Annotated in this window: 54 protein-coding genes and 1 riboswitch (2 of these 55 cut by a window edge); of the genes, 14 read left to right on the top strand and 40 right to left on the bottom strand. The window is 64.2% G+C overall.

Annotated features, from left to right (window positions below):
* Positions 1-1,234, bottom strand: partial view of an MATE family efflux transporter gene (locus ACX80O_RS05195; protein ID WP_459332761.1) — the 5' portion only. It extends 107 nt beyond the left edge of the window; the window shows 1,234 of its 1,341 coding nt (coding positions 1-1,234); the start codon lies at positions 1,232-1,234; its stop codon lies off the left edge, out of view.
* 95 nt (positions 1,235-1,329) lie between these two features.
* Between ACX80O_RS05195 and ACX80O_RS05190 the strand changes: the two genes are divergently transcribed.
* Entirely contained in the window at positions 1,330-1,572 is a 243-nt protein-coding gene (locus tag ACX80O_RS05190) for a hypothetical protein (protein WP_459307535.1), read from the top strand.
* Here the strand turns inward: ACX80O_RS05190 and ACX80O_RS05185 are convergent.
* Together ACX80O_RS05185 and ACX80O_RS05180 are read right to left on the bottom strand one after the other, a co-directional pair.
* Positions 1,569-2,240, bottom strand: a complete 672-nt coding sequence (locus ACX80O_RS05185; protein ID WP_459307534.1) for a TetR/AcrR family transcriptional regulator — start codon at positions 2,238-2,240, stop codon at positions 1,569-1,571. The genes ACX80O_RS05190 and ACX80O_RS05185 overlap by 4 nt on opposite strands.
* A gap of 52 nt (positions 2,241-2,292) precedes the next feature.
* Positions 2,293-3,189 (bottom strand): DUF4031 domain-containing protein, encoded by an 897-nt coding sequence (locus tag ACX80O_RS05180; RefSeq protein ID WP_459307533.1) that lies wholly within the window; start codon positions 3,187-3,189, stop codon positions 2,293-2,295.
* 90 nt (positions 3,190-3,279) lie between these two features.
* Here ACX80O_RS05180 and ACX80O_RS05175 point away from each other — a divergent pair, with 90 nt between their 5' ends.
* The 5 genes from ACX80O_RS05175 (at position 3,280) to ACX80O_RS05155 (ending at position 7,970) form a co-directional block, all read left to right on the top strand.
* Positions 3,280-3,768, top strand: a complete 489-nt coding sequence (locus ACX80O_RS05175; RefSeq protein ID WP_459332760.1) for a histidine kinase — start codon at positions 3,280-3,282, stop codon at positions 3,766-3,768.
* Positions 3,769-3,855: 87 nt separating this feature from the next.
* Positions 3,856-4,701, top strand: coding sequence for a DUF4097 family beta strand repeat-containing protein (locus ACX80O_RS05170; RefSeq protein WP_459332759.1), 846 nt, complete (start codon positions 3,856-3,858; stop codon positions 4,699-4,701).
* A 256-nt stretch (positions 4,702-4,957) separates the two neighbouring features.
* Positions 4,958-6,046 carry a WD40/YVTN/BNR-like repeat-containing protein gene (locus ACX80O_RS05165; protein WP_459307530.1) on the top strand — a complete coding sequence of 363 codons (1,089 nt, stop codon included), beginning with the start codon at positions 4,958-4,960 and terminating at the stop codon, positions 6,044-6,046.
* Positions 6,047-6,346 carry a MoaD/ThiS family protein gene (locus ACX80O_RS05160; protein ID WP_459307529.1) on the top strand — a complete coding sequence of 100 codons (300 nt, stop codon included), beginning with the start codon at positions 6,047-6,049 and terminating at the stop codon, positions 6,344-6,346. It abuts the gene before it with no gap.
* Positions 6,347-6,554: 208 nt separating this feature from the next.
* Entirely contained in the window at positions 6,555-7,970 is a 1,416-nt protein-coding gene (locus ACX80O_RS05155; RefSeq protein ID WP_459332758.1) for a DUF2254 domain-containing protein, read from the top strand.
* Here the strand turns inward: ACX80O_RS05155 and dnaB are convergent.
* On the bottom strand, positions 7,967-9,349 hold the full coding sequence (dnaB, locus tag ACX80O_RS05150; RefSeq protein ID WP_459307527.1) for a replicative DNA helicase: 1,383 nt from the start codon (positions 9,347-9,349) through the stop codon (positions 7,967-7,969). The genes ACX80O_RS05155 and dnaB overlap by 4 nt on opposite strands.
* Before the next feature lie 632 nt (positions 9,350-9,981).
* Between dnaB and ACX80O_RS05145 the strand changes: the two genes are divergently transcribed.
* On the top strand, positions 9,982-10,449 hold the full coding sequence (locus ACX80O_RS05145; protein WP_459332757.1) for a hypothetical protein: 468 nt from the start codon (positions 9,982-9,984) through the stop codon (positions 10,447-10,449).
* Between the two features lie 78 nt (positions 10,450-10,527).
* On the opposite strand, the gene rplI is transcribed toward ACX80O_RS05145, so the two are convergent.
* The 15 genes from rplI to ACX80O_RS05070 form a co-directional block, all read right to left on the bottom strand.
* Positions 10,528-10,977, bottom strand: a complete 450-nt coding sequence (gene rplI, locus ACX80O_RS05140; RefSeq protein WP_459258485.1) for a 50S ribosomal protein L9 — start codon at positions 10,975-10,977, stop codon at positions 10,528-10,530.
* Positions 10,978-10,995: 18 nt separating this feature from the next.
* Positions 10,996-11,235: a 30S ribosomal protein S18 gene (gene rpsR, locus ACX80O_RS05135; protein WP_005273147.1), complete on the bottom strand. Its 240-nt coding sequence runs from the start codon at positions 11,233-11,235 to the stop codon at positions 10,996-10,998.
* 109 nt (positions 11,236-11,344) lie between these two features.
* The gene (locus ACX80O_RS05130; RefSeq protein WP_459307525.1) at positions 11,345-11,929 is read right to left on the bottom strand and encodes a single-stranded DNA-binding protein; all 585 of its coding nucleotides are present in this window, start codon (positions 11,927-11,929) and stop codon (positions 11,345-11,347) included.
* Positions 11,930-11,994: 65 nt separating this feature from the next.
* Positions 11,995-12,300, bottom strand: coding sequence for a 30S ribosomal protein S6 (gene rpsF, locus ACX80O_RS05125; RefSeq protein WP_459258486.1), 306 nt, complete (start codon positions 12,298-12,300; stop codon positions 11,995-11,997).
* A gap of 169 nt (positions 12,301-12,469) precedes the next feature.
* Positions 12,470-13,750, bottom strand: a complete 1,281-nt coding sequence (locus tag ACX80O_RS05120) for a M18 family aminopeptidase (RefSeq protein WP_459307524.1) — start codon at positions 13,748-13,750, stop codon at positions 12,470-12,472.
* 19 nt (positions 13,751-13,769) lie between these two features.
* Positions 13,770-14,444 (bottom strand): response regulator, encoded by a 675-nt coding sequence (locus ACX80O_RS05115; protein WP_459332815.1) that lies wholly within the window; start codon positions 14,442-14,444, stop codon positions 13,770-13,772.
* A 52-nt stretch (positions 14,445-14,496) separates the two neighbouring features.
* Positions 14,497-15,774 (bottom strand): sensor histidine kinase, encoded by a 1,278-nt coding sequence (locus tag ACX80O_RS05110; RefSeq protein ID WP_459332756.1) that lies wholly within the window; start codon positions 15,772-15,774, stop codon positions 14,497-14,499.
* A gap of 35 nt (positions 15,775-15,809) precedes the next feature.
* Positions 15,810-16,673 (bottom strand): ABC transporter permease subunit, encoded by an 864-nt coding sequence (locus ACX80O_RS05105; RefSeq protein WP_459332755.1) that lies wholly within the window; start codon positions 16,671-16,673, stop codon positions 15,810-15,812.
* 2 nt (positions 16,674-16,675) lie between these two features.
* A complete protein-coding gene (locus tag ACX80O_RS05100) occupies positions 16,676-17,623 on the bottom strand; it encodes an ABC transporter ATP-binding protein (RefSeq protein WP_459332754.1) in 948 nt (315 codons plus the stop codon).
* Between the two features lie 147 nt (positions 17,624-17,770).
* Positions 17,771-18,526: an ABC transporter permease gene (locus ACX80O_RS05095; RefSeq protein WP_459332753.1), complete on the bottom strand. Its 756-nt coding sequence runs from the start codon at positions 18,524-18,526 to the stop codon at positions 17,771-17,773.
* Positions 18,523-19,281, bottom strand: a complete 759-nt coding sequence (locus tag ACX80O_RS05090; RefSeq protein WP_459332752.1) for an ABC transporter ATP-binding protein — start codon at positions 19,279-19,281, stop codon at positions 18,523-18,525. Before ACX80O_RS05090 ends, ACX80O_RS05095 begins: the two co-directional genes overlap by 4 nt.
* 37 nt (positions 19,282-19,318) lie before the next feature.
* Positions 19,319-20,152, bottom strand: a complete 834-nt coding sequence (locus tag ACX80O_RS05085; protein WP_459332751.1) for an ABC transporter permease — start codon at positions 20,150-20,152, stop codon at positions 19,319-19,321.
* Positions 20,149-21,141 (bottom strand): efflux ABC transporter ATPase subunit, DrrA-related, encoded by a 993-nt coding sequence (locus tag ACX80O_RS05080; protein ID WP_459332750.1) that lies wholly within the window; start codon positions 21,139-21,141, stop codon positions 20,149-20,151. The genes ACX80O_RS05085 and ACX80O_RS05080 overlap by 4 nt, the downstream gene beginning before the upstream one ends.
* Before the next feature lie 97 nt (positions 21,142-21,238).
* A complete protein-coding gene (locus tag ACX80O_RS05075) occupies positions 21,239-22,411 on the bottom strand; it encodes an MFS transporter (RefSeq protein WP_459332814.1) in 1,173 nt (390 codons plus the stop codon).
* A gap of 103 nt (positions 22,412-22,514) precedes the next feature.
* Positions 22,515-24,197: an ABC-F family ATP-binding cassette domain-containing protein gene (locus ACX80O_RS05070; RefSeq protein ID WP_459332749.1), complete on the bottom strand. Its 1,683-nt coding sequence runs from the start codon at positions 24,195-24,197 to the stop codon at positions 22,515-22,517.
* Between the two features lie 121 nt (positions 24,198-24,318).
* Here ACX80O_RS05070 and ACX80O_RS05065 point away from each other — a divergent pair, with 121 nt between their 5' ends.
* Complete coding sequence (locus ACX80O_RS05065) at positions 24,319-24,921, top strand: P-loop NTPase family protein (RefSeq protein WP_459332748.1); 603 nt, start codon at positions 24,319-24,321, stop codon at positions 24,919-24,921.
* Between the two features lie 97 nt (positions 24,922-25,018).
* Here the strand turns inward: ACX80O_RS05065 and ACX80O_RS05060 are convergent, their stop codons facing one another.
* From ACX80O_RS05060 to ACX80O_RS05045, 4 genes are read right to left on the bottom strand one after another with little or no spacing between them, the layout of a single operon-like run.
* The gene (locus ACX80O_RS05060) at positions 25,019-26,194 is read right to left on the bottom strand and encodes a glycoside hydrolase family 1 protein (RefSeq protein WP_459332747.1); all 1,176 of its coding nucleotides are present in this window, start codon (positions 26,192-26,194) and stop codon (positions 25,019-25,021) included.
* Positions 26,195-26,225: 31 nt separating this feature from the next.
* Positions 26,226-27,107 (bottom strand): carbohydrate ABC transporter permease, encoded by an 882-nt coding sequence (locus ACX80O_RS05055; RefSeq protein ID WP_459307512.1) that lies wholly within the window; start codon positions 27,105-27,107, stop codon positions 26,226-26,228.
* Between the two features lies 1 nt (position 27,108).
* Complete coding sequence (locus ACX80O_RS05050) at positions 27,109-28,056, bottom strand: carbohydrate ABC transporter permease (RefSeq protein WP_459332746.1); 948 nt, start codon at positions 28,054-28,056, stop codon at positions 27,109-27,111.
* Positions 28,057-28,058: 2 nt separating this feature from the next.
* Positions 28,059-29,330 carry a sugar ABC transporter substrate-binding protein gene (locus ACX80O_RS05045; RefSeq protein ID WP_459307510.1) on the bottom strand — a complete coding sequence of 424 codons (1,272 nt, stop codon included), beginning with the start codon at positions 29,328-29,330 and terminating at the stop codon, positions 28,059-28,061.
* 134 nt (positions 29,331-29,464) lie between these two features.
* Here ACX80O_RS05045 and ACX80O_RS05040 point away from each other — a divergent pair, with 134 nt between their 5' ends.
* On the top strand, positions 29,465-30,094 hold the full coding sequence (locus ACX80O_RS05040) for a TetR/AcrR family transcriptional regulator (protein ID WP_459307509.1): 630 nt from the start codon (positions 29,465-29,467) through the stop codon (positions 30,092-30,094).
* Here the strand turns inward: ACX80O_RS05040 and ACX80O_RS05035 are convergent.
* The 11 genes from ACX80O_RS05035 to ACX80O_RS04985 all read right to left on the bottom strand — a co-directional run bounded on the left by ACX80O_RS05035 (position 30,091) and on the right by ACX80O_RS04985 (position 44,388).
* The gene (locus ACX80O_RS05035) at positions 30,091-31,671 is read right to left on the bottom strand and encodes a glucoamylase family protein (protein WP_459332745.1); all 1,581 of its coding nucleotides are present in this window, start codon (positions 31,669-31,671) and stop codon (positions 30,091-30,093) included. The genes ACX80O_RS05040 and ACX80O_RS05035 overlap by 4 nt on opposite strands.
* 61 nt (positions 31,672-31,732) lie before the next feature.
* Positions 31,733-32,536 (bottom strand): methylenetetrahydrofolate reductase, encoded by an 804-nt coding sequence (locus ACX80O_RS05030; RefSeq protein WP_459332744.1) that lies wholly within the window; start codon positions 32,534-32,536, stop codon positions 31,733-31,735.
* 3 nt (positions 32,537-32,539) lie between these two features.
* Entirely contained in the window at positions 32,540-33,913 is a 1,374-nt protein-coding gene (locus ACX80O_RS05025) for an L-serine ammonia-lyase (protein ID WP_459332743.1), read from the bottom strand.
* A gap of 8 nt (positions 33,914-33,921) precedes the next feature.
* Complete coding sequence (glyA, locus tag ACX80O_RS05020) at positions 33,922-35,250, bottom strand: serine hydroxymethyltransferase (protein WP_459332742.1); 1,329 nt, start codon at positions 35,248-35,250, stop codon at positions 33,922-33,924.
* The gene (gene gcvH, locus ACX80O_RS05015; protein ID WP_459332741.1) at positions 35,247-35,630 is read right to left on the bottom strand and encodes a glycine cleavage system protein GcvH; all 384 of its coding nucleotides are present in this window, start codon (positions 35,628-35,630) and stop codon (positions 35,247-35,249) included. The genes glyA and gcvH overlap by 4 nt, the downstream gene beginning before the upstream one ends.
* Before the next feature lie 35 nt (positions 35,631-35,665).
* The gene (gene gcvT / locus ACX80O_RS05010) at positions 35,666-36,772 is read right to left on the bottom strand and encodes a glycine cleavage system aminomethyltransferase GcvT (RefSeq protein ID WP_459332740.1); all 1,107 of its coding nucleotides are present in this window, start codon (positions 36,770-36,772) and stop codon (positions 35,666-35,668) included.
* A 67-nt stretch (positions 36,773-36,839) separates the two neighbouring features.
* Positions 36,840-39,677 (bottom strand): aminomethyl-transferring glycine dehydrogenase, encoded by a 2,838-nt coding sequence (gene gcvP, locus ACX80O_RS05005; protein ID WP_459332739.1) that lies wholly within the window; start codon positions 39,675-39,677, stop codon positions 36,840-36,842.
* Between the two features lie 152 nt (positions 39,678-39,829).
* Positions 39,830-39,932, bottom strand: a riboswitch (glycine riboswitch).
* Positions 39,933-40,131: 199 nt separating this feature from the next.
* Positions 40,132-40,311 (bottom strand): CsbD family protein, encoded by a 180-nt coding sequence (locus ACX80O_RS05000; RefSeq protein WP_459307501.1) that lies wholly within the window; start codon positions 40,309-40,311, stop codon positions 40,132-40,134.
* A gap of 97 nt (positions 40,312-40,408) precedes the next feature.
* Positions 40,409-41,869, bottom strand: a complete 1,461-nt coding sequence (locus tag ACX80O_RS04995) for a phytoene desaturase family protein (RefSeq protein ID WP_459332738.1) — start codon at positions 41,867-41,869, stop codon at positions 40,409-40,411.
* On the bottom strand, positions 41,862-42,950 hold the full coding sequence (locus ACX80O_RS04990) for a lipid II:glycine glycyltransferase FemX (protein WP_459307499.1): 1,089 nt from the start codon (positions 42,948-42,950) through the stop codon (positions 41,862-41,864). The genes ACX80O_RS04995 and ACX80O_RS04990 overlap by 8 nt, the downstream gene beginning before the upstream one ends.
* Positions 42,951-43,002: 52 nt before the next feature.
* On the bottom strand, positions 43,003-44,388 hold the full coding sequence (locus ACX80O_RS04985) for a glycosyltransferase family 87 protein (RefSeq protein WP_459332737.1): 1,386 nt from the start codon (positions 44,386-44,388) through the stop codon (positions 43,003-43,005).
* Positions 44,389-44,567: 179 nt separating this feature from the next.
* Between ACX80O_RS04985 and ACX80O_RS04980 the strand changes: the two genes are divergently transcribed.
* Complete coding sequence (locus ACX80O_RS04980) at positions 44,568-45,653, top strand: inositol-3-phosphate synthase (protein WP_459307497.1); 1,086 nt, start codon at positions 44,568-44,570, stop codon at positions 45,651-45,653.
* A 75-nt stretch (positions 45,654-45,728) separates the two neighbouring features.
* On the opposite strand, the gene ACX80O_RS04975 is transcribed toward ACX80O_RS04980, so the two are convergent.
* From ACX80O_RS04975 to ACX80O_RS04960, 4 genes are all read right to left on the bottom strand, one after another.
* On the bottom strand, positions 45,729-47,420 hold the full coding sequence (locus ACX80O_RS04975) for a formate--tetrahydrofolate ligase (protein ID WP_459332736.1): 1,692 nt from the start codon (positions 47,418-47,420) through the stop codon (positions 45,729-45,731).
* 98 nt (positions 47,421-47,518) lie between these two features.
* Complete coding sequence (locus tag ACX80O_RS04970; RefSeq protein WP_459307495.1) at positions 47,519-48,283, bottom strand: phosphatase; 765 nt, start codon at positions 48,281-48,283, stop codon at positions 47,519-47,521.
* 49 nt (positions 48,284-48,332) lie between these two features.
* Entirely contained in the window at positions 48,333-49,580 is a 1,248-nt protein-coding gene (gene mshA, locus ACX80O_RS04965; RefSeq protein ID WP_459332735.1) for a D-inositol-3-phosphate glycosyltransferase, read from the bottom strand.
* Positions 49,581-49,853: 273 nt separating this feature from the next.
* A complete protein-coding gene (locus ACX80O_RS04960; protein ID WP_459332734.1) occupies positions 49,854-50,201 on the bottom strand; it encodes a hypothetical protein in 348 nt (115 codons plus the stop codon).
* 491 nt (positions 50,202-50,692) lie between these two features.
* On the opposite strand from ACX80O_RS04960, the gene ACX80O_RS04955 reads away from it, so the two are divergent.
* Positions 50,693-51,874 carry a DUF418 domain-containing protein gene (locus tag ACX80O_RS04955; RefSeq protein ID WP_459332733.1) on the top strand — a complete coding sequence of 394 codons (1,182 nt, stop codon included), beginning with the start codon at positions 50,693-50,695 and terminating at the stop codon, positions 51,872-51,874.
* On the opposite strand, the gene ACX80O_RS04950 is transcribed toward ACX80O_RS04955, so the two are convergent.
* Complete coding sequence (locus ACX80O_RS04950) at positions 51,871-52,518, bottom strand: histidine phosphatase family protein (RefSeq protein WP_459307491.1); 648 nt, start codon at positions 52,516-52,518, stop codon at positions 51,871-51,873. The genes ACX80O_RS04955 and ACX80O_RS04950 overlap by 4 nt on opposite strands.
* On the bottom strand, positions 52,515-53,954 hold the full coding sequence (locus ACX80O_RS04945; protein WP_459307490.1) for a CCA tRNA nucleotidyltransferase: 1,440 nt from the start codon (positions 53,952-53,954) through the stop codon (positions 52,515-52,517). Before ACX80O_RS04945 ends, ACX80O_RS04950 begins: the two co-directional genes overlap by 4 nt.
* A 200-nt stretch (positions 53,955-54,154) precedes the next feature.
* On the opposite strand from ACX80O_RS04945, the gene ACX80O_RS04940 reads away from it, so the two are divergent.
* The 3 genes from ACX80O_RS04940 to ACX80O_RS04930 all read left to right on the top strand — a co-directional run.
* A complete protein-coding gene (locus ACX80O_RS04940) occupies positions 54,155-54,634 on the top strand; it encodes an NUDIX hydrolase (protein ID WP_459332813.1) in 480 nt (159 codons plus the stop codon).
* A 45-nt stretch (positions 54,635-54,679) separates the two neighbouring features.
* Positions 54,680-56,458, top strand: a complete 1,779-nt coding sequence (gene murJ, locus ACX80O_RS04935) for a murein biosynthesis integral membrane protein MurJ (RefSeq protein WP_459332732.1) — start codon at positions 54,680-54,682, stop codon at positions 56,456-56,458.
* Between the two features lie 146 nt (positions 56,459-56,604).
* Positions 56,605-56,924: the 5' end (the start) of an ABC transporter substrate-binding protein gene (locus tag ACX80O_RS04930; RefSeq protein WP_459332731.1), read on the top strand. Its footprint extends 1,207 nt past the window's final position; the window shows 320 of its 1,527 coding nt (coding positions 1-320); it begins with the start codon at positions 56,605-56,607; its stop codon lies off the right edge, out of view.

The following is a 56,924-nucleotide window of genomic DNA, read 5'->3' as shown; positions in this document are numbered from 1 at the left end:
TTCCGGCCGGTCCGTTGAGCCCGGCGTCGAAGACCCAGCCCAGCAGCGGCACGTACAGCAGGAGATTGACGACGCCGGCGATCGCCAGATAGCGGGCGTCGCCAGCACCGATGAGGACGCCGTCCAACACGAACACCAGCCCGCACACGGGTTGGGACACTGCGAGTACAAAAAGCCCACCAGCGAGCGCTGACTGCACGTCCTGATCGGTAGTGAAGATCCAGCCGACGAACGGTGCTGCCAGGGCCAGCAGGGCGCCGGTGATCAGACCGAACCCCAGACCCCACCGGATCATCCTCCGAGTCAACGCGTGAGCCAGCGGCTTGTCGCCCGCGCCGAGCTCCTTGCCGATGAGGGCCTGCGCGGCGATGGCCAGGGCATCGAGCGCGAAGGCCAGAAAAATGAAGATAGTCATCACCAACTGGTGTGCGGCAAGGGAGACTGAGCCTTGAGAAGTCGCGACATACACAGTCGCAAGAATCGCGACCCGCAGACTCATGGTCCGCAGCATCAACCAGGAACCCACCCTCGCCGTCGCCCGTAGACCCTGCCAGGACAGCCGCAGCGGAACCCTGTGTGTGCGTGAGAGCCGGACCACAATGACCAGGTAGACGGCTGCCATCCCGCACTGGGTAATACTGGTCCCCAAAGCGGACCCAGCAACCGAGAGTTCCAGCCCATAGACCAGCAGAAAATTCAGCCCAATGTTCACGGCAAACCCGACGCCGGCCACCAGCAACGGCGTCTTGGTGTCCTGCAGGCCACGAAGCACCCCGGTGGCGGCGAGCACCACCAGCATCGCGGTGAGTCCGGGCATGGAGTAGCGCAGGTAGTCGACGGCGAAGGTGTGGACCTGCCCTTCCGCGCCCATCAGCGATGCGAGTCCGGGTGCAAGGATCCAGCCGATTGTGGAGAGCAGCACTCCCAGGACCAGGGCCAGGCCGATACCGTCGAGGCCTGCAGCCACCGCGTCCGGGATCCGTCCGGCACCCAGGAATCTCGCCACGGCGGGCGTGGTGGAGTAGGCGAGGAAAACCATGAGCCCGACGGCGGTGTGCAGCACCGTGGACGCGAGGCCCACTCCTGCCAACTCGTCAACACCCAGGTGCCCCACGATGGCCGAGTCGGCCAGCAGAAACAAGGGTTCGGCTATCAGGGCGCCAAGCGCTGGGACGGCGAGGTGCAGGATGCGCCGGCTCAACTCGCGGGTATCAGGGACGGTGGTGCTCACCATGCCACCCTATGCCTAGCTCCCGACGGTCTGCGGGCGGGCCGGGGGGACGTCCGCTAGGCTGAAGAGTGAGGCACGACGGCGCACAGGGAGCACACATGAAAAAGGAAATCTGGTTCTCTATCGGAGGTCTGGTCGCGTTCTTCATGAGCACCCTCTTCATTCCGCAAGGTATCTCGGATTTTGCGCGTGCCGCTGCCCTTGACGAACCGGTGCCGTCGGGTGCCGGGTTGACCCTCGGCATTGGTGCGCTGCTGATTGTTGCTGCGATCACGCTGCTGGCGAGCGGCTACGCGATCCGGCGCAAGAGTCTCAACACCACCGGCCAGAAGCGGGATTAGATTCCCTGCTCCACCATTTCCAGCAGGCGCTGCGCGGCGGTGAGCCGCGACCCGGCGTCGAGTCCCCTCAGCGGGCCGTCGATCACCAGCATGGCCAGCCCATGCACTGCGGACCAAGCCACGAACTCGGCCCCCGGACGCCGGCTGGCCTCCAGCACCCCGCTGTCCACCAGGTCGTCGAGGGCATCGGATAGCAGCTGGAACGGCGTCCTGCCGTGGGGCCCCGCCGACTCTTCGACGGCCGCATCCCTCAGATCCACGTGATTCGCGAACGCCGTCCTGAACAGTCCCGGCTCGGCCTGGGCGAATCGAAGGTAGCCGGAGCCCACCGCGCGCAGCTTCGCCTGGGCGAGTGCCGCGGCGTTGTGGGGGCCGTCGTCGTCAGCGCCGCCAGCGCTGTCGTTACGATCAGTAAGGGCTGATTGCTCCTCCTCCATGGCCGCCGCAAGCCGGGACTGCGCGGCGGCGGAGACGGCGCGCAGCAGCGCACCCTTGTCAGCAAAATGGCGGTAGGCGGCGTTCGGCGTCACCCCGGCCCGGCGGGTCACCTCGCGGAGAACGACGGCGGCCGGCCCACCCTCGCGTGCCAGCTCGGTTCCCGCCTCGACCAAAGCCCGTCGCAGGTCACCGTGACGGTACGTGGTGCGTGGGGTCGACTGCTCTGCCACGGGTTCCTGGCCTGTCCTCAGCTGCGGGAAGTGAACACTGTCCACAAGTGTGTCACGGGGTGGGCCAAGCGTGGGAGTGCAGTTCGTTCGTCAAGTTGGTGCGGGCTGCGTCCAGCCAGCGGAGCTGTCCAGACGCAGTGCGGAATAGTGGGTCCATCGCCAGGAGACGGCGGACGACGTCGGCCCGGCCGGTAGCGAAATCCGGGTCCGACACGTGGGAGTATTCTTTCCGCACGGCGGCCACATACTGCCCATATCCGCGCATCGGCCGTCCTAGAACGGCCAGGTCCGCGTCGCACAGGAGATCACCCGCCCGGTCCCCCGGCTGCGGACGATGCGATGCCGTGAGCAGGATCAGCCGCACCACCTCGGCCGCCTCGGGAGCGGGCACCAGCCCCGCCAGCAACTCGTCGGCCAGAGCCGCCGAAGCGCGTTCGTCCGTTCCGGCGGAGCCCTCATAGACGGCGTCGTGAAACCAGGCGGCGAGCCGGACCCGTCGCCGCAGGTTGTCATCGTCGCCCGGGGCGAATAGGAGGTCAAGCGCCTCAAGCACGTCGAGGAGATGGGAGGGGGTGTGGTAATTCCGGTGCGTCTCGGACCATCGGTCCATGAGTTGTTCGCCCAGCCCAGGTTCCGCGGGCAGCACGACGTTCCACCGGGCGAGGAGGGTCCGCCGCAGCCGCTGCGTCCGCTGCCGGGCCGGAATCCGCAGGCCGCTGCCAATGAGAATACGGACCAGGGTGCCGCAGTCCACTTCGCGCGCGCCAAGAGTCACCAGTTGGCTGTAGCGGCGGACTGGAACGTCATAGTGGTCGCCATCGAACGCCCGCTCTGGAATCCCCGCCGCCACGGCGAAGGCGTGGAGTTCAGCGACCGACAGGTCGGAGATCAGGTGGGAGAATTCGGTCCCATGCGCAGGCCAGAGCGGGGGGTCGATGTAGATGGCCATCGCCCCAGCCTACCGGCGGACAGTGAACCATCCGCGGTATTGACACCACTTTTCCTTGATGTGACATCATAGTGGTGTCACTATGATGGAATGGAATTAGGACAGTACGTCAGCGACCTGCAACGCCACTTGGCGGACACTTCGGAGAGCGGCTCCGAGGACACCCGCGCGGTGGCCGAACGGCTCGCTGTCGGACTTGATGCAGCGACACGGCTCGTGTTGCTGGACGCCTTGTCGGCGGCAGCCAGCGAGATCACCCGGGACCTGGCCCCGGGCTCCGTTGACCTTCGGCTTCGAGGCCGCGAGGTGGAGTTTGTCATCACCCTGCCCACCGTCGACGCCGAGGCGGACGACTCGCCGGCCGTTGCCGTGGAAGAGGATGACGCCAGCACCTCCCGCACCACCCTTCGGTTACCCGACGCCCTTAAAGCGCGGGTCGATGACGCTGCAGTGGCCGACGGGTTGTCAGTCAACGCCTGGTTGGTGCGCGCCGTGGCTGCTGCGCTTCAACCCAGGCAACGTCGGTCAGCGCAACGCGTCCTGCGCACCGGCGACAACTTCGCTGGCTGGGCGCGCTAACCTCGCAGCCCTCCACCTTCACCGACCACGCGGGCCCGCGGGCCCGCGGGGTAACTCAACCACGCCCATCATCGGGAGCACACCAGCATGCCTACCTACTCCACCCCCTCCGCCATTGACCTCGCCGTCGACCTGCAGATCGGCCTGCTCGACGTCGTCGCCAGCGACCGTGCCGACACCGTGGTCACCGTGTCTGCGACCAACCCAGACAAGGCTGTAGACCGCCGGGGCGCCGACGAGACCACCATCGACTTCGACGGCGCCCGTCTTACGGTCAATGGCCCAAAACCCCGCTTCAGTGTGATCGGGTCCAACGAATCGGTCGACCTGCTGATCGAACTGCCTTCCGGGTCCAGGCTCACCGCCAAAGTGGCGATGGGCGGTGTCCACACCATCGGCCGGCTCGGCGCCACCCGGATCAAGAACTCGATGGGCCCGGTCGACCTCGATGCCACCGGCGACCTGTGGCTCCGCGCCGGTCACGGCAACGCGGTGGTCGGATCCGTCGGTGGCGGAGCCGAGATCACTGCCGACCACGGCCAGATCCGGGTCGGCACCATCAGAGGAGATTCGATCCTGAAGGCGTCCCATGGGGCGATCTCCGTCGGCGAGTCGGGCGGTGAACTGGACGCGAAGCTCTCCTATGGGGACCTCGACCTCACCCGCGCGCTCGGCTCGGTGACCGCCAAAACCGCTTACGGCAGCATCACCCTGGGCGAGATTTCGAGCGGCAGCGTCGCGGTGGAGAGCGCCTTCGGGCAGGTCACCATCGGGGTGCGGGCCGGGGTCGCCGCCTGGCTCGATCTTGCGTCGAAACGGGGCCACGTCCGCAATGAGCTCTCCGGCGACCGGGCACCCGCCCCGTCAGAGCCCACCGTCGCCGTCCGCGCCCGACTCGACGGCGGCAACATTTCCATCCAGTGCGCCCGATAGCCCGGGTGTCTCCATTGGAGGCAACCCGGCTACCGCTCGGTACGGAGTTCTGGTGAGATCCCGGTCTGGCCCCTGGCTGTTACGCCGTGATCGCTACCGCCGGGCATGCCTGGGCGATGGCAGTTTATGAGCGGAAGTTGGTGCGCTCGATCCCGGTGGAGGCTTCCGAAGCTACGAGGATACGTCTATACAGGATTTCGCGGCTGTGCCATTGTTTACAGTGTTCACATCAGTTATCTACTGAACCGAGGACCTTATGACGACAACACTCCTGGCCATCGGCACCAAAAAAGGCCTGTGGCTCGCGACCAGCACCGACCGGCAAACCTGGAAGCTATCTGAACCGCACTTCCTGATGCAGGAAGTAGCCAGCGTGGGCATCGATACCCGTGCAGGGCGCACCAGGATCCTAGTGGGGGTGCTCTCCTATCACTGGGGTCCCACCGTGGTCTACTCCGATGATCTGGGTGCCACTTGGTCCGAACCCGAGCAGGGGGCCATCAAATTCTCCGACGGCGATAAAGCCGCCGTCGAGCGGATCTGGCAGCTCCAACCCGATTCCGCAGGTCGCCCCGGGGTTGTCTGGGCGGGCTGCGAACCCATTTCGGTCTGGAAATCGACTGACTACGGAGAGCACTTTGAACTGAACCGCGGGTTATGGGACCACCCACACCGCTCCGAATGGGGTGCGGGGTTCGGAGGCGCGGCAGCCCACTCAGTAGTTCCGAGCCCCGCCGATGACACCGTCCATGTGGCCATGAGCACCGGAGGCGTGTACCGGTCCGACGACGGCGGCACCTCCTGGGCACCGCGAAACAAGGGCATTTCGGCATACTTCATGCCCGATCCCAACCCCGAATTCGGTCAATGCGTCCACAAGATCGCCCGGGATTCGGTTGAACCCAACCGGCTGTACGCGCAGAACCATCACGGCGTCTACCGGTCCGACAATGGCGCCGAAACCTGGGAATCCATCGCCGAGGGGCTACCCGCCGACTTCGGTTTCGTGATGCTCGCCCACCCAAACCGGACCGGCACCGCCTGGGTGATTCCCCTGAAAGCCGACAGCGAACGCATCCCACCCGACGCCAAACTGGCCGTGCACCGCACCGACGACGCCGGCGCCTCCTGGACCCGCCTCGATCACGGCCTACCCGAAGGCGAGTACAACGCTGTGCTGCGGGACGCGGCCGGGGTGGACACGCACGAACCGGTCGGAGTGTACTTCGGCACCCGCGGCGGGACCGTCTACGCGAGCGCCGACGAGGGCGCCACGTTCGCTGAGGTCACCTCCCACCTGCCGGACGTACTGTGCGTCCGGGCAGCCGCCGTCGTCGGCTCCTAAATGGAGACTCCCGCCAACGACGTAACAGTCCTCATTCCCACCCTGCTGCGACCGTTGATCGGGGACAGGGCACGGGTGTCCGTGGCGACGGCTACAGCGGCCCCGTTGGCCGAAATTCTTGACGATCTGCACCACGGGTATCCGGTATTTGCCCGCCGCATCCGTGACGAGACCGGTGCGCTGCGCCGATACGTCAACGTGTACGTTGACGGGGAAGACGTGCGACGGCTGGCGGGACTCTCGACCCCGGTTCCGCCCGGCGCCGAGGTGATGATCGTGCAATCGGTCGCTGGTGGGTAGCCAGCAGGTGAGGTGCTGACGTCGATGCTGTCGACGCGGCTCTTGCAGCGATCCGCGAGCCTGAGCGGGCCTGTCTGGAGCGTGTCATGGCCCTGGCCCGGGCGGTGGCTCCCGGCGCCGTGGCAGGGGTCAGCTACGGGAGAAGCGACTTACCCTGGTTTAGGCTGTGCAGGTAACCTCACCCCACCAGCAGGGAGCCGCACCTCCGATGACCACCTCGTCCGGCCGAACTAACCAGGCTGGCGGAAGACTGCGTTCCGCCGCCGACGCCCTGAGGACCCAGTTGTGGCCGCTACCCGTCTTCGCCGTAGTGGTGGCTATCGGATTGGGAATCTGGTTGCCCATGGTCGATGCCGCTGTTGGCGACAACCTGCCTGAGGGGGTATCCAATCTCCTGATCGGCGGCGGCCCCGATGCCGCGCGGGCCATCCTGGAGGCGACTGCTGGATCACTGATCACCGCTACCTCGTTGACGTTCTCCCTGACCGTGGTCACCCTGCAGTTGGCCAGCAGCCAATTTTCCCCCCGCCTCCTGCGAACCTTCACCGGCGATCGAGTGGTGCACGCCACGCTGGCCCTGTTCCTCGGCACCTTCGCCTACGCGCTGACGGTGCTGCGGACGGTTCGCTCGGGGTACGACGGTGAAGAACCATTTGTTCCTCACCTGGCGGTGACACTCGCCTTCCTCCTCGCGATTGGGAGCATCATTGGGCTGGTGTTCTTCCTGGCTCACCTGGCCCGGGAAATTCGGGCTGAAACCATCATGCGCAAGGTTCACAACGACACGGCGGACACCATCGAGCGGGCCTACCCGGACCGAGGCGGATCCACCAGCCCGGTGCTACCAGAGGCTCCCGATTCCGCCGTGTTGATCGACGCATCTCGGTCCGGATTCCTGACCGGGATCGACGAGAAGCGACTCCTCGCCGCTGCGATCGAGCACCAGGCAATTGTGAGAGTTGACTCTCAGGTCGGGTCTTCACTTGTCAGGGGAATTCCCGCTGCCGTCGGCTGGGTGCGCAGCGGCGGGCCGAGCATGGCTCAAGAGTCGTTGGAACGATTCCGGAAGGACTTCGCAGCCACCTTCACCATCGGATTCGAGCGAACTGCGGTGCAGGATGTCGCCTTCGGATTCCGGCAACTCATCGACGTCGCGGCCAAGGCCTTGTCCCCGGGCATCAATGATCCGACAACTGCCATCCACGTGCTCGGCCACATGTCGGCCCTGTTGTGCGATCTCGCGCAACGCGACCTTGGAGCGCGGATACTGCGCGACGACGACGGCCAGGTCCGGGTGATTCTTCACCGACCGGACTTTGCCGCGCTCCTGAACATCACCCTTGACCAGCCGGTCCTTTATGGGAGTTCCGACCCGGCAGTGATTGATCGGGTTCTTAGTCTGCTGCAGGAGGTTGCGTGGCACGCCGCTGAGGAGGATCAGGCCGCCATCCGGGAGCAGCTGCACCGGGTCACGGCCGCAATCCGGCAGGGGTCCCATCCACCGGCGATACTTGGGCACCTCGACCAGCGGGCTGGGGATGTCGAGTGCGCCCTCAGTGGCGTGTGGGCGCCGAGGGCACCTGTAACTGGCGACCACGCGCCGCCGGGGTTAACCAGGGTCTAGAACCCGCCGCCTCCGCCGTCAACAGCCATGTTGTTGAACCTCGAGTAATGGCCCTGGAACCCGACGACGATGGTCTTCGTGGGGCCGTTACGGTGTTTTGCCACGATCACGTCGGCTTCTCCGGCGCGCGGGGATTCCTTATCGTAGACGTCGTCGCGGTGCAGCAGAATCACCATGTCGGCGTCCTGCTCGATCGAACCACTCTCACGGAGGTCGGACACCATTGGGCGTTTGTCGGTGCGCTGCTCGGAACCACGGTTGAGCTGTGAGAGAGCCACCACTGGCACGTTGAGCTCTTTCGCCAGTAGCTTCAGCGCACGGGAGAATTCGGAGACCTCCTGCTGGCGCGACTCGACGCGCTTGCCCGAGGACATCAGCTGCAGGTAATCCAGGACCACCAGCTTGAGGTCGTGGCGTTGCTTCAACCTCCGGCACTTGGCCCTGATCTCCATCAGTGACATGTTGGGGCTGTCATCGATGAACAGGGGCGCGTCATTCATCCGACCCATAGTGGTGGCAATCTTGCCCCACTGCTCGTCCTTGATGGTGCCCTTCCGCAGATCCTGCAGCCCAATCGTCGCCTCGGCGGACAGCAGGCGCATCGCAATCTCGTTGCGGCCCATTTCCAGGGAGAAAAACACGGTGGTCAGGTTGTGCTTGATCGCTGCCGACCGGGCCCAGTCCAGGGCGAAGGTCGACTTGCCCATCGCTGGTCGTGCCGCGACAACGATCATCTGCCCGCCGTGCAGGCCCTGGGTCAGTTCGTCGAGTTCAAAGAACCCGGTGGGCACACCAGACATGCCCTCCCCCCGATGACCAGCCGATTCGATCTCGTCGACGGTGCTCTCGATAATGTCCTTCAACGCGACGTAGTCCTCGGCGCTGCGTCGCTCGGCGACCGCATACACCTCGGCCTGGGCGGCGTTGACGATGTCATCCACTTCACCATCGTTGGAGTAGCCCAGTTGGACGATCTTCGTGCCGGCATTCACGAGACGGCGCAGCACCGCCCGCTCGCGGACAATCTCCGCGTAGAAACCGGCGTTTGCAGCAGTGGGCACGGACTGGATCAGGGTGTGAAGGTAGGCCGGACCTCCGATCCGCGAAATTTCTCCCCGTTTGGTGAGTTCATCGGACACGGTGACGGCGTCGGCAGGTTCTCCGCGGCCATAGAGGTCGATGACGGCCTCGTAGATGCTCTCATGGGCGGGACGGTAGAAGTCCACGCCCCGCAACACCTCGACGCAGTCGGCGATGGCATCCTTGGAGAGCATCATTCCGCCGAGCACTGACTGTTCGGCAACCAGATCCTGCGGCGGGGTTCGGGTGAACTCCGGGGACCGGGTGTCCTCCTTTGAATCTGCGTGCGTGAGGGACACCGCTGCACTCTCTCTTCCAGTTACCTACCCCGGGAACCAGCTCCGACGGATCGTCGTGGTTGGTCGTATCCGGCCTGATAACTGAGGTCTATCACCCGGCACTGACAGTTTTAGCGTCTGGGATACTCCGCCACGGTAGTGCCGAAGCTGCATCTTGCCAAGCGCGTAATCCACAGGCCCTGTGGATTGGCTGTGGATAACGCGGCGTGTCTTGTGCACAGGATGGGGACAACGGTGTGGATAACGGAATACTTATCCAGCTACTACAGCTCTGACCTGCGGATATACCCTGAAGGACCTGTGGAGTAAATGTTTCCGCTACCTAACGTTCATGCTTTACTTGCGTGTTGACAGATGCTCTTTGAGGGCCTACGGAACGAGTTATTCACCTGCTATCCACAGCCATGGCGCCCAATCCGTGACGCATCGCGCATGCCCTTTGGGCCCTCCGACCGGCCTATATACCGACGACTGCACCCTCATCTGCCCCTCCGGCCGATGTATGCGCGAACAGGAATGTTCGGTTGTCTCTGTCTTCGCTCGGCCGGAGGACAATCCCGGCGTGACGTAGGCGGTGAGATACTTGTGGCCAACCAGACCCGTGGCATCCGACGACGAACCGAGGGGAGCGAATGGACCTGCAACTTCTTGCCGTGGGAGTGCTGTCCGGCGTGCTATTGGCAGGCGGCGCGGTCAGTTATATCTCTCGCCCGGACCGGGGATCACTAGACGGCGCCCCAATGGCCCCGCTGGCTCCGCCGGTCCCGGACGCAGCGCAGCCAGTTCGGCCCGCGCCGTCAGTGCCACCTTCGGCTCGACTATCACTGCAAGCCACCACCGGGCCCTCACCAGCTTCTGCAACGACGCCCGCACCGGCCGGCGCCGCCCAGGGCGCTCCCGCGCCGCCCCCAGAGCGCCCGCACCCACCGCCGACGCAGGAGGGCGCCGACGCCCTGAGGGAGGCTCTCCGCGCCAATCAGCTTGCGATGCGGGATCCGCATCAGAGCACACTGGACCGCGTCCAGGCGCTGATGACCAGCCCGGGGTTCGCACTCCACGTGGCGGACCAGGCGGACCGACCGGCCCAGACGACGAACTAGGAAAAGCCCCCGGACAGCAAAAGGGACCCCCGCACTGAGCGGGAGTCCCCTGAGCCGTGCTCGAAACGAGCGTCGAAACTAGTTGGCGACGACGTTCAGGTCGATTACTGCTGAGACGTCGTCGTGCAGACGGACGTTCGCCTGGTAGGTGCCGACCGACTTGATGTGGGCGGGCAGTTCTACCTTGCGCTTGTCGATGGTGCCAAGGCCGGCGGCCTCGACGGCCTTCGCCACGTCTTCAGCCTTGACGGTGCCGAATAGGCGTCCGGACTCGCCAGCCTTGACGGTCAACTGGACCGGCTTGGCGGAGAGAGCAGCTGCCTGCTTCTGGGCGTCCTCGAGCGTTGAGTGCTCGCGTGCGACGCGGGCAGCCTTGATCGACTCGACCTGCTTCTCGCCGCCCTTGGTCCAGGTGAGGGCGAAACCGCGGGGAAGAAGGAAGTTACGTGCGTAACCGTTCTTGACCTCGACAATGTCGCCTGCAGCACCAAGACCGGTTACTTCATGGGTCAGAATGAGCTTTGCCATTGGGTTGGGTTCCTTTCCTTAACCGCGGCCTGCGCCGGAGTACGGCAGGAGGGCAACTTCACGGGCATTCTTGATTGCCTGCGCAATTTTGCGCTGCTCCTGCACGGTGACACCGGTGACGCGGCGGGCACGGATCTTTCCGCGGTCGGAAATGAACTTACGCAGCAACGCTACGTCCTTGTAGTCGATGACTGTGACGTCAGCGGCCTTCAGGGGATTGGACTTTGGTTTGGGCTTACGAAGTTCAGCCTTAGCCATCGTGGTGCTCCTTATGTCTGGTGGAGCCCGCAGAACGATTCTGCGGGATGGGAACTACTTGACGGGTTGCCGCTACCGAAAGCGGAGCGGTCCTGCCGATAAAGAAGGGTTAGAAGGGAGGCTCGGACGAGTCCGGGCCGTTGCCCCAGCCGGAGGAATTACCCCCGGAGGAGTTGCCTCCTGCGGGTGCACCCCACGGATCGTCAGCCGGCTGCTGCGCCTGCTGACCACCCTGCTGGCCGCCACCCCAACCTGAGTTGGAGTTGTTTCCGCCACTACTGTTGCCGCCACTGTTGCCGCCGAAACCACCACCGCCGCCACCGCCTGAGCGCTGGGTGCGAGTGACCTTGGCTGACGCGTAGCGCAGGGATGGACCGATCTCGTCCACCTCAAGTTCCATGACGGTGCGCTTTTCGCCTTCTTTGGTGTCGTACGAGCGTGACTTGAGACGACCCTGAGCGACGACGCGGGTTCCCTTGGTCAGGGTTTCCGCAACGTTCTCTGCCGCTTCACGCCATACCGACGCGCGAAGGAACAGCGTTTCGCCGTCCTTCCACTCGTTGGACTGGCGGTCGAAGGTCCGCGGCGTCGACGCAATGGTGAAATTAGCCACGGCCGAGCCTGACGGGGTGAAACGAAGTTCGGGATCGCTGGTGAGATTACCGACGACCGTAATGAGAGTCTCGCCTGCCATGGTGCCTCCTACTGTCACAGCCCACCGTGGTGGGCCTGGTCCTAAACTGTGAAGCCAAGCCGAAACTATTCGGCGGTGACCTTCTGCTCCTCGGGACGGATGATCTTGGTACGCATGATCGTCTCGTTGAGGCTCAGCTGGCGGTCAAGTTCGGCAGCGATCGCCGGAGTTGCGGTGAAGTTGACTACAGCGTAGAAACCTTCAGCCTTCTTCTTGATTTCGTAGGCCAGGCGACGACGTCCCCACAGGTCTACCTTGTCGACGGTGCCGCCGCCATTGCGGACGACATTCAGGAACTTGTCGAGCGAAGGCTCAACGGTACGTTCCTCGACATCGGGGTCGATGATTACCATCAATTCATATGCACGCATTTGTGAACCCACCTCCTCTGGGCTAAACGGTCACGGTCTTTCCGTAACAGGAGGTTCTGTTTGCGTTGGCCTGCCTGACGCCTGGTTCCCCTTCCGGGCACCGGCGTCAGCACAGCCTTAGCAATAATACCGGAGATTCGGGGTCCGGCCGAACCGTGTGGATAACTCGCTATGCGGGGGACGTGAAGAACAGTTCAGCAACACGAGCCAGCCGGTGGGGGTCCTCGATTCCGCACAGTTCACGAGCGGAGTGCATAGAGAGCAGGGGCGTTCCGACGTCGATGGTCCTGATTCCGAGCCGGGTGGCGGTCAGCGGACCGATGGTCGACCCGCACGGCATCACGTTGCTGGAGACGAACTCCTGGTACGGCACCTGCGCTTCACCGCACAATCGTGCCCAGTACGCGGCACCTGGCGCGTCGGTGGTGTACCGCTGGTTGGCGTTGATCTTCAGGAGCGGACCGCCGCCGAGGATGGGGCGGTTCACCGGGTCGTGGCGTTCGGCGTAGTTGGGGTGCACCGCATGGCCCGCGTCGGCTGACACGCAGAACGAGCCGGCCAACGCCCTCCGACGTTCTTCGGCACCTGCGCCCAGCCCACCCGAGATCCGGTGCAGTACGTCTTCGAGGAACGGTCCGCTGGCCCCGGACCGGGAAGCGCTGCCGACCTCCTCATGGTCAAAGGCGGCCAGCACGGCGATCGGCCCATCTGCAGCCGCCGCGGTTCCAGCGGCGATCAGAGCAGCCAGTCCGGCGTGCACCGAGGACAGGTTATCGAGTCGGCCGGCCGCAAAGAAGGCACCGTCGGCGCCAAAAACCTGACCCTGCTGAGTGTCCGCGACGACCACGTCGTACCCACCGACGTCGGCCGCAGCAACGCCTGCCGAATCCGCCAACAGTTCCAGGAGGTCGGCATCACGCGGATCGCCAACCCCCCAGACAGGATTCATGTGCTGCTGCTTGTCCAGCGCCAGCCCGTCGTTGACTGCGCGGTCCAGATGAATGGCGAGCTGAGGGAACCGCAGGAGGGGCGCCGTCGACACCAGGTGCTCGACGCCGTCGTAGGTCACCAGCCGGCCAGCGAGCGCCAGTTCACGGTCCAGCCAGGAGTTGAGCAGCGGCCCACCATAGATTTCGACGCCGGCCTGCAGCCAGCCGTGCCGCCCGGTCGTCGGCTTGGGCTTGAGTTTGAATCCCGGCGAATCGGTATGCGCACCCAGGATGTGGAAACCCGTGATGGGGGTGGCGTTGGTGGGAGTCACCCAGGCTATCAAAGCGCCGTCACGAACCACGAGGAACTTGCCCGCCTCCGCGATCCACGCGTCGGTTTCGTGTAGCCGGACAAAACCGGCGGCCTCCAGCCGGGCGGCGCCCTCGGCCGCGGCGTGGAAACTGGAGGGTGAAGCGCCGATGTAGGCGCCGAGATCGGTGATGTGCTGGAGGGCGGTCATGGAAGTGAGCCTACCAACCTCAGTAATCCTGCCCCTGGCTGGGCACCACCAGACCCGATTCGTAGGCGTAGACCACTGCCTGCACCCGGTCCCGGAGGTGTAGCTTGGTGAAGATCCGCCGCACATGGGTCTTCACTGTGGCCTCGGAGAGGAAGAATTTGTGCGCCAGTTCGGCGTTGGAGGGTCCCTCGGCGATGGCTCCCAGCACCTCCAGTTCCCGGGGAGTCAGGTCATCCAACAGGGGGTCGGGCGGTGGTGGAGCCGCCTGGGGTCGCAGCGCCCGAACATAGGTTTCCAGCAGACGGCGGGTCACCCGCGGCGCCACCACGGCGTCCCCACTAGCGACCACCCGTACCGCGTGGACCAGCTCATCCGGGCCGACATCCTTGAGGAGAAAGGCCGAGGCGCCGGCCTGAAGACCCGCGAAGGCATACTCGTCAATATCGAAAGTGGTCAGGATGATGATGCGGGAACAGGAGCCCGACGCGGTGATCAGCCGGGTCGCTTCGATCCCGTCCATAATCGGCATCCTGACGTCCATCAACACGACGTCGGGGGTGAGAGCGGCAGCGAGCCGTACCCCCTCGGCGCCGTTGGACGCTTCGCCGACAATCTCGACGCCGTCCTCGCCCTCAAGGATGAGCCGGAACCCCATCCGCAGCAGAGGCTGGTCGTCGACGAGGAGGATTCTGATCGGCGCGCTGTCGGCGCGCTCATCTAGTGGCGACTCCTCGGAGGTTGTTCCCTCAGACGTTGCGGACACTGGGCGTTCCCCTCTCGCTAGCTTGTTGGTCCTCGGGGATCATCAGGCGTGCATCAACAACCCACCCGCCGTCGGGTCCCGGCCCACAGGCAACAGTCCCGGCGTAGATGGAGGCCCGCTGCTGCATTCCGGCAATCCCCTGCCCCGACCCAACCGAGGCCACCGGGCCCATACTGCCGCGGCCGTCGTCGGACACCCGGACTGTGACCAGAGCGCCAGTACGCGCGATCGCCACATCGACGGTGGTCACGCTTTTACCGTAGCGCAGCACGTTGGTCAGGGATTCCTGGATGATGCGGTACATGGTGAGCTGGAAGGCCGGGTTATCGGGCAAGCCCGGACCTGAGAGCCCCAACCGGATGGGCAAACCTGCCACCCGGAATCCGTCAAGAAGGGTCGATAGTGATCCGACCGCCGGTAGGGGCTCACGGGGCGCAGCGTCGGGGCTCCTGCCCAGCACCCCGAGCACCCGGCGCATATCGGCGAGGGCCGTCCGTCCGCTGGCCGAGAGTTCGTCAAGCACCTCCCGGGCGCGCTCCTGATCCCGCTTCATCACGACGGCGGCCCCATCGGAGAGCGCGATCATCACGGACAGGGAGTGCGCGACGACGTCGTGCATCTCCCGGGCGATCCTGTTGCGTTCAGTCGCGGACGCCAGTTCGGCGTTGCGGATGGCCCAGTCGCGGAGCGCCGTCTCATGCTGTCGGTCACGACGGGTCGTGACTCCGAACCCGATCGCGAGGAAGTACCACATCAAAACGAAACCCATCACGATCCAGATGAGATACGGAGCCTCGTCGACGAACAGTGCGTCAACGAACCACAGGGGCGCAATCGAAAACAGCGCCGCTCCGGCCAGGGCCCAGAGTGCAATGCGGAAAGGATGCCGCACGGCCACTGCGTACAGTGCAAACCACACGCCGATTCCCACGCTGGCCTGACCCTCCGAGGTGAAGAGGCTCATCCACTCAAGCCCCACCAGCACACCCAGGACGGTCAACGGGCGGTCCCGGCGCCAGAAGAGGACCACGCCCGCCGTGAGCACGGGAATCAGGGCCACCCACTGATCGGACGTGACGGTGGCGGTAATCGCTTGCGGCAGGCTGGTGGCGAGGTAGATCAGGATCACCAGGGCGTCGGTCACCCGTGGATGGCCCCGGAAATAGCGGCGGAACGGGCCGAGTCGTTTCGCGTTGAGCTCGGTGAAGGAGACGGCGGCCGTTCGCTCCGCCGCCCCCTCCACCAAGGCTTTTTCACTCATTGAGTGAGCTTATCGGTCAGTTGTTGACCGGCTGGTTACACGTCCCGCTTCTTGGTAACCAGCAGGGACAGCACCAGCAGCACCAGGGCCCAGGCGCCGAGCACCAGGGCACCCTGCCACTGGTCGAGTGCACCGTCGGCAATGGTGATGGCCACCATCTGTTCACCGGCGCTGCTGGGCAGGAAGCGGGCGGCGTCGGGGACCCAGTCGGCGATACCCGCCAGCAGGGTGGCAACGAGGATCGGGAAGATCAGGAGCAAGCCGATCGTGGTGACCACGCCGCCGGCCGTGTTGCGGAGCAGGGTTCCAATCGACATGGCGATCACGGCCATCAGCGCGAGCACCGAACCGGTGTTGATGATGTGCATCAGCACACCCTCGTCACCCAGCCCGAACTCAAGTTCTGACGGAGCCAGGATTGGCTGCGCGATGAGGTAGCTGATCAGCGCGGAGGCGGAGCCAACGACGAACGCCACGACGGCGAATACCGACTGCTTGGCGAGGAGGGCAGGGATACGTTTTGGTACTGCCACCATTGTGGAGCGAATCATTCCCGTACCCCACTCGGAGGCGATCAGGACAACCCCAAGCGAGCCAATCAGGAGCTGGCCGAAGATCAGCCCGGAGCCCGGAATTGTATTGGTGATTGACGCGGCGTCCGGAGCCCCCTGCACCTGGGCAGCCGTCTCAGGGTCGCCCTGGAAATCCAGGAGCACGGTTGTCTGCCAAGCGAAAAGCGCTGCCAGACCAATCATCACCACCACGGTGATGGACAGCATGATGACTGTCGATGGGACGGTGACTAACTTGATCCATTCTGACTTCAGGGTTCGCATGAAGTTCACGCCACTACCCTCGGGTTCGCGGCGCGGGGGCACTGTGACTGCTGTCTGAGACATGGCTATTTTCCTTCCCCGACGCCGGCGGCCTGAGCTGTCTGCGGGAGGTCATGCGAGTGGTACTCGACTGAGTCGTTGGTGAGCTGCATGTACGCCTCTTCGAGGGACGCCTGCAAGGGTGTTAGTTCGTACACAAGCACCCGGTTGTCGAGCGCGGTGCGAGCGATCCGGTGGGAATCCGCCCCGGTGACCTCGAGCAGTTCGGGTTCCAGCTGCTTCAATGTCACGCCGTCGCCGGCGAGCGCGCGGATCAGTTCACCCGGGTTGTCGGTGCGGACCCTGGTGCGGGTCTGCCCCTGACCGGAGAGGATCTGCTCGATGGGTGCGTCAGCGATGATCCGCCCGCGGCCAATCACAATCAGGTGGTCGGCCGTCAGCGCCATTTCCGACATCAGGTGGGATGACAAGAACACCGTGCGACCCTCGGTGGCGAGCCCCTTGGCAAGGTGGCGTACCCACTGGACACCCTCCGGGTCCAGTCCGTTGACCGGCTCGTCGAGGATCACCGTGTGGGGGTCACCCAACAGAGCGCAGGCAATGCCGAGGCGTTGGCCCATACCGAGGGAGAACCCACCGACCCGTTTCTTGGCGACGGGGCCCAGCCCGGTCATTTCGATGACTTCCTTGACCCGGCTATTGGGAATCCCGTGGGTTGCCGCCATGGCGCGCAGGTGGCTGTAGGCGGTGCGCTTGGTGTGAACGGCTTTTGCGTCCAGCAGGGCGCCCACCTCGCGGAGCGGGGCACGGTGTTCGGCGTAGCGCCGACCGTTGACGGTCACGCTGCCGGCCGATGGATTGTCCAGTCCGACGATCATCCGCATGGTCGTCGACTTCCCGGCACCGTTGGGGCCGAGGAAGCCGGTGACCTTGCCGGGGTGAACAGTGAATGACACATGATCCACTGCTGTCTTGGAGCCATAGCGCTTCGCCAGGCCGTGTGCCTCAATCATGGCTGTGTCCTCTAGGTTGCTTGGTGCCCGTTGCCGGGCCTTCCTCTACCCTACGGATTGCCGTCTGCCCGGTCGCCGCTCCTTGGGATGATGTTTGCCCTCTTCCGAATCCACCTTTTGGATGAGGGGTCAGCCAAAATCGGCCGTTCACGCGGTGTTGCGGCGCAAGGTGAACGAGGCAAGGGTCAGCACCGCGAGCACGATCAGGGCAAGGGACAGCACGTCATTCCACATGGCCTGCGTGGCGTCGGTGTGTGCAGCGATTTCCAACAGCGCGTCCACCGAAAAGGTCAGTGGAAGCACGTTGGAGACCGCCTCAAGCACCTCGTTCATCCGGTCTCGGGCCACGAATAACCCGCACAGCAGGATCTGGGGGACGACTACCACGGGCATGAATTGCACTGCCTGGAACTCGGTGCGGGCAAACGCCGAGCACAGTAGCCCCAGGGCAACGCCGAGCACCGCGTTCACCACGGCCACCAGCACCACGAGGGCGGGGCTGCCCTTTACGTCCAGGTTGAAGAGCCAGTAGGCCACCCCGGTGGCGACCATCGCCTGCAGCGCTGCCATCAGTGAGAAGGCGAGGGCGTAGCCAAAGAGCAGGTCCGCCTTATGCATCGGGGTGGTGAGCAGCCGTTCGATGGTTCCCGACGTGCGTTCCCTGAGCATGGTGATGGAGGTGACCAGGAACATGACGACGAAGGGGAAGATGGCCAGCATCATCAGGCCAACCCGGTCGAACGTCCGGGGCGCTCCCGCGGGAAGCGTCTCGTTCTGGAACAGGAAATACACCAGGGCGAGCAGGAGGCCGGGTACCACCAGGATGAGCGCGATACTGCGCGGGTCGTGGCGCAACTGACGGAGCACTCTCTGCGCGGTGGCGAGCAGGCTCCGGGGCTTCACGCTGCGCCTCCTACGGTGGGGTCGGTTTCGGTTTCGCGGATGAGCCGGAGGAAAGCGGCCTCGAGGTTGTCGGTGTCCGCCCGCCGTCGAAGGTCATCGGGGGTGAGGTGCGCGAGCAGGTGGCCGCCGCGGAGCAGGCTGAGGAAGTCGCACCGCGCGGCTTCCTCCATCGAGTGGCTCGAGACCAGCAGGGTGGTCCCGTTCGCGGCCAGGCCCGCGAAGCGCTGCCACAGCTCTACCCTCAGCACCGGGTCCAGGCCCACGGTCGGTTCGTCGAGGATGAGCAGCCGCGGGGCGGCCACGAGGGCGCAGGCCAGGGAGACGCGACTGAACTGTCCACCGGAGAGGCCTGACGCCTTCCGCCGGGCAAGATCGGACAGCCCGACGGCGGTGAGTGCCTCCGCGGTATCCGACCGGCTCCTGCCATGCATGGCGCCGAAGTAGCTCACATTCGCTTCAACCGTGAGGTCAGCGTACACACTGGGACTCTGGGTCATGTAGCCGACCTCGCGGCGAAGGGCCGGGTCGCCGGCCGGCCGATCCAGCACCGACACGGTACCAAAGGTGATGCGCTGGACACCGACGATGGTCCGCATAAGCGTGGTCTTTCCGCTGCCCGAGGGCCCGAGCAGTCCGGTGATCCGACCCGCGGGAACGCTGAAGTTGACGTTTCTGAGGACGTCCCGTTTGGCGCGCGTCACTGTTAATGCTGAAATCTCGACCGCGCTGCGCGGATCGGTTTGGTGCGGTGCCATGGCGGCTCCTGACCTTCATCTGGCCCGAAACAGCTCTCTACCGGGAGCTGATTGACTCAAACTTTCTGATACACAGCGGCACGAAAATCAGCAACATGAGCACAATACCAATTAAGATGGTGATGAACGGGTTCTGCAAGGTCCATGCCGTGGGTTCCGGGAAATCCGGGTTGGTGTTGCCGAACAGTTGCCGTGCCGACTCCACCAGGGCGGAGACCGGATTCCACTCGGCAATGTTCTTGAGCACCTCAGGCAGGGTATGGATGGGAACGAACGCATTAGAGATGAAGGTCAGCGGGAACAGGATCATGAAGGACGCGTTGTTGATGACCTCTGGGCTTCGCACGCTCATGCCCAGCAGTGCCATCACCCAACTGAAGGAGTAGCTGAAGAGAAGCAGGATTGCCACACCGCCGAGGAAACCCCAGATCGAGGTGGTGACCCTCCACCCGACGATCCAGCCGGTACCCATCATGATCAGCATCGAAATGCTGTTGATGACCAGGTCACCGTTGGTGCGGCCTATTAGCACTGCTGCGGGGCTCATGGGCAGCGTGCGGAACCGGTCAATGATGCCGTCCTTGAGGTCCTGTGCCATGGCGGCGCCGGAGAACGTTGACCCGAAGATGACCGTCTGGGCAAAAATACCCGCCATCAGGAAGTTGGTGTAGTCGGAGACGTTCATTGCTCCGCCGTAGACCTGGCTGAATAGCAATACGAACATGATTGGCTGCAGGATGGTGAAAACCAGGATCTCCGGGACGCGTTTGATCTTGATCAGGTTCCGGCGGGTGGCAATCCATCCGTCGGAAAGTAGCTGACCCGCTGGGGTGCCGGTGCTCTGGTAGGTCTGTTTGGTGAGGACACTCATGTGGCTTTCTCCATTTCGGCTACATCGGCGTCCTGCCCTTGTTCGGCCGCGTGGCCGGTGAGCTTGAGGAAGACGTCGTCGAGGGTTGGGCGACGCATCCCGGCGTCGTGCAGGCCGACACCTGCTTGACCGAGGTCTGCGAGCACGTACTGCAGGGCGCGCGGACCGTCGGTGACGGCTACCTCGACGCTGCGACGGTCGCCGGACACCCGGGCTTCTCCCTCACCGTGGCGGGTAAGGATCTCACTGGCAGTGCCGGCGTCGGCCTCGTCAATGAGCGCAACGACCACACGGTGTCCGCCGATCTGCGCTTTCAACTGATCGGAGGTGCCCTCGGCGATCACTTTACCGCCGTCGATCACGGCGATGTCGTCGGCGAGGTGATCGGCCTCTTCGAGGTACTGGGTGGTGAGCAGCAGGGTGGTGCCGTCATTGACCAGGTTCTTGATGATCTGCCACAGGGCCAGCCGGCTCCGTGGGTCAAGGCCCGTGGTGGGTTCGTCGAGGAACAGGATCTTTGGGTTGATGACCAGAGCGCCAGCCAGGTCGATCCGGCGGCGCATGCCACCGGAGAAACCCTTCACCGGGCGGTTGCCAGCCTCGGTGAGCTCGAACTGGTCGATCAGCTCCTGTGCACGACGCCTCGCCGTCTTGGCACCCAGGTGGTACAGCCGACCAACCATTTCCAGGTTCTCGAATCCGGTGAGGTTCTCGTCGACCGCCGCGTATTGTCCCGACGCCCCGATAATGCGTCGAACAGCCCTGGGATTCGCGAGAACATCGATGCCATCGACGACTGCGGTTCCTTCGGTGGGCTGGATCAGCGTCGTCAAGACCTTCGCAACGGTGGTCTTGCCCGCACCGTTGGGACCGAGCAGCGCCTTGACTGTGCCCTGGGGCACCAGCAAGTCCAGACCGTCCAACGCGTGAACGGGGCCGCTCTTCGATTTGTAGATCTTTTTCAGACCTCGGGCCTCAATAATTGTCATGCGACCAAGCTTAAGGTTCAGCGCCACCTGCAGGTAGTAATTCAGGACAGCTTTTGTCCTCATGCAAATCGGGGCAGACAACCCCTATGCCGCCTGTTCAGGACACCGGGGTTCCCGGCCGATTCACTCCGGTGCAGCGCTCGGCAGCGGCCGGTGCCACCAGGAACGAGGCGAGCACTGCCACCCCCACGACGAGCAGCGCATTGCGAATGCCCACGATGTCCCCGAGGAAGCCGAGCAGGGGTGGGCCGGCGAGGAAGGCCAGGTAGCCGATAGTGGAAACCACCGATACCCGGGCGGCCGCGTGCCGTGGCTCGTCCGCCGCTGCGGACATGCCCATCGGGAAGCCCAGTGCTGCGCCGGCTCCCCACAGCACGGCGCCGATTCCGGCGAGTGGAACGGTTGGTGCGAACACGAAGAGGAGCAGACCGACCAGCGACGACCCCAGGCTGATTTGCAGGACCCTCACCCGGCCGAAACGGTCAATTACTGAACCGCCGAGAAACCTGGCCAAAGTCATTGCGCCGACAAACACGCCGAACATCACCGCGCCAATTTCTTCCTTCGCATCGAGGCCGTCGACGGTGGCCGTCGCAACCCAATCGTTGGCGGCCCCTTCGGTGAGCGCTGCGCCCAGCACGACCAACCCAATGAGGAGCGTGCGCGGCTCCAGCCAGGCGGCGAACCGGCCGGGTTGGGGGCTGTCGGGGTGCGCGTCGGCGTGGGAGATTTCCGGCAGGAAATAGCGGGGCACCCATAGGGCCACCACCAACACCACTGCCGCCACTCCCAGCAGGTGATAGGACAGGTCGACGCCGAGTACCGACAGTCCGGCGCCAATCATCGCGCCGGCGAAGGCGCCCCCGCTGAACGCTGCGTGGAACTTCGGCATGATGGTGCGCCGCAGACGATGCTCGACGTCGGCGCCCTCAATGTTCTGTGCCACGTCCCAGAGGGCCACGCCGACCCCGAACAGGAACAGGCCAGCCGCGGAAAGGGGGATCGACGTCGTCGTCAATCCGGCGGCGATAGTCACGGCGGCGGCGGCCGACACCACGCCACCGATCCGGACCGTGTTGGCGACCCCTACCCGGCCGGAGACACTTCCCGCGAGGGGAAGCGCGAGTACTGATCCCGCCGCGGCGGCCAACAGAAGTGCGCCGGTCTGGCCGTCGCTGAGGCCGAGCGTTGACGATGCCGCCGGGATCCGGGCTGCCCAGCTGGCGAAGACCAGACCGTTGAGCCCAAAGACGGCGAACGTCGCCCACATTGCCGGAGACACATTAGTTTGCACCAGTAAACCGTATGCGCAATCGCCGCGGACGGTCTACCGCCGCGAACGTAGGGTCAGACACATGGCGGGCCGGTGATGTTCAGCGATCTCGCTGGACCCGGCCCTCATCCCAGACCGGCTCCCCGGTTTCGTACACCTTGCCGTCGGATCCGAAGACCATGAACCGGTCGAAGCTGCGGGCGAACCATCGGTCGTGGGTGACGGCCAGCACGGTGCCCTCGAAGGCGTCGATGGCCTTTTCCAGCGCCTCGGCCGAATGGAGGTCGAGGTTGTCGGTCGGCTCATCGAGCAGCAGCAGGGTGGCCCCAGACAGTTCCAGCAGCAAGATCTGCAGCCGCGCCTGCTGTCCGCCCGAGAGTGAGTCGTACAGTTGCTCCGCCTGCCCGGCCAGGCCGTAGCGGTCCAGCACGCCGGAGGCTGCCTCCCGCGGCAGCCCCGAGCGGTGGTCGTCACCGCGGTGCAGGACGTCCAGGAGGGTTCGCCCCAGCAGGTCGGGGCGCACATGGGTCTGCGCGAAGAATCCGGGTCTGATCCGGGCCCCGAGCTTGACCGTTCCCTCGTGGGGTACAGGCTGGATGCTGACTTCGGAGACCGGTTCGTGCTCCCGCTCCGGATCGGTGCCACCGCTGGCCAGAAGGCGCAGGAAATGGGACTTGCCCGAGCCGTTGGATCCAAGCACTCCCACCCGGTCGCCGAACCAGATCTCGGTGCTGAACGGCTTCATCAGTCCGGTGAGTTCAAGTTTCTGCGCGACGACGGCGCGCTTGGCCGTGCGCCCACCCTTGAGCCGCATGGTGACGTTCTGCTCGATCGGGATCGCCTCGGGTGGTCCCGCTTCGAGGAACTTGGCCAGCCGGGTCTGGGCCGCGTGATACCGGTTGGCCATGTCGGACCGGAAGGCTGCCTTGTTCTTGTACATGTTGACGAGCTCTTTGAGCTTGAGGTGCTCCTCGTCCCAGCGCCGGCGCAGTTCTTCAAATCTCAGGTTCCGGTCGGTGCGGGCCTGCAGGTAGCTCTCAAAACCGCCGCCATGGATCCAGCTGGACGCGCCGAGCGCCCCCGGCTCCAGGGTGATGATGCGGGTGGCCGCGTTGGCCAGCAGTTCCCGGTCGTGGCTGACGAACAGCACTGACTTTTTGGATTCGTTCAGTTTCGCCTCGAGCCAGCGTTTGCCGGGCACGTCGAGGTAGTTGTCTGGTTCGTCAAGGAGGAGCAGCTCATCCGGCCCGGAGAACAGCGCCTCCAGGACCAGCCGTTTCTGTTCGCCGCCGGACAACGACGACGACGCGCGGTACTGGGCCCGGGCGTAGGGCACCCCGAGTGCAGCCATGGTGACTTCGTCCCACGTGGTTTCCAGTTCGTATCCGCCGGCGTCCCCCCATTCGGTGATGGCGTGGGCGTAGCGCATCTGGGTAGGTTCGTCGTCGTTCTCCATCATGGCGAGCTCGGCGTCGTCGACCGCTGTGGCGGCCTTGGCGAGCGCTGGCGGTGCGGCGGAGACGAGGAGGTCCCGGACCGTCGTCTCGTCCCTGACCTGGCCGACGAACTGGCGCATGATGCCCATGTTGCCGGAGCGGGTGACCGCACCCTCATCGGCGGTGATGTCCCCGGCGATGATGCGCAGCAGGGTGGTCTTCCCGGTGCCGTTAGGGCCGATCAGGGCCGTCTTGTGACCGTCGCCGACCTTGAAGCTGACGGCGTTAAGCAGTTGCCGTCCGTCAGAGAGGAAGTAGTCGATGTTGGATACGTCTAGGTGAGCCACGGCTTAAGTCTGTCATCCGGGGGCAAACCCGCGTTCCAGCCCATCGAGCGGCCCGACCCGCCCCACGCCACCGCCACCGAATCGGATGGGAGCCGCATGCCGCCTATGGCAGGATGAACCGATGACCAGTGCTGCTGCCCCAGTCCGGCCACAACGAGTCCTCTTTTACGGGGTGACCGGGTCGGGAAAGTCCACCGCCGCCCGCCGGTACGCGACGGCGACGGGCCTCCCCGAAGTGTCCGCTGATGACCAGATCGGGTGGCTACCGGGGTGGACCGAACGCGATCCAGAGGATCAGGCCCGGCTGGCCAGCAGCCTCACAGCCGGCGAGCGCTGGGTCCTCGACACCGCCTATGCCAAGTGGGCGGGCCAGGTGCTCCCCCGCGCCGAGCTGATCATCGCCCTGGACTACGCCCGGTGGGTCTCCTTGTTGCGGTTGGTCCGGCGCACGCTCCGTCGGGTGGTCCGCGGAGATGAGGTCTGCAACGGCAACCGGGAGTCGGCGCGCAGGACTGTTGCCCGCGACTCCATCCTGGTGTGGCACTTCAAAAGCTTCCCCCGGAAGCGGGCGCGGATCAGGAAGTTTATTGACGACGGCGACGTCCCGGTGCTGCGCTTCACCCGCCCCCGCGACCTGGAACGCTGGCTCCGAGAGGTCGAGAGCACCTCTGGCGCCCGCTCGCCAGGCTCACCCACCCCACCCCAGGATCCAGTCAGCAGATAGGACAGGTTTCACGGCGAAAACCGGTCATAAGTGTTGACTCATCCAGGGCCGGGCGGGGGCGGGCCAAGGCTGTGCGAGGTGGGGCTGGGCGCAGGCCCTAGGAGGACACCTTCGCGGACTCGGGGAGCGAGTTCGCCTGCGCCACCCGGCCCAGCCACCCGAGGCTCGGCTTGGGATGCCGTTCAAAGGTCTCGGCGTCCCACCCGATCAGCCCGAAGGTTGGCTTGAAACTGCCCCACTCGTAGTTGTCCAGAGCGCTCCAGTGCAGGTAGCCGCGCACCTCGATCCCGTCGGCAATGGTCCGGGCGACGCCCTCCAGGGCGCCCCGCGTGTAATCGATCCGGCGGGCGTCATCACCGGTCGCGATGCCGTTCTCGGTGATATAGATGGGCACACCGTTGCGCCGCCACGAGTTGCGGATCCCGTACTCGATGGCCGACGGGTAGTATTCCCACCCGGTCAGGGTGCGTTCGGCGCCGTCATCAATCGGCAGCGGACCCTCAGCGCCGACCTTCGTCCGGGTGTAGGCCTGAACCCCCACCCAGTCGTCGCCGGCCGAGGCTTCCAGGAAGACGTGCTCGCGGGTGCGCCCATACTCCTCGGTGACGTCGTCGGCCCCGGTCTCCGCCTGGTAGGCCTGGGTGGCAACCGACCACCCAGCCTGCTTACCAGCGGCCCGGAGGATGTCCACTGCACGGCGGTGGGCAGCGACAAGGTTAGCCGTGACCTCCGGGTTGCCTGCCGGGAGGCCCACCGATGGGAAACCCTGCTCAGGGTCTGCGAGCACGGCCACCATGTTCGGCTCGTTGATGGTGCAGACCAGTTCAACACCGTCCAGCACGGGAAGCGTGTGCTCCACATAGCGGGCGAAACGTTCCACCGACCTCGAATCCTTCCACCCTCCGGCCCGGGCAAACCAGATCGGATTCGTAAAGTGGTGCAGGGTCACCATCGGCGTCAGACCGAGTTCGACGGCGGTGGCCACCATCCGGCGGTAATGGTCCAGCGCCGCCCGGGACACGAACCCCTCCTCGGGTTCGATCCGTGCCCATTCGATACTGAAGCGATAACACGTCAGACCGGCGTCGGCCAGCAGGGTCATATCCTCACGGTAACGGTGGTAGCTGTCCGCGGCGTCGCCGCTTGGAGCCTCGACCGGCGCGCCGGGAAGGTGGCCATGCTCGCGTTGCCACCAATCGGAGTTGACGTTGCCGCCTTCAATCTGGTGCGCCGCTGTGGACGCACCCCAAAGGAACCCATTCGGGAAGTTCATAGGTTTGCTACTTTCCGCCGGCGTCAGCCGGCTATTTGATGCCTGTCAGCGCGATGCCCTGCACGAAGTACTTCTGCAGCAGCACGAAAATCAGGAGGATGGGAAGGACGACGACGACGGCGCCCGCCATCATCAGCCCGTACTCGGCGGCGTTCTGGCCGACCGAATACAGGGCCAGGGCGACGGGGAGCGTGTAGCGGTCCTCGCTGGTGGCAACGACGAGCGGCCAGAGGAAGTTATTCCACGACGCCAGGAAAGTGAGGATGGTCAGGGTGGCCACCGCCGGCCCGCACAGGGGCATGATGACGCGGAGGAAGATCCTCCACTCGCTGGCCCCATCAATCCGTGCGGCCTCGATGAGCTCGTCGGGCAGGCTCAGCATGAACTGCCGCATCAGGAACACACCCAGCGGTGCGATCAGGAAGGGCAGGATCAGCCCGGGGTAGGAGTTCACCAGACCCAGGTTCGCGGTCAGCACGAAAAGCGGCACGAAGGTAACCACCCCCGGCACCATCAGGGTCCCCAGGACCAGGATGAAGAGAACCTTTTTGCCGGCGAACTCAAGTTTCGCCAGGGCGTAGCCCACCATTGAGGAGAAGATGATGTTCCCGGCGGTGACGAAAATGGCCACCACCAGGCTGTTGGCGAAGAACGTCGCGAAGTCCAGCCGCACGAACAGTTCGGTGTAGTTGTCCAGGGTGGGCTCGAGCGGCCAGAAATTCAACGGATACTGACGGATCTCGGCATTCGTCTTGAACGATCCGAGAATCATCCACACAAAAGGCAGGATCATCGCGATCATGCCGAGCGTCAGCACCAGATACAGCCACACCTTGGGTCGCTGCCGCAGGGGCGAACGGCGTGGCCTCGTCTGGGTAACCAGGTCGACCGGCGGAACGGTTGAAACTGCCATCTCAATCCTTCTTTCCGAGAAGCCGGAACTGGATCAGCGACAAGACGACGATCGCCAGGAACAACACGTAACTGGCCGCCGAAGCGTAGGAGTAATTGCCGAAACCGAACTGGTCGTAGGTGTACATGGCGGTGGATAAGGTCGCGTCGAGCGGCCCGCCGCTGGTCATCACATACGCCTCTTCGAAGAACTGCAGGTACCCGATACCTGTGATGACCGCAGCAAACAGGATCGGAGGACGCATTGCTGGAAGCGTGATGTTCCAGAACCGCTGGACGGCGTTAGCTCCGTCCACCATTGCGGCCTCATGAAGCTCCCGCGGCACTCCCTGGAGACCGGCCAGGAAGATCACCATCAAGGTGCCAATGTTCCGCCATACTGCCATAGCGATCAGCGACGGCAACGCCCAGAATTCGTCCTCCAGCCAGTTCGGCCCGGCGATGCCGAATACGTCGAGGAACCCGTTCAACAGACCGTCAGGTTGCAGGATGAACCGCCAGACGATGGCGACAGCAACAATGCTCGTCACCACCGGGGCGTAGTAGCCCACCCTGAAGATAGTGCGGAACCGGGCGATCCCGCTGTTGAGGGCGAGCGCCACCAGCAATGCCAGGGCCATGGTCAGCGGAACCCCGACCAGCACAAACACCGCAGTGTTCACCAGTGATCGAACGAACCGGGGGTCATTGAACAGACCGATGTAGTTCTCCAGCCCCACAAAGTTCACGCCGAAGGGGTTGCGGAGATCCCGGGTGGTGAGATCAGTGAAACTCATCGCCAACGAGGCCAGGATGGGACCCGCCATGAAGAGGATAAAGAGGATGAGGAAGGGGGCGGCGAAGCCCCAGGCTATGAGCGTCTGGCGGTTCCGGCGCGAGTGCGGTTTGCGTACTGGTTTAAGCTCTCGCGCCGGTGCGTCGCCGACCGTTGCCGATGGGGCGGAGACCACTGTTAGAGGCCTGTCCCGATGCTTTCGGCCTGGCTCTGGATAGCGGCCAGCGCCTCATCAACCGTGGTGTCGCCGCGGGTAACCTTTTCGAGTTCCTGGTCGATCACCGCCGAGACCTGTGCCCACGTGGGGATGGCCGGCGGGGCCTTCGAATCCTCCAGCTGGGCTGCGAAGACGCTCAGGTTCGGATCGTCGGCGAAGGTCGGATCCTCGTAGGCTGCCTGCACACTGGGAAGGGTCGTGGAAATACCGTACCACTCCAGCTGCGTCTCGGGTTCGCCGAGCCACCTCACGAACTTCCAACTGGCATCCCGATTTTCGCTGTCGTTGAACACGGCCAGGTTGCCACCGCCGGTGAAGCTGGTCTGCGACTCGGCTCCAGGGACCATTGCAACGTCAAACTTGTCAGCAAATTCCTCCCCGCCCTGCTCTTCCAGGAGACCGACGTGGAACGGGCCGCTGAAGAACGAGCCCACCTCACCGGAGATGAACTTCTGCTCAATTTCGCCGGTCTCAAGCCGCACCGGATCGGAAATCCCGTCTTCGAAGAAGCTCGCGTAGTACTCGAAGGCCTTTTTCCACTCGGGGGTCTCGAAGGTGAATTCGGTGCCGTCCTCATTCATGATGTCGCCACCCTGCTGCCAGACAAACGGGGCCACGTACTGCCAGGAATCGAACCCGCCGGGCGGTAATGACACGCCAACCTCGGAACCTTCCGACTGGAGTCCCTCAGTGAAAGTCTTGAATTCGTCCCAGGTGGTGGGGGGTTCCACTCCCGCGGCCTCGGCCAGATCGGTCCGGTAGTACATGGCGCGGGTGTCCACGTACCAGGGGATACCGTAGGCGACGTCGTCGACCACTGCCGTGCCCCAGGAACCCTCGAAGAAGTCGCTCTCCTCGACCAGGCCCTCAGGGGTGGGCTCCAAGGCACCGGTTGCAGCGAATTCGCCCACCCAGGTGGTGCCAAGCATCGAAATATCGGGGGTTTCCCCGCCAGCAATAGAAGTGGCAATGCGGTCATGGGCGCTTTCCCACGGAACCGGGGTCACGTTGATGGTGACGTCGGGGTTCTCCTCCTCGAACTGGGTAGCCAGTTGGTCGAGCACTTCCCCTTCGTTGCCCATCGCCCAAATGGTGACTTCCCCAGCCGCGGGGGTGTCATCGATCGAGGCACCCGCCTCTGCGGCGGCCTCGCCGCCTTCTTCGCGGCCGCATCCTGTCAGTGCGAGCGCGCCGATAACGGCTACCGCGCTCCATGATCGCCATTGATTCATAGTGTTGCCTCCAGTGGATGGTGTGAAATGCTCCGCGGGAATCAGCGTTCGCCACCGGAGTTCGTTGCAAAGCTACCACAAAAACCTTACATGCGGAAGGTTTTTATTTCCCCTCATGCGATAGGTTTTTGTTCATGACTATCTCCCCCGACCGGAAACGCGGCAGTTACGCCAAAGGCCAGGCTAAGCGCCAGGAGATTCTCGATGCCGCACTGGTCGTCTTCGGGCGAAGCGGCTTTCACAGCGGATCCTTGCGGGAGATCGCCAAACGGGTAGCCCTGACACCCGCCGGGCTGATGCATCACTTCGCCAGCAAGGAGGAACTGTTCACCGAGGTCCTCCGGCAGCGGGACGAGCGGGTGAAGGAAGCGGCCGGCGATGTTGCCGAAGACACCCTCCTGCAGCAGATGCGGCGCGTGGTCTCCTACAACCAGACCACGCCCGGACTGACTTCGCTTTATACGGTGATAGCAGCCGAGGCCACCAATGGCGACCACCCGGCGCACGGATACTTCGCCGCCCGCTATGCCGATCGGGCAGAGCAGACGGCAAAAATCCTCGCCGACGCGCAACGCGACGGACTGGTGCGTGGTGACCTTGATGTCCACCACGCCTCCCGGCTCATCGCCGCAGTCATGGACGGGCTGCAGCAGCAGTGGCTCCTCGACGACACAGTGGATATGACCGGAGTCTTCGACGAGTTTGTTCGGGGTTACTTCCTGAACCCGGCACCCGTTGGGGCGGCGGGTTCAGGAAGAGACTAGTTCCCGCCCAGGTCGGTGCCGAACACCTGAGCTTCAACCAGCGGGCGGACTGCCTTTTCAAACCCGCGGTCCACGAAGTAGTCCTTCAGCTTGTCCTTCTTCTGCTCATTGAGGATGGCGCCCATAATCATCGACTGATCCAGGCTAAGGTACCGCTCGGCGGCGGTTCCGCTGCCAACCGCAACCGAGTCGTAGAACCCGCCGGGGCCATAGGCGCCCAGCTCATTCTTGATGCCGTCGAGGTTGTCCAGGACTGCCTCGCGGTCGTAGGGCAGCGCCAGGAACGCCGCGTGGGGCGTGACGACGCCGTCACCAAATTCGGGTGCGGGATTGGTAGCCTCCCGGCAGCCGTCGTACCCTTTGTCGACGTCAGTACTCTCGACGTCGCTCGCGTAACCGGTGCTGTTGATACCGATCTCCTCTACCCCATATTCCCGATAGGAGGCGAAGGGGTCGCTGGCCGGCGAAAATCCCCAGTACCCATAGTCGGCCTCGTCCATGCCGTGTTCGATATGCGACCGGACGGTAGCCTCGTGGTTCGGAGCCCAGGAGCGTTTACCCCAGTCGGCCTCCGGAACGAACAGGTCGGGCATCAGGGCCTCGAACATGCTGCCGCCCCAGGCCGGGACGAGCTTCATCCCCCGGTACTCATACACGCCCTCGAAGACGCTCACCCCCAGGTATTCACGAGTTTCACCGGTTGGCTTCTGTTCCTGCCAGCCGAAGTCGCAGCCGCGGTCCGGCATGGTGCGGTAGGTGCCGTAGTAGGCGGACGGGGGAATCTGACCGTTGGCGATGCCCAAGTAGGTGGCAATGCGTGCCTCGCTCACCGACGTGTCGTACCAGTGGCAGGTGTAATACACGTCCGGGCCCTCATCGCCGTAGTTGTCGGCCACTGCACAGCCATTCCCCGGCGGAGCATCCCAGAACCCGCCGCGGTTGAGGCTCACTCCCTCCCGCGCGTTGAGGTCGTGGTACCACCCGAAGTCCATGCTGTCGTAGAGCGCGTCGGCCTGTTTGGCGAGGCGCGGTTCCGCCTCGGCCACCACCCTGAGCGCTGCTGCGAGCCAGCCGTTATCGACTGTGCTGAGGAACGGATGGACAACGTCGCCGCTGTCCGGCCAGATGGTGAGCTTGCTGCCATCCGTTGGCGAATACCAGTTGTAGTACATGCCGCTGGCCTCATGCACCTCGAGTGTCTCGAGAGTGTCGAGAGTAGTCGCTAGCCGGGCGCTAGCTTCTTTCCGATCAATGATCTTGAGGTCCCGGGCGGCAATGGTCGACCAGAGGTAGCCGCCGATGTTGGTCGGACTCGTGTATTCGCTGGGTGTGCTGAGGTCACCCTCGATGTTGTCAGCTGGCAGGCCTGTGGTCTCGTCGGTCATCGCCGCCAGCGAGGCCCAGGTGTCGACAGCGTACTGCGTCAGCGGGTCGGACTTCTTGCCGCCCGGTTCGGCGACCGCCGCGGTCGGTGCAACGAGTGCAACGACTGCAGCTGCCGCCCCGAGTGCGAGCGCTGTCCAACGTCGACCAGTCGGCCGTGAGCCCGGGACAGCTTGGAGGTTAGGCAACTTCATGGGAACTCCTTTGTTCGGATGAACTTCAGGGTTCCATAAAAACCTTACACACACAAGGTATTTAACCGATTCCCGCGATCGATTCCAGGTCGTTGAAGCTATACACGTGGATTCCTGCGAAACTTCCCGAGTCGAGGACCGTCCGGACCAGCGGAGCAGGGTCGTACGACGACGGCGCCAACACGCTGCGCACCAGCGAGCCCCCTCCGGCGCCGCTCAGGGACCGCCGCGCGAACTTCAGCGACGGGCCCACCCCGATACGTGCGGCAAGGGAGATCAACCTGCTGCGGCGCACCGCGCCCGGCACTCCGGCCCAGACAGGCAGAGTGACACCTGCAGTTCGCAGCTCCGAAAGATAGGTATCGAGGACCGGTCCGGAGAAGCAGAGTTGGGTCACGGCCCAGGAACACAGGTCCTGCTTTTTCAGAAGCAGGTCAGTGAGCTCAGTGGCTGATGCGCCGGGCCTGCCCTCGGGGTAGGCGGCGGTTCCCAGCCTGAAGGAGCCGCCGCCCAGCGACGTGATGTCCTCCACCAGCGCCCCACTCCACGGATAGGGTCCAACTGCGGCGTCAGCATCCCCGGCGATCACGAAGATGTCGGAGACCCCGGCTGCCTGCAAACGTGCCAGGAAACCGGCGAGCTGCTCGCGGGACGTCAGGGAACGGGCCGCGAGGTGCGGCACGGCCCGGTACCCGAGGTCGGCCAGCCGCACCGCCAGATCGACGGTCTCCTCGGCCCCGTGCCGCGGCAAACACGTGATGGTAATGACCGCCGGCGCCGGCAGGTATTGCTGCAGCGCCTCGACAATACCGGCCTGGGGAACAATTTCGACCCGAAGCGGGATGGACAGTAGAGGTTCAGCCATGGCTCAGCACTCGACGACGTTCAGCGCAAGCCCCCCACGGGCCGTCTCCTTGTACTTGTCCATCATGTCCGCACCGGTGTCCCGCATGGTTTTGATGGCGACGTCGAGCGAGACGTGGTGTATTCCGTCGCCCCGGACGGCCATCCGGGCGGCGGTGATCGCCTTCATGGCGCCGACGGCGTTCCGTTCGATGCAGGGGATCTGCACCAGCCCGCCGACGGGGTCGCAGGTCAGTCCCAGATTGTGCTCGATCCCGATTTCGGCGGCGTTCTCCACCTGCTCGGGAGTCCCACCGAGTACCTCGGCGAGCGCCCCGGCTGCCATGGCGCACGCGGATCCCACCTCTCCCTGGCACCCGACCTCGGCGCCGGAAATCGACGCGTTCTGCTTGAACAATGCTCCAATGGCCGTGGCTGCGAGCAGGAAGCGGACGACGCCGTTGTCGTTGGCTCCCGGGACGAAGTCGACATAATATTTCAGGACTGCCGGGATGATCCCCGCAGCACCGTTGGTGGGTGCTGTGACCACGCGGCCCCCGGCGGCGTTTTCCTCGTTGACGGCCAGGGCGAAGAGGGTCACCCATTCCATTGTGCTCAGCTTGTCATGGGGGTCCTCGGCCTTCTGCTGCAAGCGGAGCTGGGTTGCTGCCCGACGTCGTACGCCCAACCCGCCCGGAAGAATTCCATCGGTGGTCGATCCGCGGTGGATGGTGTCCTGCATGACGTCCCAGATGTCGAGGAGGCCGGAGCGGACTTCGGCCTCGGTGCGCCAGGACAGCTCGTTGGCCATCACGATCTCCGAGAATGATTTACCATTTGCGGCACACACCTCCAGCAGCTGCTCCCCCGTGTTGAAGGGGTGCTGCACCGGCACGGTCGCCTCCGCGGCGGGGTCCGCGCCGATCTGGTCCTCATCCAGCACGAATCCGCCGCCCACGGAGAAATAGTCCCGGACCAGCAGCTCGCTGCCGTCGGCGCCGTAGGAATGGAACCGCATCCCGTTGGTGTGGAAGTCGAGCCGCTTCCGCCGGTGCATGATCAGGTCTACCTCAGGATCGAAGTCGATCTCCCGGCGACCGGCGAACCGCAGCCGGCGGGTCTGCGCCACCTCATCGACGCGGGGACCGGCGGCCACCGGGTCGACCAGCTGCGGCCGCTCGCCTTCGAGCCCCAGGATGACCGCCTTGATGGTGCCGTGCCCGTGGCCGGTCACGCCCAACGAGCCGAACAGCTCTACCTCGACCCGCTGCACTGCATCCGCCAGGCCGCGCTGCTCCATCAGCTCCGTATAAAGGAACGCGGCGGTCATCGGCCCCCCGGTGTGGGAGCTGGAGGGGCCGATCCCTATTTTGAACAGGTCGAACGCACTGATGGGCATGGAGTTCCTTAGCCGTGGTTCTGGGTGCCCGCGCCGAATGGCACGACGTCTGCGTACAGCGGGTGCTCTGCCGCCAGCGCTTCCACCCGTTGCCCGAGTGCCGAGAGGTCGGCGTTCGCCGGAGCGATGAGGGCCTCCGCGATGATGTCGGCCACCTCGACGAAGGCTGCGGCTTCGAATCCACGGCTGGCGAGGGCGGGCGTGCCGATCCGCAGTCCCGAGGTGACCATGGGTGGCCGGGGGTCGAAGGGCACTGCGTTGCGGTTGACGGTGATGTCGATCTGCGCGAGCCGGTCCTCGGCTTGCTGGCCATCGAGTTCGCAGTTCCGCAGGTCCACCAGGACCAAGTGAACATCGGTACCACCGCTGACCACCGAAATGCCGTGCTCGGCGACGTCCGGCTGGGTGAGTCGGTCCGCAAGGATCCGCGCGCCATCCAGGATCCGCTGCTGGCGTTCCCTAAATTCGATGGAAGCAGCGATCTTGAAGGCGACAGCCTTGCCGGCGATGACGTGCTCGAGCGGTCCGCCCTGCTGACCCGGGAACACTGCTGAGTTGATCTTCTTGGCAATCGCGGCGTCGTTGCTGAGGATGATCCCGCCGCGCGGACCGGCCAGGGTCTTGTGCGTGGTGGAGGTGGTGACGTGGGCGTGCGGCACCGGGCTGGGGTGCAGCCCTGCGGCGACCAGACCGGCGAAGTGTGCCATGTCGACCATCAGGTATGCGCCCACCTCGTCGGCGATGCTCCTGAACCGTTCAAAGTCGAGCTGCCGCGCGTAGGCGGACCAGCCCGCGACGATGAGCTGCGGCTTGTGCTCGCGGGCGAGGCGTTCGACGTCGTCCATGTCCACCCGATAATCATCAGGGCGCACCTGGTAGGGGATCACGTTGTAGAGCCGGCCGGAGAAGTTGATCCGCATGCCGTGGGTCAGGTGGCCGCCGTGGGCGAGGTTCAGGCCCATGATGGTGTCGCCGGGTTTGATCAGGGCGTGCATGACGGCGGCGTTTGCCTGTGCTCCGGAGTGCGGCTGGACGTTGGCGAAACCCGCACCGAAGAGTGCCTTGACGCGGTCGATGGCCAACTGTTCGAGGACATCGACGTGCTCGCAGCCGCCGTAGTAGCGGCGGCCGGGGTAGCCCTCGGCGTACTTGTTGGTCAGCACCGAGCCCTGCGCCTGCATGACTGCCACCGGGGTGTGATTCTCGGAGGCGATCATCTCGAGTCCGTTGCGCTGCCGGGTGAGCTCAGCGTCGATGCTGTGTGCCACCTCCGGATCGAGGTCGACGAGGTTCGCGTTGAGGTGACCGATCGTGTCGGGCTGCATTTGGGTGCTCATGCGTCGATCCCGTTCGTCGCGGCGTATTCCCCGGCGGAGAGGAGTGGGCCCTCGCTGGCGACGTCGACCTTGAATAGCCAACCTGCTCCATAGGGATCCTCGTTGAGGACACCTGGATTATCAACGGCGTCCTGGTTGATCTCGGTGACCTCACCGGTGACGGGGGCATAGAGGTCGGACACTGACTTGGTCGACTCGACCTCACCGCAGCTTTCGCCGGCGGTGATGGTGTCGCCCACCTCGGGGAGGCTGACGTAGACGACGTCGCCAAGCGCATCGGCGGCGATAGCTGACACGCCGACGGTGGCCGGTCCGGCTGGTGGGGCGTCGATCCATTCGTGTTCGGCCGAGTAGCGGAGTCCTGGTTTAATGATGCTCACGTGGGTATATGCCTTTCGGGGTATGTGAAATGTGGTTATTTCTGGCGGCGGTAGAACGGGGTGGGGACCACGGTGAAGGACTCCGGCTTTCCCCTGAGGTCGACGTGAACCTCAGTACCCGGCTCGGCGAGCCCCGCCTCGACATAGGCCATCGCCACGGGGTAGCCCAGGGTCGGGCTGGGAAGCCCCGAGGTCACTGTGCCAACGACCGAGCCGTCGACGACGACCTCATACCCGGCGCGCGCCGACCGGCGGCCGGTGCCCTGCAGACCGACCAGTTTCCGTTTCAGCTGCGCTTCCTTGAGTGGTTCCAGCACTGACCGGCCGACAAAGTTGTCGCTCTTTTTCAGGCTGACCACCCCACCGAGACCCGCCTCGAAGGGGTTTGTGTCCAACCCGAGCTCGTTGCCGTAGAGCGGCATCCCCGCCTCAAGGCGGAGCGAGTCCCGCGAGGCGAGCCCGCAGGGCGCCAGCTGGTGTTTCACTCCGGCTGCGGCGACCGCTTTCCACAGTTGCACCGCTTCGGTATTGCTGATGAACAGCTCGAAGCCGTCCTCACCCGTGTAGCCGGTGCGGGCCAGCAGGACCTGCAGTCCGGCCAGTTCCACCTCGACAGCGGCGTAATATTTCAGGTCGGTGATCGGTTGGCGAGATTCGGCGGCGGCGATTTCGAGCAGAATGGCCTCTGCTGCGGGGCCCTGCACAGCGATCAGTGCGGTACTTTCCGACTTGTCCTCCACAGTCACGTCAAAGTTTTCCGAGCGTTCCTGCAGGGCCGCCGCAACGGTGTCGGCGTTGCTGGCGTTGGGGACCACGAGGAACCGGTCGTCGGCACGACGGTAGACGATGAGGTCATCGATCACACCGCCGTCCTCGGTGCAGATCAGCGAATACTTGGCTTTCCCGACGGCGATAGCGGCGAGGTTGCCCACCAGCGCATAGTTTAGGAACCCGGCGGCCTGGGTGCCGGTGACCCACACCTCGCCCATGTGGGAGAGGTCGAAGAGTCCCGCTGCGCGGCGGACGGTGTGGTGCTCTTCGAGTTCGCTGCGGTACTTCAGGGGCATCTGCCATCCACCGAAGTCGGTGAAACTTGCTCCAAGTAGTTCATGTTCGGCGTACAGGGCTGTCTGCTTGGTCATGGGTGAGTCCTTCCAGTCGAGCGTCTTGGGTCTACCCGCGCGGCCGGCGGCCGAGCGGGTACAAGCTTCAGTGTTCGAAGTCCTCAATGGGCGGGCAGGAGCACACCAGGTTGCGGTCGCCGTGCGCGCCGTCGATGCGTCGCACGGGAGGAAAGTATTTGTTGTGCTTTAACGTCCGTACCGGGTAGGCCGCGAGTTCGCGCGGGTACGCCTGATCCCAGGTGTCACTGATCAGCGCAAACGCGGTGTGCGGCGCCTGCCGCAGCGGGCTCTCCTCCAGCGTGTATTCGCCTGCCTGCACCTGGTCGATCTCGCCCTTGATAGCGATCATGGCGTCGATGAAACGGTCCAGCTCGCCGATGTCCTCGGACTCGGTGGGCTCAACCATCAGGGTTCCGGCGACGGGGAAGCTTAGTGTCGGTGCATGGAAACCGTAATCAATGAGGCGTTTGGCGACGTCCTCGGCGGTCACCCCGGTGGCAGTGGTCAATGGCCGCAGGTCAAGGATGCACTCGTGCGCCACCAGACCCTTTTCACCGGAATAGAGCACGGGGAAGTGCTCGGTGAGTCGGGCCGCAACGTAGTTGGCGGCCAGCAGGGCATGGCCGGTGGCCGAGGTCAGGCCTTCGCCTCCCATCAGGGCCACGTACGCCCACGAGATCGGGAGCACCCCCGCGGAACCGTACCGTGAGGCGGAGATGGGAACACCAGCCGACCCGGTGTCCGGTGCTGCCGCGTCGCCGGGCAGGAACGGCGCAAGGTGCTCGGCAACCGCGACCGGGCCTACGCCCGGCCCGCCGCCGCCGTGCGGGATGCAGAACGTCTTGTGCAGGTTCAGGTGCGAGACGTCGCCGCCGAACTCTCCCGGCTTCGCCAGGCCCACCAGTGCGTTGAGGTTGGCGCCATCGATGTAGACCTGGCCGCCGGCGTCGTGCACCTGACCGCAGACCCAGCGGACATCTTCCTCAAACACGCCGTGCGTCGAGGGGTAGGTGATCATGATGGCCGAGAGTCGCTCGGCGTGCAGGGCAATCTTTGCCTCGAGGTCGTCGTGGTCGATGTTGCCGTCGTCGGCGGTCTTGACCACCACGACCTTCATCCCTGCCAGCACTGCTGACGCGGCGTTGGTGCCGTGGGCGGAGGAAGGGATCAGGCAGACGTTACGGTCCTGGTCGCCGCGGGACAGGTGGTAGCCGCGGATCGCGAGGAGCCCGGCCAGTTCGCCCTGGGAGCCAGCGTTGGGCTGGATGGACACCTTGGCGTAGCCGGTGATCTCGGCGAGCTTGTCCTCAAGATCTTCGATCAGCCAGCGCCAGCCCTCGGTCTGGTGGGCGGGGGCAAACGGGTGGATGGTGGCGAACTCCGGCCAGGAGATGGGCTCCATCTCCACTGTGGCGTTCAGCTTCATGGTGCACGAGCCCAGCGGGATCATGGTGCGGTCCAGTGCGAGGTCCTTGTCGGAGAGGCGGCGCAGGTACCGCAGCAGCTGGGTTTCCGAGCGGTGGCTGGCGAACACCGGGTGGGTCAGGTAGGTCGAGGTGCGGACCAGATCCGCTGGGATCGCTGCCGGGCCGTGCAGCTCGGCAACCTGGTCGACACCGAACACGTCGGCGAGGGTGGCGAGGTGCTCCTCGGTGGTGGTTTCGTCGCAGGAGACCCCCAGATGATCCTCGTCGACCAGACGAAGGTTAATCCCCGCGGCCTCGGCCCTGGCCAGGAATTCCGTGGCCTTTCCCGGGACGTTCAGCAACAGGGTGTCAAAGAAGTCGGCGTGGACAACAGTGACGGTGCCAGCAAGCGAGGCTGCCAGCCGGGCGGCCTGTGAGTGCACCCGCTCTGCGATGGCCTTCAACCCGTCCGGGCCGTGATAGACCGCGTACATACTGGCGACGATGGCCAGCAGCGCCTGAGCGGTACAGATGTTCGACGTCGCCTTTTCACGTCTGATGTGCTGCTCACGGGTCTGCAGGGCGAGACGGTAGGCGGGTGCGCCGTCGGCGTCCTTCGACACCCCAACCAGTCGGCCGGGAAGCATCCGCTCGAGGCCCTTACGAACCGCCATGTACGCGGCGTGTGGGCCGCCGAAGAAGAGGGGGACACCGAATCGCTGGGCGGAGCCGACGGCGATGTCCGCGCCCTGCTCGCCCGGCGCCATGATCAGGGTCAGTGCCAGGAGGTCGGCGGCGACGGTGACGAGGGCACCGCCGTCGTGCGCTGCCGCAATGAGCGAACCATGGTCGCGGAGGGCGCCCGAGGCGCCCGGTTGCTGAAGGATGATGCCGTTGATGTCACCATCGGGGAGTCCCTGGCTGAGGTCTGCAACTTCCACCTCGAAGCCGAGGGCTTCGGCGCGGCCCCGGACGACGGCGATCGTCTGCGGCAGGCAGTCAGCGTCGAGCACCGTCTTGCCCTTGTTCTTGCCGGACCGGCGCATCAGAAGCGCTGCCTCGGCGACGGCTGAGGCTTCGTCAAGCAATGAGGCGTTGGCGATCGGTAGTGCGGTGAGATCCTGGACCATGGTCTGGAAGTTCAGGAGAGCTTCGAGGCGCCCCTGGGAAATCTCGGGCTGGTACGGGGTGTACGCGGTGTACCAGGCAGGGGCCTCGAGGACGTTGCGGCGGATGACCGGCGGGGTCACGGTGTCGAAATAGCCCTGGCCGATCATCTGGACTGCCGTCGTATTTTTACCGGCGATGGCGCGCAGCTGCGCGAGCACCTGCGACTCGCTGAGCGCTGCGGGGAGGTTCAGCGGTCCGGCGGAGCGGATGTTCGCGGGGACAGCGACCTCAACCAGCTTGTCGAGGCTGGGGTAACCCAACATGGAGAGCATCTGGGTGGCGGCGGTCGAGCGAGGGCCGATGTGGCGGTCGGCGAAAGTCGATTCGGTGAGGGGCTGAGCAGTCATGGGAACTCCCTTGATGAGGTCCGGGCGTCGGCCCGGACGGTGGTGAGTTCCTCCCCGCTCTGTATGGGACCTGAGAGATTCCGCAGGACTACACGCCTGCTTGCACCGTCGGTGAGGTGGACGTGAGCTGTCCGCCTGCTTTCCAGAGTTGCCTAGCCGCAGCGGTACTGGGCCTGAGAGATTCCTGGGGAGGATTTGCTCCTACGGCGCCTGCCGGAGTGTGTGTCTACGGAAGTACTCTCCCGCTGCAGATCAAGGGCTATGAAGTTATGAGAATCGTGACCTAGCTTACTCGGCGGTGCACGTGAGTGCCAAAAACCGCGTTTCCCGTGTTCTGGTGAGCAATCTGGAGCTTTGGGGTGGACATCCTCACCCCAAGTGTCCAGGTCGACCCCGCCGGCACGTTAAACCCCAGAGGACCGGCCGGTAGTGGCCGATCCTCTGATTCGAAGGACTACTTGTCGCCCTTGAAGACGTCCTTGACGTTCTCGCCAGCCTGCTTGGTGTGGGCCGACCCCTGGTCGACCTGACCCTCGCGCTTGACGTCCTGGTTGTCGGTGGCGTCACCGACGGCTTCCTTCGCCTTGCCAGCAAGTTCTTCGGCCTTGTTCTTTGCCTTATCCATGAAGCTCATAGGTCCTTCTCTCTAAGGTGGGTAGTTGCTTGGTAGGTACACCCAAAATCTGAGTTCCTACAGTTATAAGACGTGGCCCGGCGGGTATTCCTCACGGTTAAATGCCTATTAACTTTTCCGGCCCCAGACCAAGCGACGGAACCGGCAGCCCAAACACCTGACGCAAAGCCAGCCGGGCTGCGTGGAATCCGCTCATCCCGTGCACTCCCGGCCCGGGCGGCGTCGACGCTGAACAGAGGTACACCCCATCGAGCGGGGTCCGCCAGGGAGACAGGGACAGCACGGGTCGCGCGACCATCTGGCGGAGGGTCACTGCGCCGCCACCGAAGTCACCCCCCACATAGTTGGCGTTGGAAGTTCCCAGCTCAGCCGCCGTCGTCGTGAAGGAGCGCACGACGACGTCGCGGAACCCGGGAGCGAAGCGTTCGATCTGGGCGGTGACGGCATCGACCATGTCACGGGTCGACCCGCTCGGCACATGGCAGTAGGTCCAGAGAATGTGGCGTCCCGCGGGGGCCCGCGATGGATCGAAGAGTGACGGTTGGGACAGCAACACGTAGGGGCTTTCCGGGTGGTTCCCTGCAGCGACCTGGGATTCGGAGGAGGCGATCTCGGCCCGCGTTCCTCCCAGATGCACGGTTCCGGCGCGCGCCACGGCGGGATTGCTCCACGGCACGGGGCCGGAAAGGATGAAGGCAACCTTGCAGGCGCCATCGCCGAACCGGAAGCGCTGCAGCGCCCGTTCGTAGCTGCGCGGTAACCGGCCTGCTGCCAACTGGAGGACCGAGGGAGGAGCCACGTCGAGCAGGACAGTCGGCACACCGCTGAGCTCCGAGAGTGACCGGACAGTGTGGTCGGTGACAATTTCGCCGCCGTGCGCCCGGAGGTCGTCGGCCATCGCGTTGGCAATTGATTGCGATCCGCCCATCGGGATGGGCCACCCGCCGGCGTGGGCCAGCGCCCCCAACGCCAGCCCGGCCCCCGCAGAGGGGAGGGACGGGAGGCGGCCCACCGGGTGCGCAGCGACACCGGTGAACAGAGCGGCTGCCGCGTCGGTGCTGAACCGCCGGTTCCACAGTGGGGTCCCCTGATCCAGCGCCGCCGCGGCAAATCTCATCGCGACCCCCGGATGGCGAGGAACCCGCAGCAGGTGGTTCAACGCGACGTCGAGGGTGCCTTCGATGTCCCGCACCAGCGGTTCCATCAGGCGGCGGTAAGCGGGGCCATCCTGACCGAGGCCGGCGACGGTACGCCCGAGGTCGCGAAAAGCCACGCCCGCCCGGCCACCGTCGAGCGGGTGCGCGTAGGAGACCTCCGGAACCGTGAAGTCGACGCGCCGCTGCAGGTCAAACTGGGAGAAAAACGGCGAGGCGATAGCCATGGGATGTACGGCTGAGCAGAGGTCGTGCAGATGCTCCGGAACGAGTTCACCGGTGCGGGCTCCCCCACCGATGGTGGCCGCCGCCTCGTAGACCCTCACGCTGAGTCCCGCCCTGGCAAGGACGACGGCGGCCGCCAGCCCATTGGGCCCCGATCCGACAACCGCTGCGTCAGTCACCGTGGTTCCGCCGTCGCACCAGTGAGGCGGCACGAGCCCTGGTCGAGGCAACCACTGAACGGGCCACCCTAGGCAGGGTGCGCCGCGCCTTGAGTGCGGCGGCGACCGCCCGGTAACGCAGTGGGCTCAGGGGAATGTCGTAGGTGGTGGGCACGTCCACTACATTCCTGGAGAAGTTTCGTTTGAAGGTGGTCACATTGATGAGCTGCGGGTAGTTGTCGCTCACGATGCCCGTCAGCCCGCAGCTGTGGTTACCGGCCACCTTGAGTTCCCTGAAGGCGTGCCACAGCAACAGGTAGGGCGCAAAGATTTTCCGCGCGGCGTGGGTACTCGCCGCGAAGTAGTACACCGAATATCCGCGGTACTCGGTCGTGATGAGCCAGCTGATGGCCTGTCCGTCAAGATAGGCCACCATCAGGCGAAGGTGATCGCCCAACTGTTCGAGGAGCTCTTCGTAGTAGGCGGACCCGAAGCTGGTGAATCCATCCCTGGCGGCGGTCTCCTCGAGGATGGGAAACAGGTCGCTTCTGAAGACGGTGCGCCACTCGGCCCGGTCGATGCTGCGGATCTCGACGCCAGCCCGTTCGGCCCGGCGGATACTGTTGCGGGCGTTGGGGCGGAACGACTTGTAGATGTCTGCTTCGCCGGGGGTGAGGTCGACAACGATTTCCCGCTCGTACCACCCGTGCTCGATGGGCCCAGTGGCCAGATCCTGTGGATGGTGCACCTGCTGCCGGACGTATAGCGGGCTGATGCCGGGATCCGCACTGAACTGTTCCCGGACGGTCCTCATCAGCCGTGCCTCGGCAGCGGGGGTACGGTCGGCAAACCAGACGGGCCCGTTAACGACGACCAGTGAATTCCTGAAACGCCTCGTGCTCCACAGGAAACTGGCGACGGCAATCAGGGTGGCGCCGTCGTAGTACGACCAGATGCCGTACGGCGTGCGCCCGCGGCTGGCCTCGAAGGCCGCCCACTGGGGCGTTTGTTCCAGGGGGATCACCACCGTCGGATGGGCAGCTGATATGGCCTCGAAGTCTTCCGTGCTGAGTTTCTCAAAGCGAAGGCCAACTGCGGTCACGGGTGATCTTTCAGTTCAAGGGTAGGACGGCTCAAGCCTACCCGAGGACGTATCAGGGCGAAGTGGCCGCTGGGCTGCGGCGGTCGGCAGCTCGGTCGAATGGGCCACCCTGCGGGTCGTCAATGTCGAGGCGCCGCACCGGGTCCTGGCCCGGCTCAAGGATGCCCTCCACCACTCGAAACATAATATATGCCATAGCTAACATATGTCCGAAAACGGCGAGTAAGTAGTATGGGAGGTCAATGTTGTTCTGGGCTGCTCCGCCGCTCGACTCCCGGCCGAGATACACCATCAGAGCCCACCAGTGGCCGGCTTCGAGAAGTTGCCAGGTGAGGAAGGTTCGCCATTTTGGGTACGCCAGTGCCACCAGGGGAATCATCCAGATCGCGTGCTGTGGGGAGTATCCCTTGGCGGTCAAGATCAATGCCCCCACCAAAAGGACCGTCAGTTGCGCGAGCCGTGGCCTGCGGGGAGCGAGCAGCGCGAGCGCGACGATGCCGCCGCAGGCCAGAACAAACCCAAGGGTCGACACCACCGAGATAGCGGCGGAGTCCAGTTCCCTGCCGCCGGTACGTGCCGCCAAGGCGTTGTAGGCGAACCACACCGAGGAATGGTCTGCCCCCTGCGTCAGGTAGCCAGTGATCTGGGCCACCCACGCCTGGGGATTAGACAGAGTGAAGGGGAGGTTCACGGCCACCCAGGTCCCACCAAGCACCGCTCCGGTCATCACGGCACCACTGGTTTCGCGGGTGCGCACCGCCAGCACGGCCACCGCCCCGAAGATCAACACCGGGTAGCCGGCGATCGCAGTGCCCAGGCCGAGAAAGGCGCCCGCCGCTGCAAACTGGCTGCGGGCGAAGGACAACATACCGAGGGCGGCGAGCATCACCGCCCACAGGTCCCAGCCGACAAAACCGGCGAGGATGATCATGGGCGCGACCGCAACCATGGCGGCGTCCCACGGCCTTCGGTGGGTCATTCGTACGGTCACGCAGGCAGTGACGAGCCACGCCGCCACAGCCAACACCGAGTGGAGGTCGTAGTAGAGCAGGGTGCTCCCCGGAGGGACCAGGTTTGCCGTCACACCCGCAAACCCACCGGTCAGCGCCGAGTGCCCCAGCTGAAGGAAGGGGATACCCTCACCCACCTGATTGAATGCCTCGGGCCATTGCGAATAGCACGCCATGTAGTACTGGTCGGGCCCAACCCATCCCTCGATCCGGCACGGGTTTTTGATAAGGACGGCGAGTACCGCCGCCACGGTCGTCAGAAGGACCAGCACCCGTTCCATGGTGAACGTCCCCGGGTCGATCCTGCCCGGACTGGTTCGGAGCCCGAGGGGTCCACCGATCAATTCGGTGAAGTTCCGCAGCAGCGCATCAGCGCGCGACGGCACCGAGATGCGTACCGGCCGACGCCGGGACTGACCGGTTCCCATCCCTGAATCCTACCGAGCTGCGGCAAGGGTAAACATCGAGCTTCCCTGATATATCAGGGAGCTGGAATGCTTCGGGACAATCCTGTGTTGAGAATAAGAAGTAGACTGGATTAGCTGCTCGGTCCGTTACGGGAGAAATCCGGCGGGTCGACAATGAGAAGTGATTCAAGAGGAGAACAGTGGGAACTAACCCCATTAGGGTAGCAATCGTCGGTGTCGGCAACTGTGCGGCGTCACTGGTGCAGGGCGTACATTACTACCGGGATGCTGATGCCACCGCGTCAATCCCCGGCCTGATGCACGTGGAGTTCGGCAAGTATCACGTCAATGACGTCGAGTTTGTTGCCGCATTCGACGTCGACGGTAAGAAGGTGGGCCTGGACCTAGCCGACGCCATCGGTGCCAGCGAGAACAACACCATCAAGATTGCCGATGTACCCCCAACCGGCATCAAGGTCCAGCGGGGCCACACCCTCGACGGTCTGGGCAAGTACTACCGCGAGACCATCGTGGAGTCCGACGCCGAGCCGGTCGACGTCGTCGCCGAACTTACCGCCAACAATGTTGATGTCATGGTGTGCTACCTGCCCGTCGGATCGGAAGACGCGGCTCGGTTCTACGCCCAGTGCGCCATTGACGCCAAGGTTGCGTTCGTCAACGCCCTGCCTGTATTTATCGCCGGGACCAAGGAGTGGGCCGACAAATTCACTGCGGCCGGTGTGCCAATCGTCGGCGACGACATCAAAAGCCAGATCGGTGCGACCATCACCCACCGTGTTATGGCGAAGCTCTTCGAAGACCGCGGCGTCACGCTGGACCGCACCTACCAGCTCAACGTTGGCGGCAACATGGACTTCAAGAACATGCTGGAGCGGGACCGCCTTGAATCCAAGAAGGTCTCCAAGACGCAGGCTGTGACCTCCAACGTGCAGGCTGACCTGGGCGAACGCAACGTCCACATCGGCCCATCCGACTATGTTGCCTGGCTCGATGACCGCAAGTGGGCCTTTGTCCGCCTGGAAGGGCGCAACTTCGGCGATGCGCCCGTTTCCCTTGAGTACAAGCTTGAGGTCTGGGACTCTCCCAACTCGGCAGGTGTGATTATCGACGCCATCCGCGCCGCGAAAATCGCCATGGACCGCGGCATTGGTGGACCCCTGCTCTCCGCATCCAGCTACTTCATGAAGTCACCACCGGAGCAGTTCGCTGATGATATCGCCCACGAAAAGGTAGAGGCCTTCATCCGCGGGGAACTCGACCGCTAACCCCGGCTAACCTTCCGCATCGCCCTGAGGGTCGACCGTGCATCACACACGGTCGGCCCTTCGGTGTTTAGCCGGTTAGAAAAGGCCCACCGCGCCGCCGTCGTCGTCGACGTCCATCCGCATCGCGGCCGGATCCTTCGGCAGCCCCGGCATGGTCATGACCGTGCCCGTCAGCGCCACAATGAATCCGGCACCGGTTTTGGTGATCAGATCGCGCACATGCACAGTGAACCCTTTCGGCGCTCCGAGCACTGAGGGATCGTCGGAGAACGAGTACTGGGTCTTCGCCATACAGACCGGCAGCCCGCCCCAGCCGTTGGCTTCGATCTCGGCGAGCCGGCGCAGTGCCGGCACCGAAAAGTCGACGCCGTCGGCTCCGTAAATCTCCTGCACAATAGTGCGGATCTTATCTTCGACCGAAAGCTCCAACGGATACAGGTGATGGAAATCCTGCGGCCCGTCCAACGCGGTGAACACCTTTGCCGCCAGCTCGTCCCCGCCGGACCCGCCACCACCCTGCCCCCACACATCGGCCACGGCTGCCGGGATGCCGGCGGTGGCGCACCAGGCGAGCAGCCACTCAAGCTCCTCGTCGGTGTCGGTCGCGAACCGGTTGATAGCCACCACCGGTGAGATGCCAAACTTCTCGACATTATGGACATGGCGCCGCAGATTGGCCACACCCGACTCAAGCGCGGCCCTGTTGGGTTCCTTCAGGTCGGTTTTGGCCACCCCGCCGTGCATTTTGAGTGCACGGATGGTCGCGACGATGACGACAGCGGCCGGAGCCACATCCGCGTACCGCGCCTTGATGTCCATAAACTTCTCCGCGCCCAGGTCTGCGCCGAAGCCGGCCTCGGTCACCACAATGTCGGCCAGCTGCCGGGCGGTGCTGGTGGCGATGACCGAGTTGCAGCCGTGCGCAATGTTCGCGAACGGCCCCCCGTGCACGAGGGCCGGGGTGCCGGCGATGCTCTGCACCAGGTTCGGTTTGATCGCGTCGCGCAGCAGCAGAGTAAGGGCTCCCTCGACGCCGAGGTCGCCGACAGTGACGGGTTTGCGGTCAAACGTGTAGCCGAAGGTGATGCGCGCCAGCCGCTGCTTGAGGTCCCGCAGGTCCGAGGCCAGACAGAACACGGCCATGATCTCCGAGGCGACAGTGATGTCGAAGCCGTCCTGGCGGGGGGTGCCCTGGGTGGGACCGCCCAACCCAATCACCACTTCCCGCAGTGCCCGGTCATTCATGTCGAGCACCCGCTTGAAGGTGATCCGGCGTGGATCGATGTTCAGCTGGTTGCCCTGATAAATATGGTTGTCCACCAACGCCATCAGCGCGTTGTTCGCCGAGGTGACCGCGTGAAAGTCACCAGTGAAATGCAGGTTAATGTCCTCCATGGGCAGGACCTGCGAGTATCCGCCGCCGGTCGCGCCGCCCTTCATGCCCAGGATCGGGCCCAGTGACGGCTCGCGCAAGGCAATCATGACGTTGCGCCCAGCGCGTGCAAGGGAATCGGCGAGTCCGACGGTGCAGGTCGATTTTCCTTCACCCGCCGGTGTGGGGCTCATCGCGGTGACCAGCACCACCTTGCCCGGTGACTTCGCGGGGTTCGGGAGGAGCTTGGCGGTGTCGATCTTGGCTTTGTAGCGACCGTAGTGTTCGAGCGCGGCGATCGGAATGCCTGCTTTTGTGGCGATCTCATCGATGGGTTGGATGTCGGCGTTGCGAGCGACATCCAGATCGCTCGCTGGCGTGGGCAAAGACTTCATTGTCGAACAGTCCTCTGGGCTTGTGGCGCGTCAGGATTGAGTCTTGTGATGCCGCAGGTCTGGGCACAGCGTCAAATCTACCAGCGGTGTGCCGGGGGTCAGTGGAGCCCTGACTGCTCCAATAGGTACTCAATCATGGGCTCGTAGAGTCCAGGGCAGAGATTGTCGTCCAGCGGTACAGCAACCTTCAGTTGGCCTTCCGCCTCCGATACGAACAGGCCCGGGTCGTTGCAGTCGGCGAAGCCCAGGGCCGCAATCCCCGCACTGGCGGCATAACCGGCCCAGCCGTGGTCGGCGACCACCAGGTCGGGTGCCGGCTCCCCGTTCGCCGCCAGCAGGTCGAGGCTCAATTGCATCGGCTCCGGTGAATGGGTGTGCACCAGACCGCCATGCTGATGCCAGACCAGTACCCCAAAGAGTTGCCGGATATCGCCCTGCCGGAACGCCTGGCCCTCCGGAACGTCGACCACAGTGGCGCCAGACTGTCGGGCGGCAGCGGCGAGGGCCGCGTGGACTGGGAGCAGTCCCGCCGGGTGACCGGTCGCGAACAGAATGCGTTGCCCCGCCGCCACCGCGGCGCCGAACACCGAACCAAACCGATCCAGGGCGGCCACGCAGTTGGCTGAGCCAATAGTGTCCTGTCCGGCCAGATGACCGCGGTCCGGGTTAATCCCTACGCGATCACGCATCAGGTCGAACACCTCGTCGAACACCCACTGGCGAGTGGTGCGGACGCCGAACTCGAGGTGTTCGCTGCCCTCAAGGAACAACTGCATGTGCCGGAGGTTATCTTCGCGGGGTGTGGCGACATTCCCCGTGATTCGGACAGAGTCGAGGTAGGCGGCAAGTTCAGCGGAGTTCACCAGTCCATCCTAGGTGAGCCGCCCGGCCCGGTGGGAGCGCGCCCGAAGGTCAGCGGGCGGCTGCCTCCTGGAAACGTTCGACGGCGGTGCGGTAACTTTGCGCGGTGAGGAGCGCGGTCCGCTGCCACCCGAAAGCAAGCGCGTGAATCGCGGCGCCGCGGCCCAGCGAGGCGCGGGTGTTGGCGTCGTCGTACATGGTTTCCAGGGCGGCCGACCAGAGCGCCGGTGTGTGTCCGTTGACCAGCGTGCCGGTGCGGCCGTCGCTGATTGCCTGCGGCAATCCTCCCACGTTGGCTGCGAGGACCGGTGTGCCGCAGGCCTGGGCCTCCAGGGCCACCAGGCCGAAGGATTCGGTAAAGGAGGGCATTGCCACGAGATCCGATGCCCGGAACCAGTGCGCCAACTGGGTGGCCTGCACCGGGGGGTAGAGGCGCACCGTGTCCTGCAGCCCGGCGTCGTCGATGAGTGGTTGCAGCCGCAGGGCTTCAGCACCGCTGCCGGAGCCAAGGACACTCAGTTGCAAGGGAATATCGGGACGGCGGGCGGCGAGGTCTGCGGCAGCGGCGACCAGCACCTGCGGTCCCTTCAGTTTCTGGATGCGTCCGGCGAAAACCACGTGAAACGCGTCAGGCGAGAAGTTCAGGGATGCCCTAGACTCCTCACGGGACACCGGGTTGAACGTATCCAGGTCAACTCCCGGCGCCACAATGTCCACACGTTCGGGCACGGCGCCGTACAGGGATTCGAGCTCCGCCGCCTCGGTGCTGGTATTGGCGATGAGCCTGGACGCGCCGTCGACGATCGCCTGTTCACCAGCAACCCGCACCTCCGGCTCAGGCGTCCCACCCGCGTGCAGACGAATGTTCTTGACCCGGCCCATGGTGTGCATCGAGTGGACCAGGGGAAGGTTCAGGCCGGCGCTGACGGTCAGCCCAACGCTCCCGGACACCCAATAGTGGGAGTGGATGACATCAAAGTGACCATCTGCCAGCAGATCGGTGACCTCGGCGATGGCATCGGTAAATGACTCCGACAAGCCCGGCAGTTGCTCTTTGGGCACCTTGCGCTGGGGGCCGGCTCGCAGGTGTCTGACCATGACACCCGGGGCGAGCTCTTCTGAGTGGGGTTGACCTTCGGAAGCCGCGCGGGTGAAGATCTCGACGTCGATTCCCACGCGGGCCAACTCGAGGGCCAGCGACCGCACGTAGACGTTCATTCCGCCGGCGTCACCGGCGCCGGGCTGATCCAACGGGGAAGTGTGAAGAGAGAGCATTGCCACACGTTTTACCGGAGGCACTGGAACTCCTCTCGCATGAATGTCCCGGAAAATTACCAGGCGCTCGTATTGTCGGGCAGTTAGCTGCCGCTATTGACCCTATAACGTGCTGTGCGGGCTGCACATTCCGCGCGGGTCTGCGGCGCACTGTGTTGGCCGCCGCAGTTAACGGCGGAAGCCCGCGCTGGGAAGCGCGGGCTTCTCTGATGGTAAGACTGATGACTTGCATCAAGTCCTCCTTCGCGGTCGTTGAGTCAGGTCAGAAAGGGTCTATTCGCAGGGCGGACGAACCAGCTACTTGATGTGCATGGTGTGCTGCGGCAGGAGAAAACGGCCAATAGAATCCCTCGCGGACGGCGGAGGTGGGGCGGGTATTCGGCTCCATAAGGCAATGCCGTCCCTTAGCTTCTTCAACATGAGGTGTACCTCCTCCCGGTGGGCGTAGTTGGGCATGACGGTCACTGGCGAACTGGGCGTCCCCACCTCCGGATCTCCGGTGGAGGTGAAACTGCCGGCCATGATGAACTCGCCATGCTGGCGACCTGTGGGGGGTGGGGTGGGTGGGGTGGGTGCAGCGACCGATTCCGGCGACGGGGATGGCGACGCGGACGGGGATGGGTGGCTGGTGAGCGCAGTTGACACAGGGGTCTCCAGGATGTGGTGGGTTACGAAAGGGTCCTCGAACGAGGTTCGCGTGCAAAACAGCGCACGGGCAGTAAGACGGAGGGCGCCTGAGCAAAAAGGGTGTGCCGAAAGAGACCCGCCGACCGAAACCTGGACGGGCGGAAAGTTCAGCAGTTAGTTAGTTAGTGCGCAGCAACGACGGAGGTCGGACCGGTATACGCGATAAACGATCGGCGTAATTTTGTATTCACAGTTCCCACCTCCCTTTCTTGTAGTGCGCGAATAGAGACAGCGCCAGGATTTTCTCATCAAATTTTCGATTGATAACTCCCAATGGCACAAATCAAAGCTACCCCACGGTATGCCCGACCGGCTAGGGCTTTAGCCGATAATCTTCAGAAAATTTACCGAGCCCGGAACTTTACCGCCAGGGCGCTTTCGCTGACACGCCCCCAGGCCCTTCACGGCTAGGCTGGCAGCACCCGCCACTGCGGGTCCAAAACACCGGGATGAGGGCGATTGTGGAACGGGTCCGCGAACTCGATGCGCTACGTGCCTTCGCGCTTTTCGGCATCCTGGCAGTGAACATCTGGTACTTCGCCGACCCCTGGACGCTCTCGGGCGACCTCAGCCCCGATCATCGGTCGACGTCGGACACAGCCGTCCGGTTTGTTGCCACCACGATGTTTGAGGGCAAGTTCTATATCCTCTTTTCGTTCCTCTTCGGATATAGCTTTGTTCTGCAGGAGCGAGCGGCCCATCGGATGGGCGCGTCGCCGGCACCGCGAACTTTGCGTCGGCTGGCTGGCCTGGCAGTCCTGGGCCTGGCCCATGGCCTCCTGCTGTATTACGGCGACATCCTCCTGACCTACGCCGTGATGGGGTTGGTTCTCCTTGGCCTGCGGGCCATCAGTCCGCGAGCTGCCATTCTGACAGCGGCGGGCATCATCGTTGGCATGGCGGCCCTGCTCATCGTGGTCGGCGGCATTGTCGCTATGTTCAACCTGCCACCGGGCGACGGCGCAGTGCCGGCCCCCGACGTCGCGGCGATCACCTCAGAACCAGGAGCAGCCCTGGCCGCCAATATTGAGGGCTACCTGGTCGCGTTTCCCTCCGTGCTGTTTTTCCAGGGACCACTGGCGTTGGCCATGTTTTTGCTCGGTCTCGCCACGGCCCGGACTGGACTACTTGAACGGCCGATCAGCAGCACCGCCCTGCGCCGCACCGCCCTGCTTTGCCTGCCGATTGGCCTGCTCGCTGCAGGGGGCCAGTCCTACCTCCTCTACTATGCGGACCGTGACCGGTTTTCTCTGCTCACCACCGGCATCACCACACTGACCGCCCCGCTGGTGACCGCAGGCTACGTATGTTTGTTGCTGCTGCTGTTCCGCTCACCACCCGGTCAGGCTATCCTCGGCGTACTGGCGCCGGCCGGTCGGATGGCACTGACCAATTATGTAGGCCAGTCCCTCGTCCTCGCCGTAGTATTCACCGGATTTGGGCTGGGCCTGGCCAACGTCCTGGCGCCTGCGCTGGTGCTGGGCGTCGTCGTCGTCGTGTTCGGTGCCCAACTGGCGCTCAGCCGACTCTGGCTCGCACGATTCGCCGTGGGTCCCCTGGAGGCGGTGCTGCGGCTGGTCACCTACTCCTCAAGGGGCAGGGGTAGGTGGGATGACCATGGAATTCGTTAGAGATTCCAGTGCACAATGGCGGGCGTCCGCTTGTCCCAGCCCAGAGCACAGACTGCTGCGGTGCCCAGGACAAAGCGGCGTCCCTGCGCCGGGCCAAGCTCGAGCCAGCGCGCAGCGACTACCCGGAGGAAGTGGCCGTGTGCCACCAGCAGCACATGGCGGGCTGGCTGCGCTGAAGCATCCCGGTCGGCCGGGGTGCCGCACCCTGCCTGCACCAGGGACACCACCTGGTCGGCCCGGTCAGCAACCTGAGCGAGCGTTTCCCCGTTTGGCACACCGTCGTTCCAGATGAGGTAACCGGGATTCTCCGCCCGGACATCGGCGCTGTTACGGCCCTCGTTGTCTCCGTAATCCCACTCATGGGCGTACGGCAGGATGTGCGGGTCGGGGAATCCCGCCAGCTGGGCTGTCCGGACAGCTCGCTGCAACGGTGAGGACAGCACCACGTCGAACGTGATCCCTTCAAGGTGCCGCGCCGCGGCGACCGCCTGCTGCTCTCCGATGTTGGTCAGCGGAAGATCCGTGAGGCCAGTGTAGTTGCCGTCCCGGGACCATTCAGTCTCGCCATGGCGGAGCAGCCACAGCTGCGGTAGAGGCGTGCCGGCGGGTGTCAGGTCCGCTGAAGCGGCGCCGGAAAGACTCATGACGTCGCCGCCTCGGATTGCAGCGCCCACCAGGCCCGAAGCTTCGACTCGGCTTCCGCTGCGGAATGCGGTCCGTGTTCCATTCGTTCCTCCAGCAAGAATCGGTAGGCCCTGCCCACCACCGGACCGGGTTTAATGTCCAGGAGACCCATGATCTGGGCGCCGTCGAGATCCGGTCTGATGGATTCCAGCTCTTCCTGTTCGGCCAGCTCAGCAATCCGCGCCTCGAGGTCGTCATAGGCAAATGCCAACCGCTCGGCCTTGCGTTGGTTTCGGGTAGTGACATCGGACCGGGTCAAACGATGTAACCGCTCCAGCAGGGTACCGGCGTCGTTGACATACCTGCGCACCGCCGAGTCCGACCAGCCCGCCTCGCCGTAACCATAAAACCGCATATGCAACTCCACCAGGCGCGCCACCGCCTTGATCGAATCGTTATCAAACCGGAGGGCCTTCATCCGCCTGGCAGTGAGCTTGGAACCCACCATGTCGTGATGGCGGAAGCTCACTGCCCCAGACGGCTCAAATTTCCGTGTGGCTGGCTTGCCGACGTCGTGCATCAACGCCGCAAACCGCAGCACGAAATCGGGGCCTGGTACCGCTCCGTCCGGGCCCGTTTCAAGGCGGCACGCCTGTTCAAGGACGGTCAGTGAGTGCTGGTACACGTCCTTATGCCGGTGGTGCTCGTCGATCTCGAGCCGCAGGGCGGAAACCTCCGGCAGGACGAATTCTGCCAGCCCACTCTCCACCATCACATCAATGCCCCGCTGGGGGGCATCCCCCAGCATCAGCTTCACCAGTTCTTCGCGAACCCGTTCCGCGGAGATGATGGTGATGCGCTGAGCCATTTCCAGCATCGCTTCCGACACCTCGGGCGCCACCTCAATCCCCAGCTGGGAGACGAATCGTGCAGCGCGCATCATCCGCAGTGGATCGTCCGAGAACGACGACGACGGCGTGCCGGGGGTGCGCAGAACACCCGCCCGTAGGTCCTTGACACCGCCGTAAGGATCGACCAGTTCCATTGATGGAAGCCGGAGCGCCATGGCGTTGATCGTGAAGTCCCGGCGGAGGAGGTCGTCCTCCAGCGTGTCCCCGAAGGCGACGATCGGATTGCGAGATGCCGGGTCATACGCTTCGGCCCGGTACGTCGTCACTTCGATCATGAAGCTGCCCTTACGGAGCCCGATAGTGCCAAAGTCCCTACCGATTTCCCAATAGGAGTCGGCCCACCTGCGAATCACTGCGAGAGTCTGGTCCGGATTTGCATCACTGGTGAAGTCCAGATCCGGGGAGGTTCGCTTCAGGAAGAGATCGCGCACCGGCCCGCCCACCAGGGACAGTTCGTGTCCGGCAGCGACGAACAGCTGTCCCAATTCGGTAACAACCGGAGGAAGCGGGGCGGTCAGGGTTGAGTCGTCTAGCAAGTGCACCATAGTGCTTTAAGGGTGCCAGATGACACGGAAAACTCCACTATGAGGCCGCGAGGCGTCGTTCGTGCCCGACACGCGGGAACCGGCGCGAGGAGACGGCGAAGGCCAGTTGTCGTCATCGACTGAAGCGAAAGATCGTTAGAGTAGTCTGCGTGGACCGTCCTGTTCCGAGCGCACCAAAGCGGACCCCGTTGACAGTGTCAATGGGCAGCGTCGGCGCGCCACAGGTGCATCATTCGCTCCCGACCGTTGAAGAAGTCTCATCCGGTGGAATAGTGGTCGATACGTCCGATGATTTCCTTAACGTGGCCATCATCGCGCGGTTGAACCGGGGCGGCCGTCTTGAGTGGTGTCTCCCGAAGGGCCACCCTGAGGGCAGCGAAAACAACTCAGAGGCCGCGGTCCGGGAAATTGAGGAAGAAACTGGAATCCAGGGCCGGATCATTACCGCCCTGGGCGGCATCGACTACTGGTTTACCGTTAGCGGACACCGCGTCCACAAGACTGTCCATCACTACCTGTTGATCGCCACGGGTGGTCACCTGACCATCGAAAACGACCCCGACCACGAAGCCGTGGACGTGGCGTGGGTTCCGCTTGCAGACCTGGGAAAGAAACTATCCTTCCCTAACGAGCGCCGCATCGCGGATCTTGCCCGGGAAGTTTTGCCGGACTACCTCTGACCCCGGGTCAACTCCGCCGGGCCAGTGGTGAGACGATAGACAACGATGTCGGACTCAAACACAGCCTCCCTCCCCGTCCAGGATGCTGGGGTTTTACCCAGCCGCGCGAACCATCCTGGCGACGCCGCAGCTCCAGCCACCGACGCCGGTGGCAAGCACGCTCGTCCCGCGGCGCCAGACACGACGGCCCGCTCAAGCGCAATCATGGCGGCTGGAACCCTTGTTTCGCGCGTGCTCGGACTGGTTCGGGTAGCCCTCCTCGCGACGGCGCTCGGAGCATCCGGCGGAGTGGTGGATGCGTTCTCCATTGCCAATGGGTTGCCGAACTTCATCTATCTCATGGTGGCCGGCGGCGTGTTCAACGCTGTTCTGGTTCCCCAAATCATCAAGGCCACTCAGAGCCCGGATCGCGGCGCGGACTTCATCAGTCGTCTCATCACACTCGCTGTGATCGTCCTGGTGGTGCTGACGGCCCTGGTGACACTTGCTGCGCCGCTGATCACCTCGCTCGTCACGGATTTTTCCGGCGACCGGTTGGCGCTGGCCACCATTTTTGCCTACTGGTGTTTGCCGCAGATCTTTTTCTACGGCCTCTACGCGATTATCGGACAGGTGCTCAACGCCAACGGATCCTTCGGGCCTTACATGTGGGCGCCGGTAGCCAACAATATTGTGTCGATCACAGCGCTAGTGGCGTTCATCGTGCTGATGGGCTCGCAAATCGACAGCTCCCACACGCCAGAATCCTGGACCTCTTCCCAGACCTTACTGCTGGCCGGCGGAACCACCCTCGGAATCGTCATTCAGTCCCTCGTCCTGCTCTGGCCCTTGAAACGGCTTGGGCTGGGACTCAAACCAACCTTCGGCTGGCGAGGGGTGGGATTGGGTCGCACCGGGAAGCTGGCTTCCATCACCATCATCACCATGCTGGTCGGGAACGGGTTATACCTGGTCAATATCCGCGTCGCGTCTATCGCCGCTGAGGCCCGCCCAGATTATCTCGCCCGCGTGCCACCCCAACAAATTGCCGGCCCGTTCAATCTGGATATCGGCACCATGGTGTATGTGCTGCCGCATTCGGTGATTGCGCTGTCCATTGCCACTGTCATGTTTAATCAGCTGGCGGCGGCGCACAACAACAACGATCTTGCGCTGATCAGGGAGACGCTCTCGCGAGGGCTGCGCATCATGGGCGTGGCGACAGTGTTCGGTGCTGCGGTCCTCCTTGCGCTGGCTGTGCCACTCGGCATGCTGTTCTCGGGTGGGATTCGCCCGGACGGGGCACTCAACGCGGTGCTCATCACCCTGCTGGCCGTCGGCGCGCCCTTCCTCAGCGCCAACTTCTTCCTCAATCGGGTGTTTTATGCCGCTGAAGATGCTGTCACACCACTGCGGATTCAGCTCATCCTTTCGGTCGTCGGTGTTAGCCTTGCGCTCATCTCCGGAACTTTCGCGCCTGAATACATTGTTCCGCTGCTTGCCCTCAGCTTCACCCTGGGCAACGTGATCGCCGTCGTCGTGAGCCACGCGTTCCTGGTGCGCAAAATCGGTTCGTATGGTGCCGGGCACGTGTACGACGTGCACGTACGCCTCGCTCTTGCCGGCATGGTTGCCGCCGCCGCTGGCGCTGGAGCGCTCTGGCTCTTCGGGGGGTACAGTCCTGACGGTTTCGTCTGGCGGTCGGTACCTGCCGGATTCATCGCGTTGGCAATCTGCGGGATCCTGATGACGGGGGTCTACCTGGTCATGCTGAAGGTTCTGCGGATCAGGGAGCTGGACGAGTTTCTGGCTCCCTTGCTGGCGAGGTTTAGCCGGGCCAAATGATCCCAGCCCCGGCGTGCGCCGGGAAAACCAGGGTATCGGCCGAACTGACCGGTAACATTGGTAGGAATCATCTGGAGCCTATTTGACGTGTTGAACGGGGAGCCCCCTCAACACCCGACAATCCAACCATTCCGCGGGAGGAACACGTGCCACAACCAGTAGACGTTGGTTCAGTATTGGGAGGCCGCTATAAGGTCACTGCCTACGTACTGGCTTCTGCTGATCGGGATCTCGTGCTCGACGGCATGGATCAGGTTCTCAACCGGCCCGTCAGTATTCTGGTGGCCTCAGCCTCCAATGCGGACCAGATTGCGGCTACAGCCCGTGAGGTTGCCACGGGCGAACGAGCCGGCAACATTCAGGTCCTGGACTTGGGTGTCACCGACGAAAGCACCTACTTGGTGACCAACCGGGCAGCACCGGCCGATCTGCTGGATCTCGTTGTCCCCCGAGACTCGCCATTTGT

The sequence above is a fragment of the Arthrobacter glycogeni genome (assembly GCF_054511155.1).
Note: the sequence above shows the minus strand (reverse complement) of the source record. Positions and strands in the feature narration are given on the sequence as shown.

What these genes read in the sequence shown, in the direction of transcription:
- ACX80O_RS05045 (WP_459307510.1), bottom strand. Translation starts at nt 29,330, where the DNA reads ATGAATCAATGGCGATCATGGAGCGCGGTAGCCGTTATCGGCGCGCTC.
- ACX80O_RS05100 (WP_459332754.1), bottom strand. Translation starts at nt 17,623, where the DNA reads ATGATTGAGGCACACGGCCTGGCGAAGCGCTATGGCTCCAAGACAGCA.
- ACX80O_RS04945 (WP_459307490.1), bottom strand. Translation starts at nt 53,954, where the DNA reads ATGGTGCACTTGCTAGACGACTCAACCCTGACCGCCCCGCTTCCTCCG.
- ACX80O_RS04975 (WP_459332736.1), bottom strand. Translation starts at nt 47,420, where the DNA reads ATGAAGTCTTTGCCCACGCCAGCGAGCGATCTGGATGTCGCTCGCAAC.
- ACX80O_RS05035 (WP_459332745.1), bottom strand. Translation starts at nt 31,671, where the DNA reads ATGAAGTTGCCTAACCTCCAAGCTGTCCCGGGCTCACGGCCGACTGGT.
- ACX80O_RS05145 (WP_459332757.1), top strand. Translation starts at nt 9,982, where the DNA reads ATGGACCTGCAACTTCTTGCCGTGGGAGTGCTGTCCGGCGTGCTATTG.
- ACX80O_RS05110 (WP_459332756.1), bottom strand. Translation starts at nt 15,774, where the DNA reads ATGAGTGAAAAAGCCTTGGTGGAGGGGGCGGCGGAGCGAACGGCCGCC.
- glyA (WP_459332742.1), bottom strand. Translation starts at nt 35,250, where the DNA reads ATGAGCACCCAAATGCAGCCCGACACGATCGGTCACCTCAACGCGAAC.
- murJ (WP_459332732.1), top strand. Translation starts at nt 54,680, where the DNA reads ATGTCGGACTCAAACACAGCCTCCCTCCCCGTCCAGGATGCTGGGGTT.
- ACX80O_RS05090 (WP_459332752.1), bottom strand. Translation starts at nt 19,281, where the DNA reads ATGGCACCGCACCAAACCGATCCGCGCAGCGCGGTCGAGATTTCAGCA.
- rpsF (WP_459258486.1), bottom strand. Translation starts at nt 12,300, where the DNA reads ATGCGTGCATATGAATTGATGGTAATCATCGACCCCGATGTCGAGGAA.
- ACX80O_RS05175 (WP_459332760.1), top strand. Translation starts at nt 3,280, where the DNA reads ATGGAATTAGGACAGTACGTCAGCGACCTGCAACGCCACTTGGCGGAC.
- ACX80O_RS05075 (WP_459332814.1), bottom strand. Translation starts at nt 22,411, where the DNA reads ATGTGGGCGACGTTCGCCGTCTTTGGGCTCAACGGTCTGGTCTTCGCC.
- ACX80O_RS05025 (WP_459332743.1), bottom strand. Translation starts at nt 33,913, where the DNA reads ATGCCCATCAGTGCGTTCGACCTGTTCAAAATAGGGATCGGCCCCTCC.
- ACX80O_RS05120 (WP_459307524.1), bottom strand. Translation starts at nt 13,750, where the DNA reads ATGACCGCCCTCCAGCACATCACCGATCTCGGCGCCTACATCGGCGCT.
- ACX80O_RS04955 (WP_459332733.1), top strand. Translation starts at nt 50,693, where the DNA reads ATGAGGGCGATTGTGGAACGGGTCCGCGAACTCGATGCGCTACGTGCC.
- ACX80O_RS04950 (WP_459307491.1), bottom strand. Translation starts at nt 52,518, where the DNA reads ATGAGTCTTTCCGGCGCCGCTTCAGCGGACCTGACACCCGCCGGCACG.
- ACX80O_RS05000 (WP_459307501.1), bottom strand. Translation starts at nt 40,311, where the DNA reads ATGAGCTTCATGGATAAGGCAAAGAACAAGGCCGAAGAACTTGCTGGC.
- ACX80O_RS05160 (WP_459307529.1), top strand. Translation starts at nt 6,047, where the DNA reads ATGGAGACTCCCGCCAACGACGTAACAGTCCTCATTCCCACCCTGCTG.
- ACX80O_RS05065 (WP_459332748.1), top strand. Translation starts at nt 24,319, where the DNA reads ATGACCAGTGCTGCTGCCCCAGTCCGGCCACAACGAGTCCTCTTTTAC.
- ACX80O_RS05080 (WP_459332750.1), bottom strand. Translation starts at nt 21,141, where the DNA reads ATGACAATTATTGAGGCCCGAGGTCTGAAAAAGATCTACAAATCGAAG.
- ACX80O_RS05165 (WP_459307530.1), top strand. Translation starts at nt 4,958, where the DNA reads ATGACGACAACACTCCTGGCCATCGGCACCAAAAAAGGCCTGTGGCTC.
- ACX80O_RS05180 (WP_459307533.1), bottom strand. Translation starts at nt 3,189, where the DNA reads ATGGCCATCTACATCGACCCCCCGCTCTGGCCTGCGCATGGGACCGAA.
- ACX80O_RS05130 (WP_459307525.1), bottom strand. Translation starts at nt 11,929, where the DNA reads ATGGCAGGCGAGACTCTCATTACGGTCGTCGGTAATCTCACCAGCGAT.
- ACX80O_RS05030 (WP_459332744.1), bottom strand. Translation starts at nt 32,536, where the DNA reads ATGGCTGAACCTCTACTGTCCATCCCGCTTCGGGTCGAAATTGTTCCC.
- ACX80O_RS05055 (WP_459307512.1), bottom strand. Translation starts at nt 27,107, where the DNA reads ATGGCAGTTTCAACCGTTCCGCCGGTCGACCTGGTTACCCAGACGAGG.
- ACX80O_RS04940 (WP_459332813.1), top strand. Translation starts at nt 54,155, where the DNA reads ATGGGCAGCGTCGGCGCGCCACAGGTGCATCATTCGCTCCCGACCGTT.
- rplI (WP_459258485.1), bottom strand. Translation starts at nt 10,977, where the DNA reads ATGGCAAAGCTCATTCTGACCCATGAAGTAACCGGTCTTGGTGCTGCA.
- gcvT (WP_459332740.1), bottom strand. Translation starts at nt 36,772, where the DNA reads ATGACCAAGCAGACAGCCCTGTACGCCGAACATGAACTACTTGGAGCA.
- ACX80O_RS04985 (WP_459332737.1), bottom strand. Translation starts at nt 44,388, where the DNA reads ATGGGAACCGGTCAGTCCCGGCGTCGGCCGGTACGCATCTCGGTGCCG.
- ACX80O_RS05085 (WP_459332751.1), bottom strand. Translation starts at nt 20,152, where the DNA reads ATGAGTGTCCTCACCAAACAGACCTACCAGAGCACCGGCACCCCAGCG.
- ACX80O_RS05060 (WP_459332747.1), bottom strand. Translation starts at nt 26,194, where the DNA reads ATGAACTTCCCGAATGGGTTCCTTTGGGGTGCGTCCACAGCGGCGCAC.
- ACX80O_RS05155 (WP_459332758.1), top strand. Translation starts at nt 6,555, where the DNA reads ATGACCACCTCGTCCGGCCGAACTAACCAGGCTGGCGGAAGACTGCGT.
- rpsR (WP_005273147.1), bottom strand. Translation starts at nt 11,235, where the DNA reads ATGGCTAAGGCTGAACTTCGTAAGCCCAAACCAAAGTCCAATCCCCTG.
- ACX80O_RS05040 (WP_459307509.1), top strand. Translation starts at nt 29,465, where the DNA reads ATGACTATCTCCCCCGACCGGAAACGCGGCAGTTACGCCAAAGGCCAG.
- ACX80O_RS05170 (WP_459332759.1), top strand. Translation starts at nt 3,856, where the DNA reads ATGCCTACCTACTCCACCCCCTCCGCCATTGACCTCGCCGTCGACCTG.
- gcvP (WP_459332739.1), bottom strand. Translation starts at nt 39,677, where the DNA reads ATGACTGCTCAGCCCCTCACCGAATCGACTTTCGCCGACCGCCACATC.
- ACX80O_RS05190 (WP_459307535.1), top strand. Translation starts at nt 1,330, where the DNA reads ATGAAAAAGGAAATCTGGTTCTCTATCGGAGGTCTGGTCGCGTTCTTC.
- ACX80O_RS05105 (WP_459332755.1), bottom strand. Translation starts at nt 16,673, where the DNA reads ATGTCTCAGACAGCAGTCACAGTGCCCCCGCGCCGCGAACCCGAGGGT.